Origin of the sequence: Mycobacteroides franklinii (assembly GCF_002013895.1) — a bacterium.
In the GTDB taxonomy this organism is placed as follows: Bacteria; Actinomycetota; Actinomycetes; order Mycobacteriales; family Mycobacteriaceae; genus Mycobacterium; species Mycobacterium franklinii.
In genome coordinates, this window is record NZ_MAFQ01000021.1 from 1 (window position 1) to 57671 (window position 57671).

Genomic DNA, 57671 nt, shown 5'->3' on the forward strand with positions numbered 1-57671 from the left:
CCTCCAAGTGAGCAAGGGCAACGATGCCCCCGTTCGGGAGGAACCCGCAGTGACCACGGCAAAGCGTCGAAGCGCCCAGGTTGTCCTACCGGCAGCCGATACCTCACTGGCCGGTGGCGGCCTGGCCGAACAATGGACGGCGGTGGCCGACGGTCCCAGCCGATACCCGCGCGTCGCGTTCACCCCCAATGTGTCGATACCGCTCGCCGACGGCACGGTGCTCAAGGCTCAGGTGTTTCGTCCGGCGCATGCCGACGGTACCCCGGTGACCGATCGGGTACCGGTGCTGTTCAACCTGACCCCGTATAACAAGTCGGTCACCCACCTGGCTGCCTGGCTACTGCGTGGACTGCGGCGGTTCGGTATCACCGTGCCGGCCACCCCGCCGAAGAATCCGCGGTTGTTCGAGCTCGCGGAACTCGCGCGAGCCCTTCCCGGCGGCGGCCTCGCTACGTTCGGGGTGAACGACGCACTCGTCCGCAGCGGATACGCACAGGTGGTCGTCGATGTCCGCGGCACTGGCGCCTCCACGGGGGATTGGGGGATGCTCAACGATGTCGAGCAGCGCGACACCAACGAGGTGGTCGCGTGGGCGCGGGCGCAGCCCTGGTGCGATGGCTCGGTCGGCATGTACGGGATCTCCTACTGCTCGATCAACGCCCTACAGGCCGCGGGCAATCAGGTTCCGGGGCTTGGCGCGGTATTCGCGGTGGAGCCAGTGAGTGATATCTCCCGGGACCTCATGAAAACCGGTGGGGCGCAGACATTCTTCATGCCCTTCTGGATGCTGGCGGTGGCCCTGGCCAAATGGCTGCCGTCGCCTTCTGATGTGGCACGTGGAGGCATCGGGCCGGCCTGGTTCGCCGCGCGGTTGCGAGCGCCGCTCAATCGTGTGATCCGGTACATCTTCGAGGGGTTGCGTGGCCGGGGCGCACTGATCGACAACGACGAATACTTCCAGCAAGTCAGCCCCCGATTCGAGGACATCGAGATACCGACCTTCGTGTACGGGGCATGGGACGACATCTTCGGTCCTGCGGCACTGCGTATCCATCGCCGAACCTGGTTGCCGGGCGGCAAGTTCCAGGTCGTCATCAACGAGGGGTATCACGGTTCTCCCGGCGCGCAGCTCGGACGCCCGGGCGGCCCGCCCCGGCTCGATGTGTTGCAGCGTGCGTGGTTTGACAAGTGGCTCAAGGGCATTGACAACGGAATCGAGGGCTACGGCCCGGTCACATTGCAACAGCAGAACGGTGGCTGGCACACCCTGGACACCTATCCGCGGCCCGAGGCCGTGCCGCAGCGGTTCTATCTGGACGCGGAACCTTCCGGGTTCGCGGCGCACACTGCCTTTGACGGGTCGCTGGGTGGGGCCGCGCCGCGGGGCCGGACCGAGCACCTGCTGCACCGGCGGCTGGGTCTGCTGAAGTCGCCCACGACCTCCCGGCTGACGGCCGGTATGACCGCGGCACTGGGCACCCCGGGGCTCAAGGACTCGCGGTACTTCGAGCGCGGCGCGCTGACCTTCACCAGTACCGCCGCTGCGGAACCATGGGTCATTTCCGGTCCGCTCAATCTTCATCTGTGCACCAAAGCGATGGGTACAGAGGCATTTTGGGTTGTTTCAGTGACGGATGTGGCTCCCGATGGGTTTTCCCGGATGCTTGCCGAAGGTGCCCTACTGGCATCGCGACGTGGCGTGGACGAGGGCAAGAGTCTGCGGAGCGCCGACGGCGACTATCTGTCGCCCTGGCACCCCACCGCCAAGGGGCACAAGCTTCCGGTTGAGCCCGGCGTGCCGATAATTCTCGATATCGATCTGACCGAGGTTGATGCGGTGATAGAGACGGGGCATCGGCTACGGGTCGTCATCTCGGCGGCCAGTCTGCCGCGGTACATTCCGTCGATTCCCGAGCTGTGGGCGAGTCGTCACGGCCAGTCGGTAATTCTCGACCCCGGCGCACCGAGCTACCTGGTGGCGCCGGTAGTCGAGGGGGCTCATTTCGGGGCCGCGTAGTCCTCACAAATTCACCTATCTCTAACCTACTTTTGCGTAACTTACGGTACCGTAGGTTAGGGGTCGCGGTTATGCCGCAGAGAGAGGTGGACGAGATGGTGACTGGACTGCAAACACGACTACTCACCGAGCTGGAGCCCGTCGTCGAGGCGAATCTCGAACGGCACCTCGGTGTTGCGAAGCCATGGGCCCCACACGATTACGTGCCCTGGAGCCGGGGCAGGGACTTTGCCTTCCTGGGGGGCGAGGATTGGAAACCGGAGGACAGCCCACTCGATCCGATTGCCCAGGCGGCTCTGGTGGTCAACCTGCTCACCGAAGACAACCTGCCGTCATATCACCGTGAAATCGCCACGCGGTTCGGTCGGGACGGGGCATGGGGAACATGGGTGGGGCAATGGACCGCCGAAGAAGGCCGGCACAGCATCGCGCTTCGCGACTACCTGGTCGTGACGCGCGGTGTCGACCCGGCCAATCTCGAAGCGATGCGCATGGCGCACACGGTGGCCGGCTACGACTCCGGGGACAAGACCCCTCTGGAGGCACTGGCCTACGTGTCGTTCCAGGAGCTCGCCACGCGGATATCCCATCGCAACACGGGAAAGGCCTCGGGTTGCCCGATCGCCGACCAGCTGCTGGCCCGGGTCGCGCTGGACGAGAACCTACATATGGTCTTCTACCGCAACCTCATGGCGGCCGCGTTCGATATCGAGCCCGATGCCGCGATGCAGGCTATCTGCAAAGAGATCGTCGGATTCGCGATGCCGGGCATGGGAATGGAAGGCTTCGCGCAGAACGCGGTAGCCATTGCCAAGGCCGGAATCTATGACCTGCGCATCCATCATGACGACGTCCTGCAACCCATCCTGCGTTTCTGGCGTGTGTTCGAACGCGGCGATATCGGACCCGAGGGTGAGCAGGCTCGCGAGACCCTCGCGAGATTCCTTGCCGCCGTGGATGAACGCGCAAAGTTCTACGAGGAGAAGGCGGCGATGCGCGCCGCGGCGCGGGTGTAGGTGATGGCCCGCGCCGACCGGTTTACCGGGAGGCGCTGTTGCCGGCCCTACGGGCGGATCGCTGGCCCTGGCCCTGACGTCCCTGACTCTGACCCTGGCGACCTTGGCCCTGCCCGCCGCGCCGTGGCGTACGTGCCGGGCGTCCCTCGGCGCCGCCGCGGGGCCGCTGGCCGTTCGCCGCGGAGGAGCCGTTGGGCTTTTGCGCCGGAGCGGGTTTCACATACGGAGCAATCTCACCCACCAAGTTGGTTACCTCGGCCGAGTCGGCGGTCACCTGGCGTGGAGTGGCCTTGATGGCGGCCTTGCGTAGCAGTGCGTCGACGTCGCGGCGCTGTTCGGGCAGGACCAGTGTCACGACATCGCCGGAGCCACCGGCGCGAGCGGTCCGGCCGGACCGATGCAGGTAGGCCTTGTGCTCGGCGGGCGGATCGACATGTACGACCAACGCCACATCATCGACGTGGACGCCGCGAGCGGCGACGTCGGTAGCCACCAAGACTCGTGCGTCGCCGTTGGAGAACGCCGCCAGATTGCGATCGCGGGCGCCCTGGGACAGGTTGCCGTGCAAGTCAACTGACGGAATGCCCGACTGGGTGAGCTGATGCGCCAGCCGCTTTGCGTGATGTTTGGTACGCATGAACAAGATCCGGCGCCCGGATCCCGAAGCCAGCGTGTTGATGAGCTCGCGCTTGGCGTCAGGTCCCGCGACGGTGAAGACGTGGTGCGTCATAGCCGCGACGGGGGAGTCGGCGGAGTCGACCGAATGCTCGGCGGGGGAGTGCAGGAATCGCTTGACCAACTTATCGACATCGTTGTCCAGCGTCGCCGAGAACAGCAGGCGCTGACCGGAACTCGGTGTCGCGGCCAATAGGCGGGTAACGACCGGCAGGAATCCGAGATCGGCCATGTGATCGGCTTCGTCCAGCACGGTGATCTCGATACCGTCCAGCGTCAGGTGACGCTGCTTGAGGAGGTCATCCAGGCGGCCCGGGCAGGCAACCACGATGTCCACACCGGCCTTGAGTGCCTGGACCTGTCGGTGCTGCGAGACTCCACCGAAGATGGTGGTGACCTTCATGCGGTAGGCGGCCGCCAGCGGTTCGATGACGGCGCTGATCTGCGTGGCCAATTCGCGAGTGGGCGCCAGCACAAGTGCCCGGGGCCGGCCCGGCACTCGCTTGCCTTGGGCGATACGTGCGACAACGGGAATGGAGAAACCAAGGGTCTTGCCACTGCCGGTCTTGCCGCGGGCCAGCACATCGCGGCCGTTGAGGGTGTCCGGCAGGGAGGCCGCCTGGATCGGGAAGGGTGCGTCGATACCGCCCTGGGCAAGGACGTCGACGAGGGCTGAGGGCACGCCGAGGGACGCGAATGTTGTTGAAGACATGAAGAATTGATGCCTTTCAAGGCTCTGAAATGGCGAGATTGCCAATGGGCAAAATCGATCGCCGTGAGAAAAGCCTGAGATCAGCGGAGCTGACGAAAGAATGATCTACGACGCGGCGCACAGTGGCGCTTACTTACGACAGTACGGGTCGCGCCGCCGAAGAGCTAATTCGTGTGTGCCGAAACACATTGGATATTCGTCCTCTTCGGCCCCGCTCACCTGCGAAACCCGACCCATTCGCGTCGGGCGGTGCGTACCTGGCAAGGTGAGCGCATGTCTCGAACCGGACCATTCGTCGTCGGCGACCGCGTGCAACTCACCGACCCCAAGGGGCGGCACTACACGATGGTGCTCGAGCCCGGTAGGGAGTTCCACACCCACCGTGGGGCCATCGTGCACGACGGCGTCATCGGCCTTCCTGAGGGCAGTGTGGTCAAGTCCACCAATGGCGACCAGTTCCTGGTGCTCCGTCCGTTGCTGATCGACTACGTGCTGTCGATGCCGCGCGGGGCGCAGGTGATCTACCCGAAGGACGCCGCCCAGATCGTGCACGACGGAGATATCTTCCCCGGAGCGCGGGTGCTCGAGGCGGGCGTCGGATCCGGTGCGCTCACCTGCTCGCTGCTGCGGGCGGTGGGGCCACAGGGATCGGTGATCTCTTACGAGATTCGTGAGGATCACGCCGAACACGCTGTGCGTAACGTCACAACGTTCTTCGGGGAGCAACCCGATAACTGGGAGCTGGTTATCGGTGACCTGGCGGAGCGGTCCGCGGACGCCGGTGAAGTCGATCGGGTGGTCCTCGACATGCTGGCGCCTTGGGAGACTTTGCCCGCGGTCGCCGAATCGCTGGTGCCCGGTGGTGTACTCATCGTCTACGTCGCGACCGTCACCCAGTTGTCCCGCGTGGTCGAGGCGATGCGCGAGCAGCAATGCTGGACGGAGCCACGGTCCTGGGAGTCGCTGCAGCGCGGCTGGAATGTGGTGGGGCTGGCGGTGCGCCCAGAGCACAGCATGCGTGGGCACACGGCATTCCTGGTGAGCGCGCGCCGTCTGGCGCCGGGCACGATCACCCCGACACCGTTGCGGCGCAAGCGCCTGCCGACCTAGGGCTTTTCAGCTACGGGGTGGGTGTCGGCGCCTGCGGAGCGGGGGCTCCGGCGGGAGGTGCCTCATGCGGTGTGCCGGTACCCGCGAGTGATGTCCCGGTCTTCAACAGCAGATCGGAAGTCCGCTTCGACAACTTCCAGCCCTCGCTCTCGGGTGAGAACGACATGGGGACCGCGAAACCGCCCATCTTGGGGCTGGGGCTGTTGATGGTGACGACGGCTTCGACGTCACCGGGGGTCTCGGTCGACCACTTCGGGTCCTTCACCGTGAACGACAACGGCGAGAACCCGGCGTCGCCGATCGCCTTGGTGAACTTGTCGAGTTGCTCGGGGGTCGCGCCCTGAACCGCGGTGACCTTCTCGGCTCCCGGCAGATTCGGATCCGCGAGCCGATTGAGGACGTCGTTCAGGACTGCCGGATCCGGCAGTGGATGGTCGGGGGTGGCCGCGGCACCCGCGGAAGAGGCGGCGGGCGGCGTCGCCGATGAGCTGGTGGGGCTGGCCTTATCGCTTGAGCTGCTGCAGGCACTCAGCGTGAGAACGGCTGCACCGGCGGCGAGCACGACAAGGCGGGCGGCGAGGCGGTGACGGACCATGATCTAGGAGACTCCCATTCGGCGTATCGGCTTAGTCATTCGGCCAAGTGTGGTGACGATATCGGCGAGTCAGGTGTTGGAGATCGTCCAACCCTCCTCGTTTACGTCTACCTTCCAGATTTACCGGATGCTGCCTGAATCAGCGAAACGGCAGACGCCTTGTTGATTTTCCAGCCGTCCTGGTTCACGAAGTTGATTTTCGTCGTGTACGCCTGGGTCTTAGGGCCGGTGATGGTGACAGCGGCTGTGGCCAGGCCAGGTCCGGTGGGTTTGACGTCGGATACCGTGAAGGCCAGGGGTAGGAAGCCGTCACGGTTGGCGTTCTTGAAGGCGCGGTCGGCGTAGATCGCTTCCCCGGCGCCGATGCCGCCCTCGACGAGACCGCCCTTGGCGAGGGCCGACACGCCCGGGTCGGCGAGCGAATACAGCAAACCGCTCAGTTCGTCGGATGTGGGCGTCGCGTCGGCAGGATCGGCCGGCACGTCCAGGGGAGCGTCCCAGGACGCGGGGACGATGCCGGAGGCCGTCACGATCGTTGCTGTCGGGCTAGGAGAGCTGGCTCTCGGCTCGCTCATTGGCACTGCCGAGCCAATCGCTGCTGCGGTGAGTAAACCCAGCATGGCGACCCCCGGCATACCGGTTCGTGAGCTCACCGTTGTCCTTTCAATCGACCTGAATGTGACGAACGCTAACAGCGTAGACATCCCAGCCAACGGGTAGACCCCGCACGGCTCGCCAATCGCCGGTAGCGTTGAAGTATCCACCGCACCAATTCTCGGTGTGGGAAAGGAGGACATCATGAGTGAGTCGGAGCGTTCAGAGGCGTTCGGCACACCGGATGCCGCCGAAGTGGAGCGGCTACGCCGAGAGGTTGCCGCGCTTCGCGAACAGCTGGAAGACAGTCCTACTCACGGGCCCGGGGATTCCGCTCGCCTGCGCGACCTGAACCAGCTCGAGGCCCGCATCGATTCCCTGAACGCGCGCAACGCCAAGCTGATGGACACCCTCAAAGAGGCCCGTCAGCAGCTCCTGGCGCTGCGTGAGGAGGTCGACCGGCTGGGGCAACCGCCGAGTGGTTACGGCGTGCTGCTGGCGGTGCAGACCGACGAGACGGTCGATGTGTTCACCTCGGGCCGCAAGATGCGGGTGACCTGCTCGCCCAACATCGAGACCAGTGAGCTGCGTCGTGGTCAGACCGTCCGCCTCAATGAGGCACTCACAGTGGTCGAGGCCGGGCACTTTGAGTCAGTGGGTGAGATCAGCACCCTGCGGGAGGTGCTCGACGACGGCCATCGCGCGCTGGTGGTGGGGCATGCAGACGAAGAGCGCATCGTGTGGCTGGCCGACCCGCTGATCGCGCCCGACCTCTCCGATGTGTCCGAGGACGCTGACGGAGCTGATCTCAAGCCCCGGAAACTGCGGCCGGGCGATTCGTTGCTGGTTGATACCAAGGCGGGGTACGCCTTCGAGCGCATCCCCAAGGCTGAGGTCGAGGACTTGGTGCTGGAGGAGGTGCCGGACGTCAGCTACAGCGACATCGGTGGCCTCACGCGCCAGATCGAGCAGATCCGCGACGCGGTGGAGCTTCCGTTCCTGCACAAGGATCTCTACCGCGAGTACGCACTGCGCCCACCCAAGGGTGTGTTGTTGTACGGCCCGCCCGGGTGCGGAAAGACGCTCATCGCCAAGGCCGTTGCCAACTCGCTGGCCAAGAAGATGGCAGAGCTGCGGGGCGACGACTCCCGCGAGGCCAAGTCCTACTTCCTGAACATCAAGGGCCCCGAGCTGCTCAACAAGTTCGTCGGTGAGACCGAGCGGCATATCCGCTTGATCTTCCAGCGTGCCCGCGAAAAGGCTTCCGACGGAACGCCAGTCATCGTCTTCTTCGACGAGATGGACTCCATCTTCCGCACCCGCGGTACCGGTGTCAGCTCCGATGTGGAGACGACCGTGGTGCCCCAGCTGCTCTCCGAGATCGACGGTGTCGAAGGCCTGGAGAACGTCATCGTCATCGGCGCTTCCAACCGTGAGGACATGATCGATCCGGCGATCCTGCGGCCGGGCCGCCTGGACGTCAAGATCAAGATCGAGCGGCCGGATGCCGAGTCGGCGCAGGACATCTTCTCCAAGTACCTCACCGAGAACCTGCCGGTCAACGAAGACGATCTCGCCGAGTTCGGTGGCGACCGCGGCCTGACCATCAAGGCCATGATCGAAAAGGTCGTGGACCGGATGTATGCCGAGATCGACGACAACCGGTTCCTGGAGGTCACCTATGCCAACGGTGACAAGGAAGTCATGTACTTCAAGGACTTCAACTCCGGTGCCATGATCCAGAACGTCGTGGACCGCGCGAAGAAGAACGCGATCAAGGCGGTGCTGGAGAGCGGCCAGAAGGGTCTGCGGATCCAGCATCTGCTCGACTCGATCGTCGACGAGTTCGCCGAGAACGAGGATCTGCCCAACACCACCAATCCGGATGACTGGGCCCGGATCTCGGGCAAGAAGGGCGAGCGCATCGTCTACATCCGCACGCTGGTTACCGGCAAGAGCTCGAGTGCCAGCCGGGCTATCGACACCGAATCGAGCCTGGGTCAGTACCTGTAAGACGCCTCACCGCACTCGGTGTGCCGTCACCACGGCATTCCAGTCGCCCCGTGCGAGTCGGCGGCTGTTCGCCGGGTCGTAGTGATCCAGGAGCGCGGGCACCCGCTGGTGGGTGATCGCCTCAAATCCGTGTCGGGCAAGGAGTTCGTCCACCTGCGCGGCCGTCATGCCCGTGCGGTACGGCTCACCCTTCCGGCTGACATAGCGCGATACCCGACGCACGTCCGGGCGTGGGCTGCCGTGACCCACGATGTCCGGATCGCCGTAGTCCATGATCAGTCGGCTGTCCGGGGTGCAGAGGTTTTCGAGCTGCGCCAGTGTCGATTCCAGTGCGGGGGTTGTCAGGTAGTACGTGACGCCCAGCCACACCACCAGTGCCGGTCTGGCCGAATCGAACCCGGCATTGCGCAGACCGGTGGCCACGTCGTCCCGCTCGAAATCGCAGGGCACCCAGTGTGGCTGGAATCCGTGACGTTCCAATAGATGCCTCTTGTCGTGCTGCGTCGAGGGTGCGTCGACCTCGAACACGGTGACGGGCAGTGACCCAAGGTGCTGACTGCTGGTGTCGAACCCTGCGCCAAGGACCACGACCTGGGAAATGCCGGATGCTGCCGCCGCGCGCAGCTGGTCGTCGGAGACCCGCCGACGCAACACAATATGCGCGTGCAGACCGGGGCACCACCGGTCCAGCAGCCGCAGGCCCCACCGCGCGACGGTCGGTGAGGCCAGGCCGAGGCGAAATGCCGGGTGCGTCACGAACCATCCGGATTGCGGGTCGTCCAGCAGTGCCCCGGCTTGCAGCGATTCGGCGGCGCGCTGCCAAGCATTGAATTGTGCGGTCAGGCTTGCGGTTTGGTCGAGCCGGCGTAAAGACATACGCCGAGAATAGAAACCTCGGCGGGCCGAAAAGGGCGCACTGGCAGCGAATGGCAGTGCCTGGCAGGCGACGGCGCTGCTGGTCAGCGCGGCGTTCCTAGCATGGCCAGTACAGCCCACAGGAGGTTCCATGAAACCCAAAGACATGCTTGCCGCCGAGCGCGCAAGCCTGGCCGAATTTCTGTACACGCTCTCCGATGAGGACTGGTTGGCCCCGTCGCTCTGCGACGGTTGGCGGGTGCGCGACGTCGCGGCACACATGGCCCTCGATGCCATACCGCTCGGCGTCTACCTCGGCGCCGCGGCACGAGCCCGATCAATCGACAAGCTGAACAACCACTTCGTCCACGAGGCCAGCGAAATGTCCATACCGGACCTATTGCACCATGTCGAATCGGGCATCCGGCCGGGGCCATGGGGCCATCTCATGCCGTCGGCCCTGCATACCGACGCCATGGTGCATCAGCAAGACATCCGGCGGCCACTGGGCCGGCCGCGCCTCATTCCCGAGGAGAGGTTGCACTACGCGCTAGCGCATCCGGATTTCGGCGCCAATCCACGCCGATACACCAAGGGCCTGCGTTTCGTCGCCACCGATGTGGACTGGGCCAGGGGGAGCGGGCCGGAAGTGCGGGGTGCCGGCGAAGCGCTGGTGCTGGCAATGGCGGGTCGTCCCGCTGTGCTGAGCGAGCTGGAAGGTGACGGCGTACCGACCCTGGCTGCTCGGATGGGCTAGTTGCGCGAGGCAGCGAGGTAGGCGTCGCGTCCGGCCAGGCTCACCGCGACATCGGCGATCAGTGGCTCGAAGAACCGGCTGCGGTACTGCGGGTCGACGCTGCTGTTCACCGTGAAGTACAGCCCGGACAGCACCGCGACCAGCAGCGCCATGTGAATGAGGGTCTGCGGCAAGCCGATCCGGATGCCGAACCACGTCCCGGCGCAGGGAGGTGCCGCCCCGGAGGGACATGCGGCCTCGTTGGACCACAGGACCATCACGTCGTGCGGCACCGCGACGATGCCGAGCAGCAGGAAGAAGGCGAACACACCCGTGGTGAAGAAGATGACCTGGATGGCCTGCGAAACCACCATGACCAGCAGCACATTGATCCGCTCCGGCCACCGCAACGCGGGCCGCGGCACCTCGTCATCAAGGAGATCGGCCAGCGGAGTATCGGCCAGCAGTACCGCCGTCCCCGCCGACTCGGCGCGGCTCTCGCGCAGGTTGGCGAGCTCGTCGCGCACGGTCACCACCATGAACGCGACCGCTGTGACTGCCAGGAAACCAATTGTCTGCCAAAGCCTCTCGCGGGTGATACGGGCCGAGAGCTGCCAGAGCTCTCCGGTGAAGAACACCACCACGGTCAGCATGAGCAGCGGCAGCGCACGGGACATGAGGGTGCCGAGGGCGCCGAATTGTGTTGAGGAATAACGCAGTGCCCACAGCCCGATGGACCCGGCGCCGAGGTAGGTGAGCCAGATCAGTGCCAGTGCGGCCAGGAGATGGGCGGGCATCCGTGCCGCTGCGGCCGCCCACGTGCCGGTATCGGCGACGGGCAGCGCGATCACGAAGATCGCGATCACCAGCCACGACAAGGTGCGGCGCACCACGTCGGCGCGGATGGTTCCCGCACGCTGCAGTGCGATCAGCACCAATGGTTGCGCCGCCATCAACAGGGCCACCACTCCCAGCAGGATCATCAGCACGACCGAGCGCGTCTCGTTATCAGTGGAGAGAAGCTCGTACAGTGCGACGCCCGCGCCTGTGATTCCGATCATGGGTGCGGCGCGGTCGAGGAGCTCGCGCGAACGCACTCGACGGTCCAGCACGACGGGCAGCCCCCGCGCCAGGAACCACTCGTGGACGTCCTCGAGATTTCGCACTACGTCATGATTGCCGGTCTTCAAACGAAACCCGAGGACCACCCCGGCGTGTTCGGTGCATCATGGGCAGGGCCTCAAGTTGCCCCTGGTACGGGTGGATATTCGGGCGTATTTTGAACCAATCGGGCGGTCGGATCGTGTAACCGTCGGAGGTGTTCCATGGCGGATGGGCAGGCTGGGCCTGACCGAACGAGCGTAAGTGGCTCGTCGGGGCGTGATGGTCTTCGCGCAAGCGGCTCATCGTCGCTGATGAGAGCCTTTTACGACGAGTACGCGGGCCCGTTGCACCGGTACGTCATGCATCTGACACACGACTCGGCGCTCGCGGAAGACATCGTGCAGGAGGTGCTGTTGCGTGCCTGGCGGCATCCGACGTTGGTGAACCAGACTGAAGGCTCCGCCCGCGCCTGGCTGTTCACCGTTGCCCACAATCTGGTGCGCGATAACGCGCGGAGCTCACGTTTTCGCAGTGAGATCGCCACCGCGGAGACGCCGGAGTTCGCGTCCCCGGATCAGGTGGACGCGACGCTGGACGCGTGGCTGGTCGCCGAGGCGCTGCGCACACTGTCTACCGATCACCGAGCCGTCATCCTGCGCGCGTACTACCGCGGGAGCTCGGTCGCCGACATATCCGCTGAGCTGGGGGTGCCCGAGGGTACCGTCAAATCACGCCTTCACTACGGTGTGCGCGCACTCCGGTTGTCGCTGCAGGAAATGGGGGTCACGCGATGACTATCGAACATGTCTACGCCGACTGGGACGCTGCCTACGTACTGGGTGCGTTGTCGTCGACCGAACGGCGTGAGTACGAACAGCACCTGGTCGATTGCGCCAGCTGCCAGCGTGCGCTGTCCGAGGTGACCGCGATGCCCGGTCTGCTGTCCAAGGTCGATCGCGGCTATGCCGAGAAGATGGAACTCGAAGACCCGCCTGCCCTCGCGAAGCCGGTCACCAGCTGCCCGGTGCAGGCGCTGTGGCCCAAGCTGCAGGCCCGGTGGCGGCGGCAGAGCGCGGTGCGTCGACTGGCTTATGTGGGCGCGGTCGCGGTAGCCGCGACCGTAGCGCTGACTGTTTCGCTGGTGCCGCCGCCGTGGTACCACCGGCCCGCACCGATGAACGTGGCGGCTGGCTCGCTACCGTCGGGTGAGCATTGGCAACCGATGCGCCAGGTGACACCTTCGCCGATGAGCGCGCAGGTGGCACTCGTGCGAGACGGCACCGGCACCCGCATCGAAATGTGGTGCAGTTATCCGGCGTATGGCGACGACCCCGATGATTCGGCAGCGCCGTACGCGCTGCGGATCGGCACCCGGGCCGGCGGGAACATCATCGCCAGCTCGTGGACTGCCAAGCCCGGCTCGACGATGATGACATCGACGACCGTCCCCATGGCGCAGGACCAGATCGAGAGCGTTCAGGTCATCGACAATCACGGCGACGCCTCACCGCTCGTGTTCCTCGAATTGCGCCGCTGAGGGTTTCGCGCACCCGGCTCGTGATGCTTTGACGTGCCTATCTTCGGCGAACCTGAAACCTGATTCATGTTGTGCCATCACATGATTGAGATAACTCAATCACTTTTTCTTTCGGATTGTTGAACCGGTCACGTGTGGCAGTCGTGTACTAATCATGACCACCCCGATATGTGCTCGGAGCTACGCGGCAGGCGACCTTCCGCTCCGCAACGGGAACATACGAGTGGTTGACTGGCTCGCCTCCGAGCTGCGTCGCCACGCCGTCGATTTCGTCTTCGGTGTCGACGGTGCCAATATCGAGGATCTCTACGATGCGGTGCACTACACGCCAGGTATCGGGGCGATCGTTGCCAAACATGAGTTCTCGGCGGGGACCATGGCCGACGGTTATGCGCGTGCCACCTCACGCATGAGTGTGGTGGCCACGACATCCGGTGGTGGTGCCGTCAATCTGGTTCCGGCGCTTGCTGAATCATATGCAAGTGGGGTGCCGGTGCTGGCGATCGTGGGACAGCCGCCGCGCCCGTTGGAGGGCAACGGCGCGTTTCAGGACGGCAGTGGGCGCGCCGGCAGCATGGATCTGCAGTCAGTCTTCCGGCCCATCTCCGGATACTGCGCCCGTGTGGAACGCCCCGAGGAAATCGCCGAGGCGCTCACCCATGCCCTTATGGCCGTCCGTGACGGCTTGCCTGCGGTTCTGTTGATTCCTAAGGATGTTCAGCAGGCGCAGCTGGCGTCCGTCCCGCAGATGCGGGAGCCCCATCAGCGGATGGGGGCGGTGCCCGCGCAGCTCGCCGATTTCGCACAGCATCTGGCCGAAACGCCCGGAAGAATTCTGGTGGTGGCGGGGCCGGAGGTCGCCCGACACAACGCTCGTGACGAGCTATCGCTTCTCATTGATCGTCTGGATGCATTCGTGGCGATCTCTCCCGATGCCAAAGATGCTGTGGACAGCGAGAACCCGCGACTGCTGGGCGTCATTGGCGTGATGGGACACCCGGCGGTCGAGCGGGTGTTGCGTCACGGCGTCACCTGCATATGTATCGGCACGACCATGCCCGTGATGACCCGGGGAGGTGTCGACTTCACCACAACCCCGGTGCTGTCCGTTGGCTCCGTGACGCCGCATATCGCGTCCCGGCACTTACAGACCGAGGATCTGTCCTCGACGCTGACCGGCCTCGCCGCGGCCCTGCCCGCGCGCTCGGACGCATCGGATAGTGAAACACTCTACGCCCCAGCTCATCTCGAACCGCCCGCGCATGAGGGTGATGGTGTGCGATACCACGACGCCATGCATGTACTGGACCAGGCGATTCCTGCCGGTGCCGATATCTTCGTGGACGCGGGCAATACCGGAGCCGCTGCGGTTCACTACCTAGGTGCTCGGCACAACGGCCGCTACGTCGTCGCCCTCGGAATGGGTGGCATGGGGTACGCCTTCGGCGCCGGTATCGGCTGCGCGTTCGCGCGTGCCGGCCGCACCGTGGTGATTGCAGGTGATGGCGCATTCTTCATGCACGGCTTGGAGATTCATACGGCCATCGAGCACAGGCTGCCGGTGACATTCGTCATCGTCAACAACAATGCGCACGCCATGTGCGTCACGCGCGAGCAGCTCTACTACGGCGGGGGCTACAGCTTCAACCGGTTCGCGCCCTCACACATCGCGTCCGGACTGGCCGCGATGTTCCCTGGCCTGGTGTGCCATTCGGCCGCCACGGTGGCCGATTTCGAGGCCGCCATGCACGAGGCGATGACGCACAGCGGGCCGTCCGTGGTGGAGGTCGTCTGCTCCACCGATGAGATACCCCCGTTCGCCCCGTTCTTGTCATCCGAAATCGCTAAGGAGAAAACGCATGACCGACACGATCACCGAAACATCCAAGCCCGGCCTGAAAGCTTTGCCCGCGCTTAGCGATATCGCCGCCGACGCTGGTACCGAGGACGCGCTTCCCGGCGTACACCGCATCGAGACCTCGCCCCGTGAGAAGGCGACGCCGGTCATCATGGACATGATGCGGTCGGTGTATCCGCACGATCAGGTGTTCGGCCCGTTCTGCACGGTCCAAGAGTATGTGGACTGTCCGCCCGATGAATTGCACCGCTACCTGTCCGACACCCGTTGCCTGGAGGAGTGGACCTATAGCCTGCGTGGCTTCGAAGAGACCGATGAGCCCGGGCTGTGGAGTGCCCATGATCGGTTGGGGTCCGACACACTGATCTACACCCGTACCGAGTCGAACGCGGACTCCGGGACCGTCGACTATCACTGCGCCTGGGATCAGGGCGATCACCTGTGGATGATCTACCTCATGCGGGTGGTCGACGCGCAGATCGTACTCAACAAGCCGGGCTCCGTCGTGCTGTGGACCAACTGCCACCACCCGTTCTATGACGAGAATCCCTATCCGGAAACCGCTCCACCACAACGGAAGCCGTGGGTAGGTGACTTCTGGGACATGTTCGGCGCGGGCCATCTCCTGGAGCTGCTGAATCTCAAGGCCATCGCCGAATACCGCCACAGCCATGGGCTGCCGATTGTTCCGGAGTGGATGAAATGACCGTCAGTATCTTCGATATCTCCAGCTATCTTCCCCAGAATCGCGTCAGCGCAGATTATTTCGCGCAGTACGCGAAGGACGACGACCTGGCCGAGAACGTCATGTTCCGCAGTCCGGCCTACCGGCATCATGTGGCGGCCGACGAGACGGCGGTGGACATGGCTGAGCGCGCCGTGGCCGGCCTCCGGGAAAGGCACGGGGAAGCGGTACTCGATGACGTCGACATTCTGCTGACACACACCCAGCTGCCGGATCTGCCGTTCGTGGGCTGCGGTGGCGAGGTGGCAAGCCGGTTGCAGATCCGCCCGGAGTGGATTCTGGACGTACACAACGGTGGTTGTGTGTCGTTTGTACTGATGCTCAAGCTCGTGCAACAGATGATGGCCTCATCGAGCGCACGCTCGGCACTGATCGTGAACATGCAGAACGCGGCGGGGCAGATCTTTGTACAGGAGCAGGTGCGCTCAACCGCTCAAGCCTCGATACCGGGAGACGGTGCCACCGCGGCGCTGATCACCCGTGACGGGGGGTCGCCGGTCCTAGGCATCGAGACCCGGAATTTCGGTGAGTACGCCGGAGACATGACCTACGCGGTGACGCCTCATCGCAAGTATTGGGAGGCCGGATCGGGGCAGGGCCGGGTGGCCTTCACCGAGCACAAGATCAGCAAAGTGCTGGCCCGGGGTAACCGGATGGTGCCGGAGGTGGCGCTGGCGGTCTGCGACCGAATCGGAGTTCCTTCAACAGATCTCGATGCGTTGGTGACCAATCAGCCCAACCGGATATTCCTGCGGAACTGGCGCGATGCCCTGCAGTTGCCCAAGGAGAAGCACCCGGACACCTTCGACGAGTGCGGGAACCTGTTCGGGGTGGGTATTCCCCACACGCTCGACCAAGCAATCTCCGAGGGGCAGGTGCAGGCCGGCGACACGGTGATGCTGGCTGGATTCGCCCATGCCGGCGACTATGCGGCCGCCGCAGCGGTGCGATGGGGAGGGAGGGGCCAGTGACGGTGAGCCCGCTTCGGTTGGCATTGAACGAAAATCCCTATCGTCCACTGCCATCGGTGCGCGATGCGCTCAGGCATGACATCGCGGAGGTTAATCGGTACCCCGAGTTCCTGCCGGTTGTGCTCCCGAGGCTGATTGCAGAACGCGTGGGTTTGACGCCGGAGGAAGTAGTGGTCGGCGTCGGAGCCACCGGAGTTGCGTTGCAGGTGCTGCAGGCGTTGTGTCAGCCGGGTGATTCGCTCGTCTTCGCGCACCCGACATTCGACGGCTACCCGATACTGGCCGATATCGCCGGGCTCATTCAGGTTCCGATTCCGCTGGCGGACAACGGCATGACCGATCTCGACGAACTGCTGGGAGCGGCGTATGACGCGGACGCTGCCGCGGTGGTGCTGTGCCGACCCCATAATCCGACGGGAACGCTGATACCTGCCGAACAGGTCTATGAGTTTGTCCGCCAGGCACCGCCAACCAGTGTTGTGATACTGGATGAGGCCTATATCGAATTCGTGGATCCCGATGAGCATCTCGACATCCCGCGTCTGATCGCGGCGCACCCCAATCTGGTTGTGCTGCGTACATTCTCGAAGGCGTACGGATTGGCCGGACTGCGTATCGGCTACGGATTAGCCGCACCCGCGGTCTGTGGTGTCATCCGCCGGTACCAGCTTCCGTTCGGCATGAATCGCGCGGCCGCGGTAGCGGTGGCGGCGTCGTACGCGGCCGAAGATGAGCTGCGGTTGCGTGTGGATTCGATTGTCTACGAACGTGACCGGCTGCGGGAGCGACTGGCTCAGATGGGCGCCCACATCCCGGAATCACACGCCAACTTCGTGTATCTCCCGGCGCGCGGCGATGGCGAGCCCTGGATGTCAATCCTAGGGACGGACGATGTCGTGGCCAAGGAGTATCCCGATGGCGGTGTTCGCCTCACCGTCGGCGATCCGCGCGAGATGGCGATCGTGGCACGGCGACTTCTGGAAGTCGACGAGATAGGTGAAAGCGCAGTGTCTCGAATGAGCAGACCTGCGTCATAGACTGGTTGGCCGCGGCGATCCGTCCCCCCGATTGCCGGCCCCGAAACGGCAAGGACCGTCGCGGCCAACCCCACTTCTCAGAACGCGTAGCGGTGATACTGCGCCATGTACCGCACCTTCGTAGATAGCGACATGGCCTTCGCCAGTAGCCGATACCACCCGGACACCTGCCGAAATACCGGGGTGTCGAACGGCGATTCCCACTCCACCAGCCGCAGCTGCGGCACTGCGCGGATGACATCGTCAGGTCCGTCGATTCCCCAATACAGTGTCGCGCCGGAGCGCCGAACCACGGCGTTGGACCACTGCGTCTTGATGCCGAAATGGCTGAATGCATCGAATTGCAGCTCCCCGGAAGGGAAGTGGTCGACGATCCGGCGAAGCAGCCCAACGCCGTCCTCTTCCTTGAGGTACATCGTCAGCCCCTCGCCGAGCATCAGCACCGGACGATCCCTCGGAATGTCGGCGAGCCACGCGGGGTCCGTCACCGACGCCGACACGACGTGGTTGTGCTCCGCCGCCGGATACAGCTGGTGACGCAGCACGGCTACATCGGGGTAGTCGACGTCATACCACTCGACTCCGGGGCCTGGTCGCAGCCTGAAGTACCTGCCGTCCAAGCCGCATCCAAGATGCAACACGACCGCCCGATCGTGTGTCGCTAGGAACTCACGGGCCCATTGATCGAAGTGGGCCGAGCGTGTCGTCACGCCGGGTGACTTGCCGGCGGTGATGGTCGTCTTGGACCAGTCGTAGTCGATGCGGTTGGCGATGTCGCGGGCCAGTCGATCGCCGAGGATCGGTTCGGGCAGATCCGCGTCGAGGGCCTTGGCGTAGAACGTCGCCAGCATGGTCTGCGGTGCCCCGCTGAGGTCGACGTGAATCTTCTCGGAGTGGCTCATGAACCCGACGCTAAGGCCGATTTTGAGGCACACGGAGCAGTCTGAACAGTCCCCGGCGTGGTGTTCAGCCCAGCCTCTCTAGGCTGAACACCATGCAACGGATCATCGGTACCGAGGTTGAGTACGGCATTTCGTCGCCCACGGACCCCGCCGCCAATCCGATTCTCACCTCCACGCAGGCGGTGCTGGCCTACGCCGCGGCCTCGGGGATTCAGCGCGCCAAGCGCACCCGCTGGGACTACGAGGTCGAATCGCCGCTGCGCGACGCCCGTGGCTTCGACCTGGGCCGCACCACGGGTCCGGCTCCGATCGTCGATGCCGACGAGGTGGGGGCGGCCAACATGATCCTGACCAACGGTGCCCGCCTGTACGTCGATCATGCGCACCCGGAGTACTCGGCGCCGGAATGCACCAACCCGTTGGACGCCGTCATCTGGGACAAGGCCGGCGAGCGGGTGATGGAGGCCGCCGCGCGGCACGTCGCCAGCGTGCCCGGCGCCGCCCGGCTGCAGCTCTACAAGAACAACATTGACGGTAAGGGTGCCTCTTACGGCACGCACGAGAACTACCTGATGGACCGCCAGACGCCGTTCTCGGCGATCATCGCGGGCCTCACCCCGTTCTTCGTATCGCGCCAGGTCGTGACGGGTTCCGGTCGGGTGGGCATCGGGCCCTCCGGCGACGACTCGGGTTTCCAGCTCTCGCAGCGCGCCGACTACATCGAGGTCGAGGTGGGTCTGGAAACCACCCTCAAGCGGGGCATCATCAACACCCGCGACGAACCGCATGCCGATGCCGACAAATATCGCCGGCTGCACGTCATCATCGGGGACGCCAATCTTGCCGAGACGTCGACATTCCTCAAGGTGGGTACCACCTCGCTGGTGCTCGATCTGATCGAGTCCGGGGCCGATCTGTCGGACCTGGCGCTGGCCCGACCGGTGCACGCGGTGCATGTGATCAGTCGTGATCCGTCGCTGCGGGCCACCGTGGCCCTGGCGGACGGCCGAGAGCTGACAGGGCTTGCGCTGCAGCGCATTTACTTGGAGCGGGTGGCCGAGCTGGTCGCGTCCCGCGATCCAGATCCTCAGGCCGACCATGTACTTCAGGTGTGGGCCAAGGTCCTGGATCTCTTGGAGCGTGACCCGATGGAATGCGCGGACCTGCTGGATTGGCCCGCCAAGCTGCGGTTGTTGGAGGGATTCCGCCAGCGCGAGAACCTGACCTGGTCGGCGCCGCGCCTGCACCTGGTCGATCTGCAGTATTCCGATGTACGTCTCGACAAGGGGCTCTACAACCGGTTGGTCGCCCGCGGTTCCATGCAGCGGATGGTCACCGAGCAGCAGGTGCTGGACGCGGTGACCAGGCCTCCCACGGACACCCGTGCCTACTTCCGTGGCGAGTGCCTGCGTCGTTTCGGGGCCGATATCGCCGCAGCCAGCTGGGACTCGGTGATCTTCGATCTGGGCGGGGATTCGCTTGTCCGGATTCCAACGCTGGAGCCGCTGCGTGGCAGCAAGAGCCACGTGGGCTCGCTGCTGGACTCGGTCGATTCGGCCGCTGAACTGGTCGATCAGCTCACCACATAACGGGTTCGGCGACGCACGCCCACGAAACGTCACGTCGTCGGCGCTGCCCGGTAGGCTGAACAGAACCGACCTAGCAGTCAGGAGGCAGCGATGGCGCAGGAGCAGACTAAGCGCGGTGGTGGCGGTGACGAGGAAGATGTCACCGACCTTGGGGGACCGGCCGGGCAGGAGCGCCGCGAAAAGCTGGCGGAGGACACTGACGATCTGCTCGACGAGATCGACGACGTGCTGGAAGAGAACGCCGAGGACTTCGTGCGGGCGTACGTCCAAAAGGGTGGCCAGTGATCTGGCGCGATGACTCGATCGCGCCCCAGCAGTTCACCCGACATTCGCACCTTTCGTCGTTCTCCGAGTACCTGAGGATTCAGGCCCCGGAGTTGCTTCCGGCGGTCGGAAAGGCGTCAAGCGAAGTGATCGCGAACTTGCCGCACGGCACCACGATCGTGGCGCTCACGTACCGCGGTGGAGTCCTGATCGCGGGTGATCGGCGCGCGACTCAGGGCAACTACATTGCTAATCGCGATATCGACAAGGTGCAGATCACCGACAACTACTCCGCGACCGGTATCGCCGGAACCGCAGCCATCGCCGTCGAATTCGCGCGGTTGTACGCCGTCGAGCTGGAGCATTACGAGAAGCTCGAAGGTGTGCCGCTGACCTTCAACGGCAAAGCCAATCGGCTCTCGGCTCTGGTACGCGGCAATCTCGCGGCGGCCATGCAGGGACTGGTGGCGGTGCCGCTGTTGGTGGGCTATGACATCGATGACCCCAACGGTGAAACCGCTGGGCGCATTGTGTCTTTCGATGTCGCGGGTGGCTGGCACGTGGAGAGCGACGGATACCAGGCTGTGGGTTCGGGCTCGATGTTCGCCAAGTCTTCGATCAAGAAACTGTACAAGCCCGGTGGCGATGCGCTGGGTGCGCTGGCGGTGGCCGTGGAGTCGCTCTACGACGCGGCCGACGACGATTCGGCAACGGGTGGACCGGATCTGGTGCGCCGGGTGTTCCCGACAGCAGTTCGGATCGATTCCGGGGGAGCGATCCGGGTACCCGAGGCCGATATCGAACGCATCGCGCGCGAGGTGATCGAGAAGCGGACCGAAGCGGCACGTGCCGAATCAGAATTGCGTGAATCGGGAGGTAGGTCATGACCTTTCCGTACTATGCGTCGGTCGAGCAGCTCATGCGCGACCGTTCGGAGTTGGCGCGCAAGGGAATTAGCCGCGGTCGTTCGGTGGTGGCGTTGACGTACGCCGACGGGGTGCTGTTCGTCGCCGAGAATCCGTCGAACTCGCTGCAGAAGGTCAGTGAGGTGTACGACCGGGTGGGCTTCGCGGCCGTCGGAAAGTTCAATGAATTCGACCGGCTGCGCCGTGGCGGCATTCAGTGGGCCGATATGCGCGGCTATGCCTACGACCGCCGTGACGTGAGCGGGCGGCAGTTGGCCAACATCTACGCCGAGGCACTCGGCACCATCTTCAATGAGCAGGCCAAGCCCTATGAGGTGGAGCTGTGCGTCGGCGAGGTGGCTCACTACGGTCGGGACACCGACCCGGTGCTCTACCGGATCACCTACGACGGGTCGATCGCCGACGAACCGCATTGGGTGGTCATGGGCGGGAACACCGAGCCGGTGATCAACTCGCTCAAGGAGAGTTACGCCGAGGGCGCCACGCTCAAGGACGCGGTCGGGTTCGCGGTGAAGGCGCTGCAGGCCGGGGCCAGTGCCGGTACCTCCAACGGCTCGGCCGAGGGCAGAGTGCTCGGCGGGCTTGAGGTTGCGGTACTGGAGCAGAGCCGTCCGCGGCGCGCGTTCCGGCGGATCAAGGGTGCCGCGCTGGAAGCGCTGTTGCCCGAGGACTTCTCGCCGGGGCAGACGGAGGGCGGCGGCGATCCCGCGCCAGAATCCGGCGATTCGAAGGATTCCGACGTCAAGGATGCCAAGGACTCCAAGAAGACCAAGGACAGCTAGGCTTCGTGCTTTCGTCTCGACAATGGCCGGCGGCCGTTGGCTTGGTCCTCGCTGCGCTCTTCGTGGCACTGGGATTCATCGCGCATGCCGCGCATGCCGGCACCGGCGTTGACCACGCGGTGCTGGACTCCATGCTGGCCCAGCGCCGACAGTGGCTGACACCCATCGCCGTGTTCATCACCGACGTGGTGGGGCCCAACGGCATGTGGCCGCTCGGGATCGTGGTCGGTGCGGTGCTCTGGTGGCGGTGGCGGACAGCGCTACCCGCGCTGGTAATCATCGGAACCCTGATCGCGACCAGAATCGCCACTCCGGTGACCAAACACATCGTGGCTACCCAGCGTCCGCCGCACGCCGTCCGGTTGGTGGTGGAGAACTCCCCGTCGTATCCGTCGGGGCATTCGTTGACGACGATCTCGGTGTTGGGCGTACTCGCGGTGATCCTCGGCTACGGGCACAGCCGCACCATCCGAATCTGGTTGTGGCTGACGGTGGCCGTCGGCACGGTCGCGGTTGCCCTGACGCGGCTGTATCTGGGTGTGCACTGGCTCTCCGATGTCACCGGGGGTGTGCTGCTGGGCAGCCTGATCAGCCTGGTAGCCGGATCGCTGTTTGGGCGATATGCGCCCAGGAACTTATCCACAGCCTGAAAATCGGCGGAACCATACGCCGGTGCCGGCGGTCCTACCTGCTATCGAACCCGTTTAGCATCAGGTAGGAGCTGCCATGTCCGGCGACGAAGAGGACACGTACATAAATCTGGCGACGCTGCGGCTCGCCGACGGCGCGTGCGAGGAGCTGGCCACGCGCTGTGAGTTGCTCCGGAGCGCATTCGCCGGGGTCATCGCGCGCCTGGACACCTTCGCACCCGCCAACCACGTCATCTTCGGCGACTGTGAGGAGGGGCGGGGGTGGGGCCGGGTCGTTCACGACGCCGCCCAGGCGCCGACGGGCTCGCTGGCCGCGGTGCTCGAACAGCATCGCTGCGTGCTGACCGAATTCGCCGAGACCTTTCGGCGCATCGGTGATGCCTATGCGGAAGCCGACACGGGTTCGGCCGACTGCACCCGCAGGGCGCTGCGATGACCGCGACCGTACGCCCCGACGAATGGCATGGGGACAAATGGAGCCACGAGTCGATCATGGACATGCAGGCACGGATGGCGCCGGAGGACATCAAGCGCTTCGCCGAAGAATGGAAAAGCACACTGCGGGGCCTGGATTCGCTGTTCACCACCTTCCTGGAGGACGTGACAGCGACGATTCAGGACGGCTGGAGCGGCTCCGGGGCACGCGCGGCGCTGGGCACCATGCGGGAGTACGTCGAAAATTCGCGCATCGCACTCGAACAGGCATTAACCCTGTCCTCGGGTCTGGACGTGTTGGCAAGGGCCACGGGCGAACTGCAGCAGCAGATCGCGCCCCCGCCCACACCGGTGCTGGTGGACAAGCTGGGGGAAATTCCTCGCTGGCGTGCGTCGTTCGCCGAGCAGTTGGGCCTGTGGGAGCAGGCCCTGAATCAGGTGCGGACCGTGTACAGCGGCCCGGCGATACAGGCCGGCAACGCCGTCGCCGCGCTGATCGGCCCACAGGATCGACTTCGCTTCGGCTTCGGGCCGGATGTCAGCGCCGCCGTACCCGGGCAGTCGCCGGACGAACAAGCCGAGCGGGCCGCGGAGTTCCTGGCCCGGTGGGGCCCGGGCGAGCACGAGCCCAATCTGCCGCAGACGATGCCCCCGCCTGCGCAGGTACCGCTCACGGTGATGGGAGTTCCGGGTAATCCGTTCCCGGGCAAGAGTTCCGCAATAGGTTCGACGCCCGGATCCGGGGTCGACGAACGTGGTGAAGACGATGTCTATGCGGGTCAGGATTGGATGCGCGATCCCCTCTGGCATGAGAGCCCAACGCGCAGTGCGGGGTTCGAATCGGCGACGCCCGGCACCGGTCGGTCGCTGTCTGCCGACCGGATGCCGGCATTCGGTTCGGGACCCACTGTGGCGGGCACCGGCGGTATCGGTGGTGGTGCGGCAACTCGGCCGTGGGGCTCGATGATGCCGATGATGGGCGCATACCCACCACACGCAAGCCAGCGGCGTGGCGACGAGAACGAGCACTACAGCCCGCCGTATCTGGTGAATGCCGACAACACCCGAGAGCTGCTCGGGGATCTGCCCAAGGGAGCGGCCCCGGTCATCGGGCTGTGGGACAGCGATAGTGACGACGAGTTGGGGCCATCGCCGCGGCGCGGGTTTCGTTCGCGCTGAGTCAGACCATTGAGGGCCGGGGTTTGCGCCGGTATGAATACCAAGTGCCTTCGACACTATCCGCTGATTGCTGCTGTTGCGTGACGCCGTTTCCTAGCGCCTAGCCACAGAAAGTACTTCGCATAGTGTCTGTTTTTGTCGACGTCGTCCCCGGCCAGTCACCGGCCCCGGAAGCCGCCTCGCGCCCATCGCAATGGCGCCTCCGCCTGACCCGCGCCGCCCTGCCGCTGCTGTCGGTGATCGTGTTCATCGGAATATGGCAGCTGGCCGCGGCCAGCGGAATCTGGAACCAAACCTTTGTGCCGTATCCGAGCAGCGTGTGGCACGCCTTCATCGAGGTATCCACCAACCACGACGGCGTGCATGGGTACGGCGGCTACCTGTTGGCCGAACATCTGTATATGACGTTGCGCCGCTTGCTGTTCGGCGTCCTCATCGGTGTGACGGCCGGGGTGCTGCTTGGCCTGTTGATGGGATCGGTCGGGTGGGTGCGCAGCGTCCTGGAACCCTGGCTGACTTTCGTGCGCACACTGCCGCCACTGGCGTATTTCTTCCTGCTGGTGATCTGGCTGGGTATCGACGAGGCCCCCAAGATCACCCTGCTCGCGCTGGCGGCACTGCCGCCGGCGGCCGTCGCCACCACGGCAGCGGTGGTCGCGGCCCCCGTGGGCCTGGTGGAGGCGGCCCGCGCACTGGGTGCCTCGCGATGGCAGGTGACCCGCGACGTGGTGATCCCCGCAGCACTGCCCGAGACGTTCACCGGGGTGCGGCTCGCGGTCGGTATGGCTTATTCGTCGGTGGTCGCCGCGGAACTGTTCAACGGCATTCCCGGTATCGGTGGCCTGGTGAAGGACGCCAGTAACTACAACAACACGCCCGTGGTGCTGGTCGGGATCTTCTCGATAGGGATCTCAGGCCTGGTGCTCGACGCCGCCCTGCGCGCTGTCGAGCGCCGGGCGGTGCCGTGGCGGGGGAAGATATGAGGCCGGGCCACCTCGCGGCCACGCTCGCGGTGGCGATGGCGGCGTTGTCGGGGTGCGCGATCGATCACTCCGGTCTGGACAGCAGCAAGCCGACCATTCGGGTCGGTTACCAGAACTTCCCCAGCGGGGACCTCGTGGTCAAGCAAAACCGTTGGCTGGAAACGGCGTTGCCCGACTACAACATCAAATGGACACGGTTCGACTCGGGCGCCGATATCAACACCGCCTTCATCGCCAGGGAACTCGATTTCGGGGCGCTGGGATCGAGCCCCTTCGCGAGGGGGCTCTCCGCGCCCTTGAACATTCCGTACCGGGTGGCCTTCGTCCTTGACGTCGCCGGTGACAACGAGGCGTTGGTGGCCAGCAATCGCAGCGGCGTAACCACGATTGCCGGTCTCAAGGGCAGGCGCGTCGGAACTCCGTTCGCCTCCACCGCGCACTACAGCCTGCTGTCCGCGCTCGCTCAGAACGGATTGTCGGCGAACGATGTTCGGCTCGTGGATCTGCAACCGCAGGCCGCGTTGGCCGCGTTCGACCGCGGAGACGTGGATGCCGTCTATACCTGGTTACCCACGGTTGACCAGGTCCGTAAGAACGGCAGAGATCTGATCACCAGCCGACAGCTGGCCGTCGACGGCAGGCCAACCCTGGACCTCGCGGTGGTGTCCAATGCGTTCGCGGACGCCCATCCCGAGGTGGTGGAGGTGTGGCGCAGGCAGCAAGCGCGCGCGCTGAACCTCATCCACGACGATCCGAGCGCGGCCGCCAAGTCGATAGGCGCCGAGAATGGTCTCACCCCGCCGGAGGTCGCCGATCAGCTCAAGCAGGGGATCTACCTGAGTCCGGCCGAGATCGCCTCGGCGAAATGGCTTGGTGAGCAGGGTAAGCCAGGACATATCGCGGTCGATCTGCAGAGCGCTTCGCAGTTCCTGGCCGATCAGAAACAGATCCCGGCCGCGGCGCCGCTTTCGACGTTCGAGAATGCTGTCTACACGAAGGGCTTGCCCGATGTCATTGGTCGATGATGTGAAAACTGCTGTCCAGGAACGAGATACCGGATCGATTCGGATCAGTGGCGTCACCCACAGTTACGGTAGCGGTGCGGCCAGGACGACGGCGCTGGGCCCGGTGGACCTGACCGTCGAGCCGGGGACCTTCCTGGTTCTGGTGGGGGCCTCCGGATGCGGCAAGAGCACCCTGTTGCGGCTGCTGGCGGGATTCGAATCACCGAGCGAAGGGGCCGTGCGGGTGGCCGGTGGAGCGCCGACGCCGGGCATTACGTCAGGGGTTGTGTTCCAGCAGCCACGGCTGTTTCCATGGCGCACGGTGGGAGGCAACGTCGAGCTCGCCCTGAAATATGCGAAGGTGCCGCGCGAACGGTGGGCGCAACGTCGAGACCAATTGCTTGCCCGTGTCGGATTGGAAGGCACTGCGGACCGCCGCATTTGGGAGATCAGTGGCGGTCAACAGCAGCGGGTGGCAATCGCTCGGGCACTCGCCGCCGAAACCCCGCTGTTTCTCCTGGATGAGCCGTTCGCGGCGCTCGACGCGCTCACCCGTGAGCGTCTGCAGGAAGATGTCCGTCAGGTCAGCGCCGAGTCGGGTCGCACCACCGTGTTCGTCACACACAGCGCGGACGAAGCCGCCTTTCTCGGGTCGCGCATCGTGGTGCTGACTCGTCGCCCCGGCCAGGTGGCATTGGATATCCCGGTGGAGCTCCCCAGGACCGGCATCGACCCCGATGATCTACGCCGTTCTCCCGAATATGCCGAACTGCGTACCGAGGTGGGCCGAGCGGTGAAAGCCGCGGCCGCCTAGCTCTTGTGCGGATGCGCCCGCAGCAGCGCGGCGGCCTCGGTTTGATAGGCATGCTCTGCCCACCCCAGTGGTGTCGACCCGAAGCGGGTGTCGGTGATCGAGGGATCGGCTCCGGCCTCCAGCAATCGGCGGATCAGCGCCAGATCGCCCGCCCAGGCCGCCTCGTGCAGCGGTGTCGCGCCGCCCCCGTCGCGGGCGTTGACGTCGGTGGGGAAGCAGTGGGGCACGAGAGTTGCTCCCGTGATGTCGATTCCGTGCCGGGCCAGTAGCTCCAGGCGATCGGAGAATCCATGGGCGGCCGCCCAATCGACCTGCCGGCGCCACATCTGCTCACGGGTCTCCATGGCCTCGCCGAGGCGGCGCTCCCAGGGACTCACGCCGGCATCGGCCAATCCGTGGGCGAACAGTAGTTTCAGATGTGAATCATCGGGGCGGAACATCCGGTTGTAGAGGGTCTGCTGATCCACCGGATGGGCACCGCGCTGCAGCAGCAGGGCGGCCAGCGCCCCGGCGAACGGGTGGCGGGGCTGGCGTCCCGGTCCCTGCTCTCCCTCGCCGAACACCCCCGTCAACGCGGTGAACGGGGTGGACATCCCGCACCACAGGTATCCCGAGTTGGGGTCGGCGCCGGCGTCCAGGAGCAGGCGGGCGGCGCTCAACGTGTCATCGACGGTGCGGCCCAACGGTGCGCGGCTGTAGCACAGGTACACCAGCGGAAACCATTGGTACGGACCGCCACTGGCCGTTGCCAGCGTCGGTTGCGCGGCCAGGTGCCGCGCGATCGCGGCGGGGTCGGTGGCGGTGGCTGCCGCCCACACGTGCCTGTCCACCAGCGTCGGATCCGCGGCGATGAGATCTGCCGCCGCCTGCCAGCGCGGCGGCTCATCGTCGTGGTCGTACCGCAGCGAGGAGAGGGCGCAAAACCGGTCGGCCGAATCGAGGTCGGTTTCGTTCACCGCGCTCGGATCGGTGCTCAGATCGGCCGCCAGCTTCAGATAGTGCACAAGTGCCGGCCAGCCGGTGAATCCGTACCGGCGGGCCATCGTCAGCTGCGCATCGTGCAGCGCGAACCGCCCACTCGTCACAGCGATATCGGGGCGTGGGTGGTGTTGGCGCACCATGTCGACCGCGTCGGGATCCGCGGCGTGTACCGCGCGCTGCAGTCCACGTGCGTCATCGCGAATGCGATCAAGGGACGGATTGGTGGGAAGGGTGCTGGCCATGACGGCCTCCTCTCGTGAACCCGATGTTCCGCGAGGCCGGGCGAGAAGAGGTTGGTAACCAGTTCAAGGAAGGCAGGGAGGCTGAGCCTCTTCGGGCGGACACCGGGCGCTCCTGCACGCCCGGCGTCCACACTACTGCGCTAGAGGGTCGGGCGCCGGTGTGCCCACGGTTCGGTTGCTTCGAGCTGGGCGGCCAGCCGTATGAGCAGGGATTCGCCGCCGAGCGGGGCGACGAACTGCACACCGAGCGGCAGGCCCTTCGGGGTTTGATACAGCGGCAAGGAAATCGCCGGACGCCCAGTCAGATTCGCCAACTGGGTATAGGGAACCCAGCCGAGGTTGTCGTTGATCATGCTGTCGACGATGTTCGCGTATTTGAGCACGCGGGCGGTCTTGGTGCGCAGCAGCAGATCTGACACGGCGGCCAGCGGTGCGGGGAGGTTGAACTCGCCGATACGCGGCGGAGACTTGGCGAGTGTCGGCGTGAGCAGCAGGTCGTAATCGCCGAAGAATGTCGCCATCTCGCGCACGTAATCGTGCCGGCGTTCCACGGCCGCAACATAATCGGGCCCGCTGGTGGTCCGCCCCAGTGCCGCGATGAGCAGCGTATCGCGCTCGAATCCCTCATCACCCGCGCCGGTCAGCTTCTTGGTGTGGTCCACCTCGTAGGCGGCATGCACAAACCACGTCAACAGGAAGTCGCGAGCCAGCTGACCATCGTCATAGGGGGCGCTCACCTCTATCACCTCATGGCCCAGATGCGTCAGGAGGCGCACGGCGGCCTCGACCGCGGCCACTGCGGCGGGATCGGGGTTGGGGGTGATGACGGTCGGGACGCGTACCCCGATCCGGAGCTTCCCGGGATCCCGGCCCACCTGTGACGCGTACGAGTCCTTCGGTATCGCCGGCAAATACGGCGAGGTGGGCTCGGGTCCGGAGATGATGTCGAGCATGGCGGCCGTATCGCGGACGGTTCGCGAGACGGTGCCGTTGACCGCCGCGCCGTGCATGGGTTCACCGGCGGTCGGGCCCATGGGCGTAACACCGCGACCGGGCTTGAGCCCGACCAGACCGCAGCATCCCGCGGGGATACGGATCGACCCACCGCCATCGCTGGCGCCCGCGACGGGCACGATTCCGGCCGCGACGGCCGCAGCGGAGCCGCCCGAGGAGCCGCCCGGCGTGCGGCTCAGGTCCCACGGATTACGGCTCGCCCCAAACAGTTCCGGCTCGGTAACGCCCTTGGCCCCGAACTCGGGGGTGTTGGTCTTGCCGAAGATCACCAGGCCGGCGTCGAGCCAGCGCCGCACGATGGTGGAATGCTCCGCGGCGGGGAGCGTGGACAACGCCCGGCATCCCGCCGCTGTCGGGTGGCCCTGGTAGTCCTGGCCGAGATCCTTGATGAGAAACGGCACACCGGCGAACGGCCCGGTCAGCTCGCCCTCGACCTGCTGGTCGGCCTCGGGGATGGTTCGGACGATTGCGTTGACCTTGTTGTTGACCTCTACCGCGCGTGCGCGTGCGGCGGCGAGTAGCTCGGCCGGGGTGACCTGCTTGGTGGCGACCAGCTCGGCCAGGCCGGTGGCGTCGTATCGGGAGTAGTCGGAGAAATCCACCGGATCAGCCTATGCGGCCTCAGAGCGTCAGGCGTTGGCCTTTTTCAACACATCGTTGTAGATGGCGACGATCTTCTCGGTCTGTAGCGACTGTCGCGGCTCGTCGTGATGGGCGGCGACAACCTCAGTCATCTGCCGCAGCTTGCCGCGGTCATCGGCCAGGGCGCGGATGGCCTTCGCGATGGCCTCGACGGATTCGTTCTCGGTGACCAGGCCGCCGCCCTCGGGTACGGATTCACCCAGGATCTCGTCGCAGAAGATCACCGGAGTCGACATCGAGATCGCCTCCAGCAGAACCAATCCCTGCGTATCGAAACCGTATGAGGTGAACAGCAGCGCACTGCTGGCTCCCATCGCTGCCAGGCAGCTGTCCTGGCTGACCCGGCCACGCAGCCGGATCCGGTTGGAGGCTCCGTGTGAATCCACGTACTTCTTGATGGCGCCTTCGAGGTGCCCGTCACCGTAGATGTCCATGACGCAGTTCTTGACCTGCGTGGCCGCCTTCACGGCCTCCAGCACCCGCTTTTCGGGGGACAGGCGCCCGCACCAGATGAGCCGCAGCGGCTCGTCATCGGTGGGCTTGTCGTCCGCGGCTTCCCGGGCGATGTCGACGAGTTCGTCGTCGACACCGTTCGACACCACGGAAATGGGCCGACGCAGACCGCGATCGGTGAGAGCCTGCGCGAAATGCGTCGTCGGGGTGATCTCGTGGTCCACCGCCTGCGCCTGCGCCATCATCAGCTGCCACGCCCGCCGCGACGCGGCGGATTCCTGCACCGTCGTCAGGTGGAAATCCTTGGGCAGGTGACGCTCCTGCATCTGGCTGAAGATCCAGGCCAGCAGCAGGGGGTTGGGGCTGGCCTTCTCGAAATACACGTCATAGCGGGTGTGCTTGGTCTGGACCACCGGGATGCCGTTGCGGCGCGCGGCCTCCACGCCGGCAATGCAGACGCCCAGGTCGCCCTGGCTGTGGATGATGTCGATGGGTCCGCGCGCACGCAGTTCCCGATCGATCAGCTCCCGGTTCGCGGCGCCCGGCCACACGAAGGTGAAGTCGTCGTGCTTGCCGAGCTTGCGCATGGCCTCGGCGACGAAGGGCACCGGCTTGACCTCCACGACATTCGGGTCGGGATCGACGGTATGCGCCAGGGGTGCGGTGAACACCGTCACCTTGTGTCCCAGCCGCTCCAGGCCGTGACGCTGCCGGGCCACCGAGATCTGCGCGCCACCCAGGCTCTCGGGGTGAAGATCGGTGAACAGCGCTATATGCATCGTCGAAACCTGTCGTTGTGTGCCAGTACGGCATGCGGAAACCCGGGCCCAACCCGTCCCGAACCGTATCGGATCGCCGCTGATGCTGCTGAGATACCCAGACAGAAGGTGTCGAGAATGCCCAGCCTCCCCGCTGCCGGTGGCCTCACCAAGTAGGCTCGATGCTGTGCAACGTCGAATTATGGGTATCGAGACGGAGTTCGGCGTTACGTGCACATTCCATGGCCACCGACGACTGAGCCCGGATGAGGTCGCGCGTTACCTGTTCCGCCGCGTGGTGTCCTGGGGCCGCAGTTCCAACGTCTTCCTGCGTAACGGCGCCCGGCTCTACCTCGACGTGGGCAGCCATCCGGAGTACGCCACCGCCGAATGCGACAGTCTGGTGCAGCTGGTCACCCACGACCGCGCCGGCGAGCGCGTCCTGGAGGATCTGCTCATCGATGCCGAGCAGCGCCTGTCCGACGAGGGCATTGGCGGCGACATCTATCTGTTCAAGAACAACACCGACTCCGCCGGCAACTCGTACGGCTGCCACGAGAACTACCTCATCGTGCGGGCGGGGGAGTTCTCCCGGATCTCCGATGTGCTGCTGCCCTTCCTGGTCACCCGCCAGCTGATCTGTGGCGCGGGCAAAGTGCTGCAAACCCCCAAAGCGGCGACCTTCTGCTTATCGCAACGCGCCGAACATATTTGGGAGGGCGTCTCCTCGGCAACCACCCGCAGCCGTCCCATCATCAACACCCGCGACGAACCGCATGCCGATGCCGAGAAGTACCGGCGTCTGCACGTCATCGTCGGCGACTCCAACATGTCCGAGGCGACCACCATGCTCAAGGTGGGCACCGCGGCGCTGGTGTTGGAGATGATCGAAAGTGGCGTCGCGTTCCGTGACTTCTCCTTGGACAACCCGATCCGGGCGATCCGCGAGGTCAGTCACGACCTCACCGGGCGTCGCCCCGTCCGGCTTGCCGGGGGGCGTCAGGCCAGCGCGCTGGACATTCAGCGCGAGTACCACGCGCGCGCCGTCGAGCACCTGAACACCCGCGAACCCAACGAACAGGTCGAGCAGGTCGTCGAGCTGTGGGGCCGCACGCTCGATGCCGTTGAGAGCCAAGATTTCTCGAAGGTGGACACCGAGATCGACTGGGTGATCAAGCGCAAGCTGTTCCAGCGCTACCAGGACCGCTACAACATGGAGCTGTCCGACCCGAAGATCGCCCAACTGGACTTGGCCTATCACGACATCAAGCGCGGCCGGGGGGTGTTCGATCTGCTGCAGCGCAAGGGTCTGGCTGCCCGGGTCACCACCGACGAGGAGATCAAGGCCGCCGTCGACCAGCCCCCGCAGACCACTCGCGCCAAGCTGCGTGGTGACTTCATCACCGCGGCCCAGGAGGCCGGCCGTGATTTCACGGTCGACTGGGTGCACCTCAAGCTCAACGACCAGGCGCAGCGCACGGTGCTGTGCAAGGACCCGTTCCGGTCCGTCGACGAGCGGGTGGAACGCCTCATCGCCAGCATGTAGCGGCCGCTTTCCCGCGGCGTTTTTCGGCTTTGTCGAGATCTGCTTTTTGTCGGCGTCTACTCGTACTTTCGCGGCAAAACGTCGATCTCGATGACTGTCGGTGAGGCCGTGCAGCATGCACGCATGGCAGAGGTGTTCATCGGTAGCGAGGCGGTGTCGACAGGTCGGTTCAGCCGCCACGAGCTCCGGCGCTTTTACCGGCCCATTTTTCGCGGTGTCTACGTTCCAAAATCTGCGGAGGTGACCCTGCGGGACCGGACTGTGGCGGCATGGCTGGCGACCGGACGAAAGGGCGCGATCGCAGGGCTGGCGGCCTCGGCCCTGCACGGCGCCGGGTGGGTCGATCACGATGTGCCCATCGAATTGGTCGGCGTGACATCGCGGCCGCAGGACGGATTGATCACCAGGAATGAGCGCATCGACGCCGACGAGATCACCCGGATATCGGGGCTGCCGGTGACGAACCGGGTGCGCACCGCCTTCGACCTGGGCCGCTACCAGCCCCGTGCCCGTGCCCTCGGGTGCCTGGATGCGCTGATGCGAAACCAGGTTTTCGCGTGTGACGCCGTGAATGTGCTCGCCGACCGCTATCCGAAGGTGCGCGGCGTGCGGCAACTGCGAGAACTGCTGCCATTGATCGATGCCGGCGCCCAATCTCCCCGAGAGAGCCTGATCCGTCTCGAGTTGCACGATGCCGGGCTGCCTCGTGCCCGGACCCAGGTTCCGGTGCTCGACGGATACACGCCCGTCGCGTTCCTGGACATTGGCTGGCCGCGATATCGCGTGGCCGTCGAATACGACGGCGACCACCACCGCAAGGATCGCCGCCAATACGTCAGGGACCTGGCGCGGCTACGAATGCTCGAGGAGCGCGGCTGGATTGTCATCCGCGTGATCGCCGAGGAATCGCCCGACGCGTGGATCGCGCGGGTGGCGGCGGCGCTGCGCAGCCGGGGCTGCCGAATCGAGATCGACAAAATGCGGCGACCCACGCGGCCTTTCGCTGCATAACGCGGATCTCGAAGCATCGAACAAACTTTCGCAACACCCCCTAAAGTGCTGGCAGGAAACACCCCACCGTCCTCTAAGCTTTCCGCCGTGGCGATCTCCAAAGTCGAGCGGTTGATGAACCTGGTGATCTGCCTGCTGTCCACCCGCACCTACGTCACCGCCGAACGAATCCGCACGTCGGTGGCCGGTTACTCGGACTCGCCGAGCGACGAGGCCTTCAGCCGGATGTTCGAGCGCGATAAGAACGAGCTGCGTGACCTGGGCATCCCGCTGGAGACGGGGAAGGTGTCCTCCTTCGATGCCACCGAGGGCTACCGCATCCGGCGCGACGCCTACGGGCTGCCCGACATCACCCTCACCGCGGACGAGTCCGCGGCCGTGGCAGTGGCCACCCAGCTGTGGCAGTCACCCGAGCTGGTCACCGCCGCGCAGGGCGCGCTGATGAAGCTGCGCGCCGCCGGTGTGGACGTCGACCCGGCCGCCGAGAACGTTTCGGTGGCAGCGCCGGCCGCCATGCCGGGCGGACGCGGATCGGAATCTGTGCTGCGAATTCTGCTGTCCGCCATCGATTCCGGTCAGGCGGTGCAGTTCGGGCACCGGCCTTCGCGTACCGAGCCGTATGTCATGCGCACCGTGGAGCCATGGGGCGTGGTCACCGATCGTGGCCGCTGGTATCTCGTCGGACACGATCGAGACCGCGACGCCACCCGCACCTTTCGGCTGTCTCGCATCGGGGACGACGTGACGAAGCTCGATAAACCCGGGACGGTGCGTCGTCCCGACGATGCCGACCTGCGTGCCATCGTGGCCAGGGCCGTCGGCGACGGGCCGGTGCGGATCACCGCACGGGTGTGGATCGCCGAGGGGCGTGCCCAGGAGCTGCGCCGGATGGGTGCCGTCGTCGAATCGCGGCGTTTAGGGGAACGCGACGGGGACATCGTCGAGATCGAGGTTGCCTCACCGGACCGGCTGGTCCGCTCGATCGCCTCCCATGGCGCCGACGCGGTGGCACTGGAACCGGTACAGGTACGTGATGAGGTCATCGCCCGTCTGCGGGAGCACGCGGCGGATGAGCCGCTTGCGCGAAGAGGATCCAATGGAGTGACGGCATGACCGAGTTGTCGAACCGGCTGACCCGGCTGCTGAACATGGTCCCGTATTTCCAGGCCAACGCCGGTATCAGTGCCGCAGAGGCCGCCGCTGACCTCGGGGTGACCACCAAACAGCTGATGGCCGATCTGAACCAGCTGTGGATGTGTGGTCTCCCCGGGTATGGGCCCGGCGATCTGATCGATCTCTCCTTCTCCGAGGAAAGCATCGAGGTCACTTTCTCCGCAGGCATCGACCGTCCGCTGCGCCTCACCTCACCCGAGGCGACGGCACTGCTGGTCGCACTGCGCGCACTGCTGGACATGCCCGGCACCGTCGACCCGGAGGCCGCGCGCAGTGCGATCGCCAAGATCGAGGACGCCGTGGGTGCGGCCCCCACCGACGGCGCACCCGCGCAGCTTCCCGCCACCGCCGAGTCCGAAGCGGTGACCGCGGTGCGCTCGGCGGTGCGTAAGAGGCAGGCGCTGCGCATCGAGTACTACTCGGCATCGCGAGATGCGTTGTCGGAGCGCATTGTCGACCCCATTCGTATCGCGGTGGTGGGGGATCACAGCTACCTGGAGGCCTGGTGCCGTGCGTCCGAGGGGGTGCGGTTGTTCCGGTTCGACCGGATCGAACAGGCAGAGGCTCTCGACCAGCGCGCGGCGCCGCCCGCGCCCGCGGTTCAGACCGCCACCGACACCGGTCTGTTCGAGGCAGATCCCTCGTTGCCGGCGGCGACGGTGATCGTCGGTCCGAGTGCGTCCTGGGTTTTCGACTACTTCCCGATGCGCCCGACCGGGACTCAGCATGCCGATGGATCGGTGGAGGCCGCCATGACCTACGCGTCCGAGGACTGGATGGCCCGATTGATCCTCGGTTTCGGATCGGCAATTCGTGTGCTGGCACCGGAGTCGTTGGCGCGGAGGGTGCGCACTGACGCGTCGACGGCGCTGGCGGCGTATCAGGCCAGCTGACCGTCACGGGTCCTGGGGTAGCATTCAGGGCATACACGACGTCTGGAGGTGACCACATTGGGCGGTCTACAACCCATGCACTGGGTAATCGTTATCGTCGTATTCGCGCTGCTCTTCGGAGCTAAGAAGCTGCCAGACCTTGCGCGTTCGCTGGGTAAGTCGCTGCGGATCTTCAAATCGGAAGTCAAGGAACTGCAGAACGAAGGAAACACGGCACGGGCGTCCGACGCCCCACAAGCCGTGGAGCAGCAGCAAGTGCCTCCCGCTGTCGCGGTGGAAGCGCCGCCCATCGAGTCGACTCCCGGTCACAAGCCCACTGCCTAGCCGCGTCTCGACGCGGATCAGGCCGGCCGGACAGGTCATACGTTGATGAATAAGGTTCTGGGTGCTCTTCGGCTGCCTGGACGTCCTCGACAACCCAAAAATGCCGACGGCACCATGTCGCTCGTCGAGCATCTGCAGGAACTGCGCACGCGTCTGCTGATCTCCGTAGCGGCGGTGCTGCTCACCACGATCATCGGGTTTGTCTGGTACGAGCACGCGATGTTCGGTGTCGAGAGTCTCGGCGGGTGGCTGCGCGAACCATATTGCTCACTGCCGGCCAGTGCCCGCGCCAATCTCAGTGCGGACGGCGCCTGTCGACTTTTGGCCACGGCACCTTTTGAGCAGTTCATGCTGCGCCTCAAGGTCGGACTGACCGCCGGCGTGGTGCTGGCCTGCCCGGTGTGGCTGTACCAGATCTGGCGGTTCATCACCCCGGGCCTGTATCGCAACGAACGCAAGTTCGCGGTCATCTTCGTGACCGCGGCGGCGGTGCTGTTCATCGCCGGGGCCCTGCTGGCTTACCTGGTGCTGGCCAAGGCCCTGCACTTCCTGCTGACGGTGGGCAGTGATGTTCAGGTCACGGGGCTCAAGGGTGACGAGTACTTCAGCTTCCTGATCAACCTGTTGCTGGTGTTCGGTGTCAGTTTCGAGTTTCCGCTGCTGCTCGTGATGCTGAACTTTGTCGGGATCGTGTCCTACGCCAAGCTCAAGAACTGGCGCCGCGGCATGATCTTCGGCCTGTTCGTCTTCGCGGCCTTCGCGACACCGGGGTCCGACCCGTTCTCGATGACGGCACTGGGGCTTGCGTTGACACTCTTGCTGGAATTCTCCATTCAGGTGTCCCGGGTGCACGACAGACGGAAGGCCAAGCGGGAGGCTGCGCAGCAGCTCAGCGATGACGAGGCGTCCGCATTGGACGCGCCCGAGGCCATCGGCGCGCCCGAACCGATCGGTCCCCCCGAGCGGTTTGACAACATGGGCAAGTGACCAGCATCGGAACCGAACTTAGTGCGTTTTCCCAGGGGCTGAGTTTTGCTCTCGATCCGTTCCAGGTGCGCGCCTGTACCGCGCTGGAGAACGGGCACGGCGTGCTGGTCTGCGCGCCCACCGGTGCGGGCAAGACCATCGTCGGAGAATTCGCGGTGCACCTGGCCCTGGCCGCCGGGCGCAAATGCTTCTACACGACACCCATCAAGGCGCTGAGCAACCAGAAGCACAACGACCTGGTGTCGGTATACGGACCGGACAAGGTCGGCCTGCTCACCGGAGACTCGTCGATCAACTCCGACGCTCCGGTGGTGGTGATGACCACCGAGGTCCTGCGCAACATGCTGTACGCGGATTCACCCGCGCTGCACGGTCTTTCCTATGTGGTGATGGACGAGGTGCACTTCCTGGCGGATCGGTTCCGCGGTGCGGTGTGGGAAGAAGTCATCCTGCATCTGCCCGAGGAGGTCGCGCTGGCCAGCTTGTCCGCCACGGTGAGCAACGCCGAGGAATTCGGCGGCTGGATCAAGACGGTCCGCGGGGACACCACCGTGGTGGTCGACGAAACCAGACCGGTTCCGTTGTGGCAGCACGTCATCGTCGGGCGGCGGCTGTTCGACCTGTTCGAGGGCGATGAGCCCCTCGGGCGAAGAGCATCGGGAGGGGCCGGTCACCAGTTTCAGGTGGATCCGGAGCTCACGCGCTACATCGCCCAGCGTCGCCAGGCCGATCGCTTCGCCGACTTGGACCGCCCACGCCGCCGGGGGCCACACGATCGCGGTGGGCGTCCGCCCACCCTCTACCGTCCGCCGTCGCGGCCCGAGGTCATCGCGCGGCTCGACGAGGACGGCCTGCTCCCGGCGATCACCTTCATCTTCTCGCGGGCCGGGTGTGATGGCGCTGTGGCGCAATGCCTTCGGTCCCGGTTGCGGCTTACCACCGAAGAGGAGCGGCGCGAGATCGTCGCCATCGTCGACCGCCGCACCGAAGGTCTGCCCGAGGGCGATCTGGATGTACTCGGGTACTGGCAGTGGCGGGAGGGGCTGCTGCGCGGTATCGCCGCACACCACGCGGGCATGCTGCCGGTTTTCCGGCAAACCGTTGAGGAGCTGTTCACCAAGGGACTGGTGAAGGCGGTATTCGCCACCGAGACACTGGCATTGGGAATCAACATGCCCGCGCGCACGGTGGTGCTGGAGCGGTTGGTCAAGTTCAATGGGGAGCAGCATGCCGCGTTGACTCCGGGGGAGTACACCCAGCTGACGGGACGTGCGGGCCGCCGCGGAATCGACGTCGAGGGACATGCCGTCGTGCTGTGGACGCCCGATGTGGAGCCCACTGAGATCGCCGGTCTGGCGTCCACGCGTACCTTCCCGCTGCGCAGTTCCTTCGCGCCGTCGTACAACATGACGATCAATCTGGTGCACCGCATGGGGCCGGACCCGGCGCGCGAACTGCTGGAGCGGTCTTTCGCGCAATACCAAGCCGATCGCTCCGTGGTGGGCCTGGTGCGCGGCATCGAGCGCGGTCAGAAGATGCTCGATGAGATCGCGGCCGAGCTTGACGGACATGATGGTTCGGTCCTGCAGTATGTCCGGCTGCGTGCCAGCCTCGCCGAACGTGAGCGTGCCGCCGCACGTGCCTCCCGACTCGAACGTCGCGGGGCCGCCAACGATGCCCTGGCCGCCCTCAAGCGTGGCGACGTCATCGCGATCCCGCATGGCCGGCGCAACGGTGTGGCCGTGGTGTTGGAGCCCGCCAACGACGACGACGATCCGCGTCCGTTGGTGCTGACCGAACATCGTTGGGCCGGAAGGATTTCCTCGGCGGACTATTCGGGAAGTGCGGAACCGCTCGGATCCATCACGCTGCCCAAGCGCGTCGAACATCGTCAGCCCAAGGTGCGCCGTGATGTGGCATCGGCTTTGCGATCGGCACTCGATGAGGGTCGGGTCCGCAGGCCGGCGTCGGGTAAGCGGCGCGCGGATGGTTCTCATGGAGACGCCGACGCCGATGTGGAACGGCTGCGGCGCGATATTCGGGAACACTCAGTGCATCACGCTCCCAAGCGCGAGGAATTGGCGCGTATCGGCGAGCGCTATCTGCGCATCGAACGCGATAACACCCAATTGCAGAAGAAGGTGGCGGCGGCGACCAATTCGCTCGCGCGGACCTTCGACCGCATTCTGGCGTTGCTCACCGAACGCGGCTATGTCGAGGACAGTTCCGAGCTCGGTATGAAGGTCACCGAGGACGGCATGTTGTTGGCCCGCATTTACAGCGAGAGTGACCTGCTGGTGGCCGAGTGTCTGCGGCGCGGAATGTGGGCGGGGCTGAAGCCGGCGGAGCTGGCGGCGGTGGCATCGGCGGTCTTGTACGAGTCGCGCGGTGACACGGTTTCGGTGACCGGAGAGGCGCCGACGGCCGCGTTGCGCGGGGCTCTCGCCGAGACCCATCGGGCGCTGGCGCGGTTGCGCCGCGACGAACAGCAGCACCATCTCGCACCCACACGCGAGATCGACGAAGGCTTCGTCGCGGCGGTCTACCGGTGGGCGACCACGGGAGATTTGGCAGCGTCGCTGGAGGCTGCCGGCGACGCAGGTACCGCGCTGCCGGCAGGCGATTTCGTACGCTGGTGTCGGCAAGTGGTGGATCTACTGGACCAGATTCACAAGGCAGCACCGGACCCCGATGTGCGTTCAGCAGCGAAGGCCGCGGTCGGCGACGTGCGGCGTGGCGTCGTTGCCGTTGATGGCACATAAGGTCGAGCAAACGCTAAGGTGGAGCGTCAGCACGCTTTCACATCGGTAACACACACCGGTAAGTAACAAGGTCGCGACACGGGAGGAACGATGAGCGGTCCACAGGGAACGGAACCCGGCGGACAGTGGGCGCCGCAACCTGGGCAAGGCCAAGAGCCCTGGCAGACACCGCAATCCTCAGATCCGGCGCAGCAGGGTGAGCAGGGCTGGCAGCAGCCGGCCTACGGTCAGGGACAGCAGTATCCGCAGTACCAGCAGCCGGGTTTCCCGGGCGGCGGTTTTGGGGATCCGAGCCAGTTCGGCCAGCAGCCCAGTCAGCAGGGATTCGGCGAGCCGAGTCAGTTCGGGCAGCCCGGTGCCTACAGCCAACAGGGACAGTACGGACAGCAGGGTGCATACCCGGGCCAGTACGGACAGCAGCAGGGACAGCCGTTCCCGCAGTTCGGTGCCGGTAAACCGCAGCGGTCCACCAAGACCATCGCGATCATCGGCGGCATTGTCGCGGCCGCGGTGATTCTGATCGTGGTGCTGGTCACCGCGTTCCTGTTTCCCGGATGGGCCATGACCACGACCCTGGATGTCGCCAAGGCGCAAGACGGCGTGACGAAGGTTCTGACCGACGAGACCAACGGGTACGGCGCCAAGAACGTCAAGGACGTCAAGTGCAATGACGGCAATAACCCGGAGGTGAAGAAGGGCGGCACCTTCACCTGCGATGTCAGCATCGACGGCACCAAGCGCCAGGTCACCGTGACGTTCCAGAACGACAAGGGCACCTATGAGGTAGGCCGCCCCAAGTAATCGGTTCTCGCAAGGACGCCGAGTGTGCAGATTCGCACACTCGGCGTTTTTTGTGTCCCTAGGTCAGCCCGTCGAGCGCCTTCTGCAGGCGGATGATTGCCGACCCGATACCCAGTTCGGCACCCAGCTCGGCGACCCGCTGCGGATCGCGCGCGATCAGCGGCAACGCGTCACTGTCGCGATCGAGGGTCACCGGCGAATCCACTGCTACCCGCACCACCGGCTCGGCGGCGGCGATGTAGTCGGTTGCCGCCTGCAGCTTGGCGCGAACCGCCTTGGCCAGCCCCGATTTCGGGTCATCGGCCGCGGCGAGAACACCGGTCAGCGACCCGTACTCGGCGAGGAGTTTGGCTGCCGTCTTCTCGCCCACACCCGCGACACCGGGCAGACCGTCGGACGGGTCGCCGCGCAGCAAGGCCAGTTCCGCGTACGCCGCGCCGGCACGGTCCACGGGCACACCGTACTGCTCGGATACTTCGCTGGGGCCGAACAATGTGGCCTTGGCGAATCCCCGTCCCATATAGAAGACGCGGACGCGTACCGGGTCGTCGGTGACGACCTGCAGCAGGTCACGATCGCCACTGACCACGATGACGGGGTCGCGGCGCTCGGTCGCGGCCAAAGTACCCAGCACGTCGTCGGCCTCGAAGCCGGGTGCGCCGGCCGATGCGATACCGAACGCATCCAGCATGGCGGCGATCATGTCGACCTGGGGTGTGAGCTCATCGGGCACTTCTTCGACGTCCACGACACCGTTGGGCTCCTCGGAGACCACCCGGTGCGCCTTGTACGACGGAATTGCCGCTACCCGCCACGCGGGACGCCAATCCAGGTCGAGGCACACCGCAAGCCGATGTGGCTGATGCAGGGTGATGAGCTGTGACATCGTGTCGAGGAATCCGCGGACTGCGTTGACGGGTCTGCCGTCGGGTGCCTTGATGGAATCGGGAACCCCGAAGTAGGAACGGAACCACAGACTGGCGCCGTCGAGTAGTAGGACGGGTCTCGAAAGGTCTTCTGACACGGCTCTCAACCTATGCCAGATAGCCTGGACCGTATGGCAGCCCAGCGTTTCGAATCCGATGTCTACGCCAACCGTCTGCAGCGCGCCGCTCAGGAGGCCACCAAGGCAGGGGTGACCGGCCTGGTAATCACGCCCGGATACGACCTGAGGTATCTCACCGGGTCACGCGCGCAGACGTTCGAGCGGCTCACCGCCTTGGTGGTACCCGCCTCGGGCCGGCCCACCGTGGTCGCTCCCCGGATGGAGCTTGCAGCACTGCAAGATTCAGCGATCGGGGACCTCGCCATCCCCATCAGCGACTGGGTCGACGGCGAAAATCCCTACGAGCTGGTGCGGGCGGCGCTAGGAGCCGCGGGAACGGTCGCGGTCACCGAATCGATGCCCGCACTGCATCTGCTGCCGCTGGCAGAACTGATCCAAACGGTGCCGGTGTTGGCCACCGGGGTGCTGCGCCGGCTTCGCATGGTCAAGGATGCATCCGAGATCGATGCGCTGCGCAAGGCCGGGGCCGCCATCGACCGGGTGCACGCCCTGGTCCCCGAACTGCTGACGCCGGGACGCACCGAGGCTCAGGTGGCCGCCGATATCGCTGAAGCGATTGTGGCCGAAGGCCATTCGGAGGTGGCCTTCATCATCGTCGGTTCGGGCCCGCACGGCGCCGACCCGCATCACGAATGCTCCGACCGTGAGTTACAGGCCGGGGACATCGTTGTGGTCGACATCGGCGGCAGCTACGAGCCGGGCTACAACTCCGACAGCACCCGCACCTACAGCATCGGTGAACCTGATCCTGAAGTTGCACAACGGATTTCGATTCTCGAACGGGCGCAGCAGGCGGCGGTTCAAGCGGCTCGTCCCGGCGTGACCGCGGAGTCCGTGGATGCCGCCGCGCGCCGGGTTCTCACCGAGGCCGGGATGGGCGAGGCGTTCGTGCATCGCACCGGACACGGCATCGGACTATCGGTGCACGAAGAGCCGTACATCGTCGAGGGCAATGACCTGGTGCTGGAGCCCGGGATGGCGTTCAGCATCGAGCCGGGCGTGTACTTCCCGGGACAGTGGGGCGCGCGAATCGAAGACATCGTCGTTGTCACCGAAAACGGTTGCGAATCGGTGAATTCGCGGCCGCACGGCCTGACGGTGGTACCGTCCCGCGGCTAATCGGCTGCGGTGTCGCCGCGGTTCAGCAGATCCGAGGAACCCAACACCCGCTCGATCTTCACCTCGATCACCACGCGCTTCGGATTCACCCGGGGGGTCCGGTAGCGCTGTGCGTAACGCAGCTCGGCGTCGCGCACAGCCTCTTTCTCGGTGACAACCACAGCCGAGCCCTCCAGGGAGAGCCAGCGGGCCCCGTCGACCTGACTCAGCACCGCGAGGCCACCGCGCTGAGCGTTGACGGCCTTCTGTGACCCGCCGGTGGTGATGACCCGCGCGATGTGGGTTGCGGGGTCAAAGGTGAAGCCGACAGCCACCACATGCGGGCTGTTGTCCTGCCGCAGCGTGGTGAGCATGGCGAGATGACGCTCGGAGAGGAACGCCAGCGCATCGTCGGTAAGTCGGGTCGTAGGGGTGTTCGACATCAACTCTCACGCTAGCGCAGGACATAATCGCTGACGTGACCGACACGGTGCGACACTCCGGCCAGCTTGGGGATGAGCCCCCCGCGCGAGGACCAGGCGTCGTGGTGATTTTCGGCGGCCGCAGCGAAATCGGGCTCGAGGTAGCCGTTCGGCTGGCACCGGGAAACACGGTGGTGCTAGCCGCGCGACGGGCGGGTGACCTCAGTGATGAGCAGCGGCGGGTCCTGGCGGCGGGCGCTATCGGTGTCGACTGCGTTGAATTCGATGCCGGTCGGCTCGACAGCCATGAATCGGTGCTGGCGGCCATCATCGCGCGTCACGGTGCGATCGATGTAGCGGTGCTCGCCTTCGGGCTGTTGGGAGACCAGGCGCGGGCGGAGACGGACGCGGAACATGCCGCGGCGATCGTGCACATCGACTACGTGGCGCAGATCGCGTTGTTGACCAGCCTGGCGGTACGCATGCGCGGCGCCGGCCGTGGCGCGCTGGTGGTGTTCTCGTCGATCGCCGGATGGCGGGTGCGTCGCGCCAACTACGTCTACGGGTCGGCCAAGGCGGGACTTGATGGCTTCGCGAGTGGACTGGCCGATGCGCTGCATGGTTCTGGGGTGCACTTGCTGCTCGCCCGGCCGGGTTTCGTGATCGGCCGGATGTCGGCCGGCATGTCACCGGCGCCCTTGTCGAGTACGCCGCCCCAGGTGGCGGAGGCGACCGTGCGGGCATTGCGTAGCGGAAAACGCACGGTGTGGATTCCGCGGGCGTTGGGTGTGCTCGCCTTCGTGATGCGATGGGTACCGTCATCTGTATGGCGCAAGATGCCGCGATGATTACCGTGATCGGGATAGGGGCCGACGGCGTCGACGGGCTGTCGGTGCGTTCCCGTCGCGAATTGCAGCGCGCATCAGTCATTTTCGGATCGTTGCGCCAGCTCGAGCTACTGGCCGAAGAATCTCTGACAGCCGAATGCCGGTTGTGGCCCTCGCCGTTGCTGCCCGCGCTGTCCACGATGTTCGACGATCTCGGTGATGTCCACGTCCTTGCCAGCGGGGACCCCATGTTGCACGGCATCGGCACCACGCTGACCCGGCTGTACGGCGCGCGGCGGGTGCATGTTTTCCCGCACGTGTCCAGCGTGTCGTTGGCCTGTGCCCGAATGGGTTGGGCGGTGAATGATGTTGAGATCATCAGCCTGGTGAACGCCCCTGTCGACTCGGCCCGTAGGTACGGCGGGCGCGCGGTGGTACTGAGTCGCAATGCCAATACTCCGGGAGAGCTGGCACGCAGCCTGACCGACTCCGCGCTGGGCGCCTCGCAATTGACGGTCTGGGAGCAGCTGGGTGGTGCCACCGAGCGTTCGTTCGGCGGTGTTGCCCGCCACTGGGATCACCCACCTGGCGATGCGCTGAATGTGATTGCCGTCGAATATGTTCCGGCGGAGGATGTCGCCACCTTGGCGTTGGTCGCCGGGCTCCCGGAGGATGTGTTCGAGCATGATGGACAGATCACCAAGCGTGAGATTCGGGCGGTCACGTTGGCATCGCTGGCCCCGCGGCCGGGCCAGCGGTTGTGGGATGTCGGCGCGGGGTCGGGGAGCGTTGCGATCGAATGGTGTCGCAGTGGCGCCGGCTGTCGCGCGTCGGCCTTCGAGATCGCGCCGCCGCGGCGGGCAGCCATCGCCGTCAACGCGACGAGATTCGGCGCCGATATCGAGGTCTTCGACTCGGCTCCACAGAATTTCGAACAGGCCACCGCGCCGGACGCGATCTTTCTCGGCGGCGGGGTGACTCAGCCCGGTCTGCTTGACGCCTGCTGGAGTCACCTCCCCGCGGGTGGCAGGTTGGTTGTCAACGCGGTCACTGCGGAGTCCGAAGCGCTTTTGTTGCATTGGTATTCACGTCATGGGGGAGAGTTGCGCCGATATCGTGTGGAGGACGCCGCCCCGCTCGGGGGATTCACCAGCTGGAGATCCCGGCTGCCTGTCACACAATGGAGCGCGGAAAAGCCGATGTCCGATGTCTTCCCGCAAGCGGGTCATCCATGACGGTCTACTTCATCGGCGCCGGGCCGGGCGCCGCCGACCTCATTACGGTGCGTGGGCAGCGGATCTTGCAACGGTGCCCGGTGTGTCTGTACGCGGGGTCGATCATGCCGCGTGACCTTCTGGAGGCATGCCCGCCCGGCGCCCGCATTATCGACACCGGAGCACTGACGTTGGATGCCATCATCGAGGAGATATCCGCGGCCGACGCACAGGGATTGGATGTCGCCAGGCTGCATTCCGGTGATCCGTCGCTGTACAGCGCGGTCGCCGAGCAGTGCCGTCGCCTCGATGCCCTCGGGATCGGCCATGAGACTGTGCCGGGTGTCCCGGCTTTCGCGGCGGCGGCCGCGGCCTTGGGCGCGGAGCTCACCGTTCCGGGGATCGCGCAGACCGTGACGATCACCCGCGTCTCGACATTATCCACCGCGATGCCGGCGGGCGAGGATCTGCGCACCCTCGCCGCCCCGGGGGCCACCCTGGCTCTGCACTTGGCGGCTGCTCAGATCGATACCGTCGTGGCCGATCTCGTCGCCGGGGGATACGCGCCGGACACCCCGGTAGCGGTGGTGGCCTACGCCAGCTGGCCATCCGAGATCATCCTGCGTGGCACCGTTGTCGATATCGCCGAAAAAATGACGGCGTCCGGTATTACCAAGACCGCGGTCATCTTCGTGGGCAAGGCGCTTGCGCCAGAGGGGTTTACCGACAGCTACCTGTATTCGGCAGGACGTCGCAGAGGGGTTACGCACTAGTGAAGATCTTGATTCTTGGGGGGTCGGCCGAGGCGCGTGAGCTGGCCGAGCGGCTCGCGCCCCGATTCGACGTGACCACCTCATTGGCTGGGCGCGTGCGCAACCCGGCGGTTCCGGCAGGCGGTGTGCGTATCGGTGGTTTTGGCGGCGAGGTAGGCCTGCGGAGATGGCTGTTGGACAACAATATTGATGCAGTCATCGATGCCACCCACCCGTTTGCGGCGACGATCACCGAGAACGCCGCGGCCGCATGCGACAGATTGGGAATTCCGCACCTGATCCTGCGGCGTCCACCCTGGCCGGCGGGAGATGCCATCGTCGTTTCCACGGCCGCGGAGGCCAAGGATGCGGTGGTGGCGCAGGGTTTCTCGCGGGTGTTCTTGACCTCGGGACGGTCCAGTATCGGGGCGTTCCTGTTCTCGGATGCCTGGTTTTTGATCCGCGTGGTGGAGCCGATGTCTGCCGATGAGCTACCCGAACGGCACCATCTGCTGTTATCGCGCGGGCCGTACACGCTGGGCGATGAGACCGAGCTCATGCGCCAGTATGAGATCGAGGTTCTGGTCACCAAGAACAGCGGTGGCTCGATGACCTCGGCAAAGCTGGAAGCCGCTGCAGCGCTGGGCATCCCCGTCGTCATGATCGACAGGCCTGCCCTCCCGGAGAACGTGTCCACGGTATCCACCGTGGACGAGGCGCAGCAGTGGGTTACTGAGCGGGATACCGCCGAGGCGTGAACACCTGGGGGCCGGAATCGGTGTTCTGCCATTGCGTCTGCGATGACCCGATGATCAACAGGGTGCGCATGTCCACCTGTGATGGGTCGAGCTCGCCCAGTGTTGTCACCCGGACGGATTCTCCCGAGCCACCCACGTCGCGTCCCAGTACCACCGGGGTCGCCGGGTCTCGGTGTTCCAGCAGTACTTCGCGCATGGACGCGACCTGCCAGGTCCGCGATTTCGATGCCGGGTTGTACACCGCCAGCACCAGATCGGCGGCAGCGGCGGCGCGCAGACGCGATTCGATGATCTCCCACGGCTTGAGGCGATCAGACAGGGAGATGACGGCGTAGTCGTGTCCAAGGGGGGCGCCCACCCGGCTGGCGACGGCCTGTGCCGCCGTCATGGCGGGAAGGACCCGCACCGTCACATCGGGCCACGCCCTGGCCTCCTCCAGCACGGCCGCGGCCATCGCGAACACACCAGGGTCTCCTGACGAAACGACGGCGACCCGCCGGCCACCCGCCGCGAGCTTGAACGCCAATTCGGCGCGAGCGGGCTCGTCGCGGTTGTCACTGGCGTGCCGAATCTGGCCATCCCGGGCGGGGATTCGATCCAGATACGGGCCGTAGCCGATGAGGTCGGTGGCGCGCGTCAGCTCCTGACGTACCTCGGTGGTGGTCCAATCGTGATGACCGGGGCCCAGACCGAGGACGGTCACCATCCCGTCGGGCTCGGTCTCGGAGACAGGTTGCGCCCCGGGGACCAGGACCAGTGAGAAGTACGGGACCGAGGACGGGTCCACATCGGCCGCGGGAAGCACCCGCTGCCCCGAGGTGCTGGCCCGTTCCACGTAGTACGCGCGGTCCAGCTGTCCCGAGGTGTCCAACGCTTGTCGCACGGCGCCGTAGGAGCGGCCCAGTTTCATGATGACCGCGGCGTTCGAATCGCTGAGCCTGCGCGCGATCTCGTCGGCGGGCAGGGTGCCGGGGATGATGGTGAGAATCTCATCGCCCTCAACCAAGGGTGTCCCTGTCGCGGCGGACGCGGCGCTGACCGATGTCACGCCGGGGATGATCACCGCATCGAATCTGTCGGTCAGGCGACGATGCATATGCATGTAGGAGCTGTAGAACAGCGGGTCGCCTTCGGCGAGCAACGCCACGTTCCGCCCGGAATCCAGATGTGCGGCAATCCGATTCGCGGACTCCTCGTAGAAGTCGTCGATCGCACCTCGGTATCCGCCCGGATGGTCGGTGGTTTCGGTGGTTACGGGGTAGACGAGGTGCTCCTCGATCTGACCGGTCCGCAGATACGGCTGCGCGATCGAGCGGGCGATGCTGCGGCCGTGCCGCGCGCTGTGGAACGCCACCACGTCGGCCTCGCCGATGACTCGCGCGGCCTTGACGGTTACCAGCTCGGGGTCACCGGGCCCCAGGCCCACACCCCACAGCGTTCCTCTGCTCATTCTTGTTCACTCGCAATCGCATTCACCGCAGCGGCGGCCATCGCACTGCCGCCGCGCCGGCCCCGTACCAGCAGATAGTCCATCCCGCGCGGATGGTCGATCAGCTCTTGCTTGGACTGCGCCGAGCCCACGAATCCGACTGGACCGCCGAGGACGGCAATCGGGGGAGCAACGCCCTCGTCGACGAGTTCGAGGATGCGAAACAGCGCAGTCGGGGCATTGCCGATGGCGGCCACCGCACCCGGCAGCCGGTCGGCCCAAAGATCGACGGCTGCAGCAGATCTGGTAGTTCCGGTGCGCTGGGCGAGGTCCGCGGCGCGCGGATCGGCGACCAAGGAAACCACCTCGTTGTCGGCGGGTAGGCGCAGGCGGGTGATCCCCGCCGCGACCATCGAGGAGTCACACAGGATGGGGGCACCTGAGTCCAGCGCCGCTCGCGTGCGTGCCACCACATCGGGGGTGAAGGCGATCTCGCCGGGCAGATCCACCTGTCCGCAGGTGTGAATGAGCCGAACCACCACACGCGCCACGTCGTCGGGGAACCCCGACAAATCAGCCTCGGCCCTGATGGTTGCGAACGACTGCCGATAGATCTCGGCTCCGTCCCGTACGTAGTCCAGCACGCGCTAACCCTACGGGTGCCGGTCCAGCGGTCGATAACCCAGTTCGGTCGCCACCAGCACCTGGCTCGTGCTGGGGGCGCCGCAGGCCCGCGGGCAGCCAACCCAATGCCGATGTACCGGCGAGTGGATACCGCTGGCGATCTCTTCGGCCACCTCGAGTCGCACATCGGCGTGTACATCGGTCCGCGAACGCCCACACCCGGGCAATCCGGTGCAGGAACTGGCATTGAGCCAAGGGGAGCGCTCATCGAAGATCAGGCCCAGGGGAGCCAACACCCGCAGCACCGCATCGGCGTCCTCATGGGGCAGATCGCACAGCAGCACAGAGCGCCACGGGGTGATGACGACGGGTTTCTCCGCCGCCGCCAGCAGGGCCGCCACTCTCGCCGGTAGCTGCCCCAGCGGAACGGCGGCACCCAACGTGACCAAGTCGCCCTCGGGGCCCTGTTCGATCCAGCCAACCGGTGCGCGCCCCGGGTGGGCGTTCGGTGACGCTGCCTGCCCCGGAACAGTCGTGAGACGCAGACTCGCCGCGAGCGTTTCGGCGCCGGCCGATAGCTCGGAAACGCGCCATGCGTTTCCGCGGATTCGTACGAAGGCTTGCGCGGCCGCGAGCATGCACTCGACAGCGCCTTCGGGGCCGTGCAGGCCCTCCGTGAGATGTCCATCGATGAGTAGCCGCCACCCCGCGGGCTCGTGACGCACACCGATATCGGCGCCCATGGTCGCCATGTCTCCGCGCCCGTCGTCGAGGCTGAACAAGAAGCGGCCCGGCAGATCGGCGAGCGCGGGAGATGAGATCAGCCCACGATCGAGCCGGACAACCAGGGGCCGCACATCAGCGAAGTCGCCGTCGCGCCCCGACAAGGGTGAGGCCACGATGTTGCGGACGCGTTCATGACTGGGCGAGGGCAGCAGATCGGCCTGCGACAGCAGCGCGCCCACCGCGTCCGCGTCGCGGATCGATCGAAGCTGCACGTTGCCGCGGGAAGTCAGCTCCAAGACCGGCGCGCCGTACTCGCCGGCCGCCTCCGCCAACGCGGCCAGCTGCGCCGACGTCAGCATTCCACCGGGTAGCCGGATCCGCGCCAGTGCCCCATCGGCCGCCTCGTGTAACCGCAACGCACCGGGGCACGCGTCGTCTGGGCTGGAGCGGGTCACCTACTCACCGTAGGACTACGGTACGAATATCTTGTGAGCGATGCGGCATCTCTTCCCAGGATCCTGATTTTATCCACGTCCGACACCGATCTACTGAGCGCGCGTGCCAGTGGTGCGAACTACCGATGGGCCAACCCTTCTCGCATCCACGTCGACGACCTGCCGGGCCTGCTGGACGGGATGGGCGCGGTGGTCGTCCGGCTGCTCGGCGGCCGCCGAGGTTGGGAAGAGGGCATCGACGCCGTGATCGCCTCCGGTGTGCCCACGGTCGTGGTCTCCGGTGAGCAGGCCCCCGATGCCGAACTCATGGAATGCTCCACCGTCCCGGGCGGTGCCGCGCTGCAGGTCCATCGCTACTTGGCCGAGGGTGGTACAGCGAATCTGCAGCAGTTGTATGCGTTCTTGTCCGACACCATCTTGATGACCGGAATTGGCTTTGAGCCGCCCGCGACCAACCCGGCTTGGGGAGTGTTGGACCGCAGTGGTCGTGAGGCCATGTCCGACGGTCCGACGGTGGCAGTGCTGTACTACCGCGCGCAACAGCTCGCCGGCAACACCGCCTACATCGATGCGTTGTGCACGGCCATCGAAGACCTTGGTGGGCGGGCCCTTCCGGTGTTCTGCGCCTCGTTGCGCACCGCGCCGCCGGAGCTCCTGAAGACGCTTTCGGGCGCGGATGCCATGGTGGTCACGGTGCTGGCGGCCGGCGGTGCAACTCCGGCGGCGGTGGGCGCCGGGGGATCGGATGACGAGTGGAGTGTCGCGCACCTTGCGGCCCTTGATATCCCGATATTGCAGGGACTGTGTCTAACTAGCTCCCGGGACGATTGGGACGCCAACGACGATGGTATGAGTCCCTTGGATGTCGCCACCCAGGTGGCCGTCCCCGAATTCGACGGCCGCATCATCACCGTGCCGTTCTCGTTCAAGGAGATCGACAGCGACGGGCTCATCACTTACGTCCCCGACGCCGAGCGCTGCGCGCGGGTGGCCGGTATCGCGTTGCGGCACGCGAAACTTCGCTCCATACCGGCCGCCGAACGCCGGATCGCGGTGGTGTTTTCCGCGTACCCCACCAAGCATGCGCGAATCGGCAACGCCGTCGGACTCGATACTCCGGCGAGCGCGGTGGCGCTGCTGACCGCGATGCGTGCCGCGGGCTACGACGTGGGTGCCGATGGCGACATCCCCGGTCTGCCCGCGACCGGTCGGCCCGCCCAGGACGGAGACGGGGACACGCTGATTCACGCCCTCATCGAGCGCGGCGGCCAGGATCCGGACTGGCTCACCGCGGACCAACTGGCGGGCAACCCGATTCGCGTGCCCGCACGGCAGTACCGGGAATGGTTCTCGCGGCTGGCGCCTGGGCTCGCCGAGCAGGTTGTCGAACACTGGGGCCCACCGCCCGGGACATTGTTTGTTGACACCAGCGCCAACCCCGAGGGCGATATTGTGATTGCTGCGCTACAAGCAGGAAACACGGTGCTCGTGGTGCAACCGCCCCGTGGATTCGGCGAAAATCCGGTCGCTATTTACCACGATCCTGATCTGCCGCCGAGTCATCATTACCTCGCCGCCTACCGCTGGTTGTCGGCTCCTCGCGAGGAGGGCGGCTTCGGCGCCGACGCGCTGGTGCACCTTGGCAAGCACGGCAACCTGGAGTGGTTACCCGGGAAAACCGTTGGGCTGTCGGCGGATTGTGCCACCGATGCCGCGATCGGCAACCTGCCGCTGATCTATCCGTTCCTGGTCAACGATCCGGGCGAGGGCACCCAGGCCAAGCGGCGGGCACACGCGACCCTTGTCGACCATTTGATTCCTCCCATGGCACGCGCCGAAACATACGGGGACATAGCCCGTTTGGAGCAGCTCCTCGATGAGCACGCGAACATCTCGGCGTTGGATCCGGCCAAACTGCCTGCCATCCGCCAACAGATCTGGACGCTGATGCGGGCAGCCAAGATGGACCACGACCTCGGGTTGGAGGAGCGCCCCGACGAAGACGTCTTCGACGACATGCTGTTGCATGTCGACGGATGGCTCTGTGAGATCAAGGATGTGCAGATCCGCGATGGCCTGCACATCCTGGGCAGTGCTCCCGAGGGCGGGGCCCAGGTCGATCTGGTGCTGGCCATCCTGCGTGCCCGTCAGATGTGGGCGGGCGAACAGTCGGTGCCCGGATTGCGCCAGGCACTCGGCCTGGTCGAGGACGGCACGGACGAGCGTGCGCTGGTGGATGAGATTGAACAGCAGGCACATTCCTTGCTGACCGCTCTGCAGGCCTCGGGCTGGAACCCCGACGCGGTGGACAAGCTCACCGCGGACCCGCAGGTCGCACAGATCCTGCGTTTCGCGGCCACCGAGGTAGTGCCCAGGCTCGACGGCACCAACGGTGAGATCGACGCGGTCCTGCGCGCGCTGGATGGCCGATTCATCGAGGCTGGGCCGTCCGGCTCGCCGCTGCGTGGGCTCGTCAACGTGCTGCCGACCGGGCGCAATTTCTATTCGGTGGACCCCAAGGCGGTTCCCTCGAAGTTGGCCTGGGAGACAGGCCAGGCTATGGCCGACTCGCTGCTTGAGCGGTACCGCACCGACTATGGCGATTGGCCACGTTCGGTGGGACTCTCCATCTGGGGAACGTCCGCGATGCGGACTTCCGGCGACGATATCGCCGAAGTGCTTGCACTCCTGGGTGTTCGGCCGGTGTGGGACGACGCTTCCCGCCGTGTGGTGAACCTGGAGGCCATCTCGCTGGCAGAACTCGGGCGGCCGCGGATCGACGTCACGGTGCGTATCTCGGGGTTCTTCCGCGATGCCTTCCCGCACGTAGTGACCATGCTTGATGACGCCGTCGCGCTCGCCGCCGGTCTCGAGGAACCTGCGGAGCAGAACTACCTGCGCGCGCACGCCGAAGCCGATCGCGCCGAGCACGGAGATTGGCGGCGCGCGACAATGCGCATATTCGGTTCCAAGCCGGGGACTTACGGCGCCGGGTTACTGCAACTGATTGATAGCCAAAACTGGCGCAACGACGCCGATTTGGAGCAGGTCTATACCGCATGGGGCGGGTTTGCCTATGGTCGGGGGCTCGATGGTGCCGCGGCGAGTGAGGACATGCGCCACCAGTACCGGCGGATCGCGGTGGCGGCCAAGAACACCGATACCCGCGAGCACGATATTGCCGACTCGGATGACTATTTCCAGTACCACGGCGGCATGGTCGCCGCGGTTCGGGCGCTCACCGGAAAGGCACCGGCGGCCTACATCGGCGACAACACCAGACCTGACTCCGTGCGCACTCGAACGTTATCTGAAGAAACCACAAGGGTTTTCCGTGCGCGTGTGGTCAACCCGCGGTGGCTGGAAGCGATGCGGAGGCACGGCTACAAGGGTGCTTTCGAAATGGCGGCCACCGTCGACTACCTGTTCGGGTACGACGCGACCGCGAACGTCATGGCCGACTGGATGTACGAACAGCTGACCAACAGCTACGTGCTCGACGAGCAGAATCGTAAGTTCATGCAGCAGTCCAACCCGTGGGCGCTGCACGGCATCGCTGAGAGGTTGCTGGAGGCTGCCAGTCGAGGCCTATGGGAAAAACCCGACCAGCGAGTTTTGGATGATTTGCGCTCGGTATTCCTGGAGACCGAGGGCGAACTGGAGTCGTAGCATCGGGACATGGCCCGGAACAAAGGCTTGGACATCGAGACGGTAGCGATCGGCCGCTACGTCTTGTTGACCACCTTCACGAAAGACGGTGTGCCGAAGTCGACTCCGATGTGGTTCGTGACCGAGGGCGATGAGCTGCTGATGACCACGGGCGGCGACTCCTGGAAGATCAAGCGGATCAGGCGCAGCCCGAGGGTGACGGTGGCCGTGTGTACCCAGCGTGGTCGGGCGATCAGTCCGACAGCAGACGGCACCGCCGCGGTGGTGGAGGATCCGGCGTCCGTCGAGCGTATCCGCGCCACGGTGCTCAAGCGCTATGGCTTGTTTGGCCGGATCGCGTGGGCGCTGAACAGCCGTCGCAGCGGTTCCAGAGTCGGAATTTCTGTGACGCTCGGCGCGCCGGAAGCGCAGTGACATACCTACGATGGGCGCATGGGTGCGAACCTCCCGGCGCCGACGTTCGATGACGTCTGTGCCGCCAAATATGTCCTGCTGACCACCTACACCAAGGACGGTCGGGCCAAGCCCGCCGCGGTCTGGGCGGCGCCGGAGAACGGCGAGCTTCTCGTGTGGACCGAGACGAACTCCTGGAAGGTGCGCCGCATCCGCAACACTCCACGGGTGACGCTGGCCGTCTGCGACGTGCGGGGCAAGGTTCGTAGCGGTGAGATCGAGGGAACCGCGCGGGTCCTGGATACCGACGGCACCGAGCGCGCCCGCGCGGCGATCACCCGCAAGTACGGCCTGGTGGGATGGGTGCTGGTGAAGGCGAGCATCCTGCGCCGCGGCAGCACCGGCACCATTGGGCTGGCCGTCACGGCCTGACCCGCACGTCGATACGGGAACCCAGCGGCATATCGGCTCGTTGAGTCGGTATGTGGCCAGGCCTATTTCTGCTGTACGTGATCGTCGAGGTGTCCGCGCTGGTGGCGTTGACGTCGGCCGTGGGCATCGGCTGGACCATCATCGCGGTCGCGGCGGCCTTCGTCGTCGGCCTCTTGCTGGCCGGATCCCAGGCCCGACGCGCCCTTGACCAGCTGCGACGAGGTGTGAGGTCGCCGGGTGGAGCAATCGCTGACGGTGCGCTGATCGCACTGGGCTCCGTCGCGGTGGTGATCCCCGGGCTGGTTTCCTCGGCCATCGGACTGCTGCTGCTCCTGCCGCCGACCCGTGCCGTGCTGCGGCCCGTCCTGACACTGGTCGCGGCCCGCCAACTGAGCCGGCGTGCACCCCTGGTCACCGTCATCCCTTCGGGGTTCGGCGCGTTTCAGACCGGCCGGCCCCGGGCGCGCACGGTCGACTACATCGACGGCGAGGTCATCGACGTCGCGGACGAATCCAGCGCACAGACCTTCAGATACCGTCCCGGCCACGACCTGCCTGCGTAGACGTCGCCTGAGCCCGGCAGAATTACCGAGTGCAGATTCGTTCGGGCGCTCTTCGCGCAAGCAGCTCATCGGAGCCGGGCGCTCTTCGCGCAAGCAGCTCATCGCAACTGCTCATCAACGCCCGGGTGCACAGCCCGTCCCATCCCGCGGCCACCGCGATGGCGGTGACCGGCGGTGTCATCAGCTGGATCGGCGAGGACGACCTCGGCCGCGCGGAGTTCCCGGACGCCCAGATCGTGGACCTGGAGGGTGCCTTTATGGCGCCCGCGTTTGTCGATGCCCACGTTCATGTCACTGCGCTCGGGCTGTCCATCATCGGGCTCGACCTGTCCGATGTGACCTCGCGCGAACAGTGCCTGGCCCGGTTGAACGCGTATGCCCGCGAGCACGCCGACGAGGTGATCTGGGGCCACGGCTGGGATGAATCACGATGGCCGGATCGGCATCCGCTGACCACTGCCGACCTCGACGCGGCGGCACCCGGCCGGGCCGTCTACCTCACCCGCATCGATGTGCATTCGGCCGCGGCATCGACCGCGCTGCGACAGCAGGTACCCGGACTTACCGAGGCCACCGGCTTCCACCCCGAGGAGCCGCTGGCCGCCGCGGCACACCATCTGTTGCGGGCCTACGCGCGCGATGCGCTCTCGGCGAAGGGGCGAGCCACCGCACGGCGGGCGGCCCTCGACACCGCCGCATCGCTCGGTTTGGTGTCGGTCCATGAATGCGGAGGGCCCGAGATCGGCGGGTTGGAGGACTTCCGCGAGCTGTTGGCCACCGAGCACGGCGTGCAGGTCACCGGCTACTGGGGGGAAGCGGCCCGCGATCCCGATCACGCGCGTGAACTTATGGCCTCGACAGGGGCTGCCGGTCTGGCCGGTGACCTCTTCGTCGACGGCGCCCTGGGATCGCGTACCGCCTGGCTGCAGGAGCCGTACCACGATGCGCCCCACACCTGCGGCACCAGACATCTGGATGCCGAAACGGTTGAAGCGCACCTGGACTCGTGCACGCAGGCCGGCATCACCGCGGGATTCCACGTGATCGGGGACGCCGCCGTCGCCCAAGTGGTCGAGGCCCTCGAGCGGGTTGCGGCGCGCCACGGTGTACCCGCCGTGGCGCGGTGCGGCCATCGGCTGGAACACCTCGAAATGATCTCCGCCGCACAGGCCGAGCAACTTGGCCGCCTCGGCGTGATCGCCAGCGTGCAACCGGCTTTCGACGCCCTATGGGGCGGCCCCGACGGCATGTACGCGGACCGACTCGGCGTGGACCGAGGTACTCAGCTAAACCCGCTGGCGCTGTTAGCATCCCAAGGCGTGCCCCTAGCGTTCGGTTCCGATGCCCCCGTCGCGCCCATGAATCCGTGGGTGACGGTACGGGCGGCGGCGCATCACCGCACCGCAAGTAGCTCCATATCGGTCCGTGCGGCATTCGGTGCCGCGACCCGAGGTGGCTGGCGCGCACAGGGAATTCACGATGGCGTCACCGGCACACTGGCCCCGGGAGCGATTGCCAGCTACGCGATCTGGGAGACAGGGGATCTGACCATCAACACCAGCCAACCGGGCGTTCAGCGGTGGTCCACCGACCCGCGCTCGCGCGTACCGGCACTGCCCGACTTATCGGACGCCACAGCTGTACTCCCCAAGTGTCTGCAGACCGTGCACCGCGGCAAGGTGATCCATGGCTGACGAGACTGTCGATGAGACGCGTGACGAGGATCTGGCTGATCTCGACGAGCAGTCCGACGTTCCGGCAGACGATGAGCCGGAGGCTCCCGTCGAGACCGGTCCTTCGCGCGGGAAGCTCTTCGCGGCGGCGGTAGGCGCGCGCGTCACGGCTTTCGGTCGAGCATGGATGCGGGCGGCGGCCCGCCAGGGCGCGGCCGTGGTCGGCGGTCTCGCATTGTGTGCGAGCTTCCCGCCCTGGGGTTTTTGGTGGGCGGCGTTCCCCGCATTGTCGGTCCTGGGACTGGTGCTGTGGTCGTCGAAGACCACGCTGCGCGGCGGACTGGGGTATGGGCTCCTATTCGGTCTGGCGTTCTTCATCCCGCTGTTGCCGTGGACGGGTCAGCTGGTCGGTGCCGTCCCGTGGTTGGCTTTGTCCTTGCTCTGCGCCACCTGGGTGGCACTGTTTGGCCTGCTGGCGGTCGCCGTGCGGAATCTGCCCGGTTGGCCGCTCTGGTTCGCCGCCGCATGGACGGCCACGGAATGGGGCAAGGCAAGCGTCCCGTTCGGCGGATTCCCTTGGGGCCGAATTGCTTTCGGCCAAGGCGATAGTCCGATGCTGAGTCTGGCCAGGTACGGGGGAGCGCCGTTGGTGTCCTTTGCGGTGGCCCTGGGTGCGTTTGCGGTCACCGCGCTGGGTATCGAGATGTATCGGTGGTGGCGCAGCCCGTCGGTGGGCCCGGATGGTGCCCGGCCGATGCCGTCGGTGCTGCTGCCGGGAACGTGCGTGTGCCTTGTCCTGATCGCGATGGCGGTCAGCTGGCAGCAGGTCCGGCACGCGAGCCACGGCGCCACGGACGGGCGGACCGTCACCGTCGCGGCC

At 65.7% G+C, this 57671-nt stretch carries 54 protein-coding genes (1 of these 54 running past the window's edge); 40 read left to right on the forward strand and 14 right to left on the reverse strand.

Annotated features, from left to right (window positions below):
• Nucleotides 1-49: 49 nt before the first annotated feature.
• Together B4393_RS25480 and B4393_RS25485 are read left to right on the forward strand one after the other, a co-directional pair.
• Nucleotides 50-2017: a CocE/NonD family hydrolase gene (locus B4393_RS25480; RefSeq protein WP_078336550.1), complete on the forward strand. Its 1968-nt coding sequence runs from the start codon at nucleotides 50-52 to the stop codon at nucleotides 2015-2017.
• A gap of 95 nt (nucleotides 2018-2112) precedes the next feature.
• Nucleotides 2113-3033, forward strand: a complete 921-nt coding sequence (locus B4393_RS25485; RefSeq protein WP_078336551.1) for an acyl-ACP desaturase — start codon at nucleotides 2113-2115, stop codon at nucleotides 3031-3033.
• Nucleotides 3034-3055: 22 nt separating this feature from the next.
• On the opposite strand, the gene B4393_RS25490 is transcribed toward B4393_RS25485, so the two are convergent.
• Complete coding sequence (locus B4393_RS25490) at nucleotides 3056-4390, reverse strand: DEAD/DEAH box helicase (protein WP_078336508.1); 1335 nt, start codon at nucleotides 4388-4390, stop codon at nucleotides 3056-3058.
• A gap of 303 nt (nucleotides 4391-4693) precedes the next feature.
• Between B4393_RS25490 and B4393_RS25495 the strand changes: the two genes are divergently transcribed.
• A complete protein-coding gene (locus B4393_RS25495) occupies nucleotides 4694-5530 on the forward strand; it encodes a tRNA (adenine-N1)-methyltransferase (RefSeq protein WP_078336509.1) in 837 nt (278 codons plus the stop codon).
• Between the two features lie 10 nt (nucleotides 5531-5540).
• Here B4393_RS25495 and B4393_RS25500 read toward each other — a convergent pair whose 3' ends face one another.
• Nucleotides 5541-6125 (reverse strand): lipoprotein LppK, encoded by a 585-nt coding sequence (locus B4393_RS25500; RefSeq protein WP_078336510.1) that lies wholly within the window; start codon nucleotides 6123-6125, stop codon nucleotides 5541-5543.
• Nucleotides 6126-6232: 107 nt separating this feature from the next.
• A complete protein-coding gene (locus tag B4393_RS25505) occupies nucleotides 6233-6760 on the reverse strand; it encodes an MTB12 family secreted protein (protein ID WP_109558608.1) in 528 nt (175 codons plus the stop codon).
• Nucleotides 6761-6923: 163 nt separating this feature from the next.
• Between B4393_RS25505 and arc the strand changes: the two genes are divergently transcribed.
• Entirely contained in the window at nucleotides 6924-8732 is a 1809-nt protein-coding gene (arc, locus tag B4393_RS25515) for a proteasome ATPase (RefSeq protein WP_078336553.1), read from the forward strand.
• A gap of 6 nt (nucleotides 8733-8738) precedes the next feature.
• Here arc and B4393_RS25520 read toward each other — a convergent pair whose 3' ends face one another.
• Nucleotides 8739-9608, reverse strand: a complete 870-nt coding sequence (locus B4393_RS25520; RefSeq protein ID WP_078336512.1) for a class I SAM-dependent methyltransferase — start codon at nucleotides 9606-9608, stop codon at nucleotides 8739-8741.
• 130 nt (nucleotides 9609-9738) lie between these two features.
• On the opposite strand from B4393_RS25520, the gene B4393_RS25525 reads away from it, so the two are divergent.
• On the forward strand, nucleotides 9739-10344 hold the full coding sequence (locus B4393_RS25525) for a maleylpyruvate isomerase family mycothiol-dependent enzyme (protein WP_236743251.1): 606 nt from the start codon (nucleotides 9739-9741) through the stop codon (nucleotides 10342-10344).
• Here B4393_RS25525 and B4393_RS25530 read toward each other — a convergent pair.
• Nucleotides 10341-11489, reverse strand: a complete 1149-nt coding sequence (locus B4393_RS25530; protein WP_078336555.1) for a hypothetical protein — start codon at nucleotides 11487-11489, stop codon at nucleotides 10341-10343. The genes B4393_RS25525 and B4393_RS25530 overlap by 4 nt on opposite strands.
• 249 nt (nucleotides 11490-11738) lie before the next feature.
• Here B4393_RS25530 and B4393_RS25535 point away from each other — a divergent pair, with 249 nt between their 5' ends.
• The 6 genes from B4393_RS25535 (at nucleotide 11739) to B4393_RS25560 (ending at nucleotide 17575) form a co-directional block, all read left to right on the forward strand.
• Nucleotides 11739-12221 carry a sigma-70 family RNA polymerase sigma factor gene (locus tag B4393_RS25535; RefSeq protein ID WP_005061267.1) on the forward strand — a complete coding sequence of 161 codons (483 nt, stop codon included), beginning with the start codon at nucleotides 11739-11741 and terminating at the stop codon, nucleotides 12219-12221.
• The gene (locus B4393_RS25540; RefSeq protein WP_070937080.1) at nucleotides 12218-12964 is read left to right on the forward strand and encodes an anti-sigma factor family protein; all 747 of its coding nucleotides are present in this window, start codon (nucleotides 12218-12220) and stop codon (nucleotides 12962-12964) included. The genes B4393_RS25535 and B4393_RS25540 overlap by 4 nt, the downstream gene beginning before the upstream one ends.
• A 217-nt stretch (nucleotides 12965-13181) precedes the next feature.
• A complete protein-coding gene (locus tag B4393_RS25545) occupies nucleotides 13182-14882 on the forward strand; it encodes a thiamine pyrophosphate-binding protein (RefSeq protein WP_078336556.1) in 1701 nt (566 codons plus the stop codon).
• Nucleotides 14869-15528, forward strand: a complete 660-nt coding sequence (locus B4393_RS25550; RefSeq protein ID WP_191988868.1) for an SRPBCC family protein — start codon at nucleotides 14869-14871, stop codon at nucleotides 15526-15528. Before B4393_RS25545 ends, B4393_RS25550 begins: the two co-directional genes overlap by 14 nt.
• Nucleotides 15525-16538: a 3-oxoacyl-ACP synthase III family protein gene (locus B4393_RS25555; RefSeq protein ID WP_070937082.1), complete on the forward strand. Its 1014-nt coding sequence runs from the start codon at nucleotides 15525-15527 to the stop codon at nucleotides 16536-16538. The genes B4393_RS25550 and B4393_RS25555 overlap by 4 nt, the downstream gene beginning before the upstream one ends.
• The gene (locus B4393_RS25560) at nucleotides 16517-17575 is read left to right on the forward strand and encodes an aminotransferase class I/II-fold pyridoxal phosphate-dependent enzyme (RefSeq protein ID WP_078336514.1); all 1059 of its coding nucleotides are present in this window, start codon (nucleotides 16517-16519) and stop codon (nucleotides 17573-17575) included. The genes B4393_RS25555 and B4393_RS25560 overlap by 22 nt, the downstream gene beginning before the upstream one ends.
• 77 nt (nucleotides 17576-17652) lie before the next feature.
• On the opposite strand, the gene B4393_RS25565 is transcribed toward B4393_RS25560, so the two are convergent.
• Nucleotides 17653-18477, reverse strand: coding sequence for a class I SAM-dependent methyltransferase (locus tag B4393_RS25565; RefSeq protein ID WP_078336515.1), 825 nt, complete (start codon nucleotides 18475-18477; stop codon nucleotides 17653-17655).
• A 92-nt stretch (nucleotides 18478-18569) separates the two neighbouring features.
• Between B4393_RS25565 and dop the strand changes: the two genes are divergently transcribed.
• The 10 genes from dop to B4393_RS25615 all read left to right on the forward strand — a co-directional run bounded on the left by dop (nucleotide 18570) and on the right by B4393_RS25615 (nucleotide 27103).
• Nucleotides 18570-20066, forward strand: coding sequence for a depupylase/deamidase Dop (dop, locus tag B4393_RS25570; protein WP_070937085.1), 1497 nt, complete (start codon nucleotides 18570-18572; stop codon nucleotides 20064-20066).
• 90 nt (nucleotides 20067-20156) lie between these two features.
• Nucleotides 20157-20351, forward strand: a complete 195-nt coding sequence (locus tag B4393_RS25575; protein WP_078336516.1) for a ubiquitin-like protein Pup — start codon at nucleotides 20157-20159, stop codon at nucleotides 20349-20351.
• A complete protein-coding gene (gene prcB, locus B4393_RS25580; RefSeq protein ID WP_078281413.1) occupies nucleotides 20348-21217 on the forward strand; it encodes a proteasome subunit beta in 870 nt (289 codons plus the stop codon). Before B4393_RS25575 ends, prcB begins: the two co-directional genes overlap by 4 nt.
• The gene (gene prcA / locus B4393_RS25585) at nucleotides 21214-22038 is read left to right on the forward strand and encodes a proteasome subunit alpha (RefSeq protein WP_078336517.1); all 825 of its coding nucleotides are present in this window, start codon (nucleotides 21214-21216) and stop codon (nucleotides 22036-22038) included. The genes prcB and prcA overlap by 4 nt, the downstream gene beginning before the upstream one ends.
• A gap of 5 nt (nucleotides 22039-22043) precedes the next feature.
• On the forward strand, nucleotides 22044-22688 hold the full coding sequence (locus tag B4393_RS25590) for a phosphatase PAP2 family protein (RefSeq protein ID WP_133052608.1): 645 nt from the start codon (nucleotides 22044-22046) through the stop codon (nucleotides 22686-22688).
• 76 nt (nucleotides 22689-22764) lie between these two features.
• On the forward strand, nucleotides 22765-23124 hold the full coding sequence (locus B4393_RS25595) for a hypothetical protein (RefSeq protein ID WP_078336519.1): 360 nt from the start codon (nucleotides 22765-22767) through the stop codon (nucleotides 23122-23124).
• Nucleotides 23121-24302 (forward strand): hypothetical protein, encoded by a 1182-nt coding sequence (locus B4393_RS25600; RefSeq protein WP_078336520.1) that lies wholly within the window; start codon nucleotides 23121-23123, stop codon nucleotides 24300-24302. The genes B4393_RS25595 and B4393_RS25600 overlap by 4 nt, the downstream gene beginning before the upstream one ends.
• Before the next feature lie 125 nt (nucleotides 24303-24427).
• The gene (locus B4393_RS25605) at nucleotides 24428-25285 is read left to right on the forward strand and encodes an ABC transporter permease (RefSeq protein WP_078336521.1); all 858 of its coding nucleotides are present in this window, start codon (nucleotides 24428-24430) and stop codon (nucleotides 25283-25285) included.
• Complete coding sequence (locus B4393_RS25610) at nucleotides 25282-26310, forward strand: taurine ABC transporter substrate-binding protein (protein WP_078336522.1); 1029 nt, start codon at nucleotides 25282-25284, stop codon at nucleotides 26308-26310. The genes B4393_RS25605 and B4393_RS25610 overlap by 4 nt, the downstream gene beginning before the upstream one ends.
• Nucleotides 26294-27103 carry an ABC transporter ATP-binding protein gene (locus B4393_RS25615; RefSeq protein WP_078336523.1) on the forward strand — a complete coding sequence of 270 codons (810 nt, stop codon included), beginning with the start codon at nucleotides 26294-26296 and terminating at the stop codon, nucleotides 27101-27103. Before B4393_RS25610 ends, B4393_RS25615 begins: the two co-directional genes overlap by 17 nt.
• Here B4393_RS25615 and B4393_RS25620 read toward each other — a convergent pair.
• From B4393_RS25620 to B4393_RS25630, 3 genes are all read right to left on the reverse strand, one after another.
• Complete coding sequence (locus tag B4393_RS25620; protein WP_078336524.1) at nucleotides 27100-28326, reverse strand: ankyrin repeat domain-containing protein; 1227 nt, start codon at nucleotides 28324-28326, stop codon at nucleotides 27100-27102. The two genes, B4393_RS25615 and B4393_RS25620, sit on opposite strands and share 4 nt — an antisense overlap.
• A 140-nt stretch (nucleotides 28327-28466) precedes the next feature.
• Nucleotides 28467-29942 carry an amidase gene (locus B4393_RS25625; protein WP_078336525.1) on the reverse strand — a complete coding sequence of 492 codons (1476 nt, stop codon included), beginning with the start codon at nucleotides 29940-29942 and terminating at the stop codon, nucleotides 28467-28469.
• 27 nt (nucleotides 29943-29969) lie between these two features.
• Complete coding sequence (locus tag B4393_RS25630; protein ID WP_070937096.1) at nucleotides 29970-31214, reverse strand: glycosyltransferase; 1245 nt, start codon at nucleotides 31212-31214, stop codon at nucleotides 29970-29972.
• 166 nt (nucleotides 31215-31380) lie between these two features.
• Between B4393_RS25630 and pafA the strand changes: the two genes are divergently transcribed.
• From pafA to B4393_RS25670, 8 genes are all read left to right on the forward strand, one after another.
• Nucleotides 31381-32739: a Pup--protein ligase gene (pafA, locus tag B4393_RS25635; protein WP_109420644.1), complete on the forward strand. Its 1359-nt coding sequence runs from the start codon at nucleotides 31381-31383 to the stop codon at nucleotides 32737-32739.
• Nucleotides 32740-32862: 123 nt separating this feature from the next.
• On the forward strand, nucleotides 32863-33750 hold the full coding sequence (locus tag B4393_RS25640) for a DUF559 domain-containing protein (RefSeq protein WP_078336557.1): 888 nt from the start codon (nucleotides 32863-32865) through the stop codon (nucleotides 33748-33750).
• An 87-nt stretch (nucleotides 33751-33837) separates the two neighbouring features.
• Nucleotides 33838-34863: a helix-turn-helix transcriptional regulator gene (locus tag B4393_RS25645; protein WP_078336526.1), complete on the forward strand. Its 1026-nt coding sequence runs from the start codon at nucleotides 33838-33840 to the stop codon at nucleotides 34861-34863.
• On the forward strand, nucleotides 34860-35816 hold the full coding sequence (locus tag B4393_RS25650) for a helix-turn-helix transcriptional regulator (protein WP_078336527.1): 957 nt from the start codon (nucleotides 34860-34862) through the stop codon (nucleotides 35814-35816). Before B4393_RS25645 ends, B4393_RS25650 begins: the two co-directional genes overlap by 4 nt.
• Nucleotides 35817-35873: 57 nt before the next feature.
• Entirely contained in the window at nucleotides 35874-36140 is a 267-nt protein-coding gene (gene tatA / locus B4393_RS25655; RefSeq protein ID WP_191987160.1) for a Sec-independent protein translocase subunit TatA, read from the forward strand.
• 114 nt (nucleotides 36141-36254) lie between these two features.
• The gene (tatC, locus tag B4393_RS25660) at nucleotides 36255-37127 is read left to right on the forward strand and encodes a twin-arginine translocase subunit TatC (protein ID WP_078336529.1); all 873 of its coding nucleotides are present in this window, start codon (nucleotides 36255-36257) and stop codon (nucleotides 37125-37127) included.
• Entirely contained in the window at nucleotides 37124-39889 is a 2766-nt protein-coding gene (locus B4393_RS25665) for a DEAD/DEAH box helicase (RefSeq protein ID WP_078336530.1), read from the forward strand. Before tatC ends, B4393_RS25665 begins: the two co-directional genes overlap by 4 nt.
• Nucleotides 39890-39979: 90 nt before the next feature.
• A complete protein-coding gene (locus B4393_RS25670) occupies nucleotides 39980-40690 on the forward strand; it encodes a DUF4333 domain-containing protein (RefSeq protein WP_078336531.1) in 711 nt (236 codons plus the stop codon).
• Between the two features lie 58 nt (nucleotides 40691-40748).
• Here the strand turns inward: B4393_RS25670 and B4393_RS25675 are convergent, their stop codons facing one another.
• Nucleotides 40749-41714, reverse strand: a complete 966-nt coding sequence (locus B4393_RS25675; RefSeq protein ID WP_078336532.1) for a 5'-3' exonuclease — start codon at nucleotides 41712-41714, stop codon at nucleotides 40749-40751.
• A gap of 33 nt (nucleotides 41715-41747) precedes the next feature.
• Between B4393_RS25675 and B4393_RS25680 the strand changes: the two genes are divergently transcribed.
• On the forward strand, nucleotides 41748-42875 hold the full coding sequence (locus B4393_RS25680; protein ID WP_078336559.1) for a M24 family metallopeptidase: 1128 nt from the start codon (nucleotides 41748-41750) through the stop codon (nucleotides 42873-42875).
• On the opposite strand, the gene B4393_RS25685 is transcribed toward B4393_RS25680, so the two are convergent.
• Nucleotides 42872-43297 carry a F420-dependent biliverdin reductase gene (locus B4393_RS25685; RefSeq protein WP_078281399.1) on the reverse strand — a complete coding sequence of 142 codons (426 nt, stop codon included), beginning with the start codon at nucleotides 43295-43297 and terminating at the stop codon, nucleotides 42872-42874. The two genes, B4393_RS25680 and B4393_RS25685, sit on opposite strands and share 4 nt — an antisense overlap.
• A gap of 101 nt (nucleotides 43298-43398) precedes the next feature.
• Here B4393_RS25685 and B4393_RS25690 point away from each other — a divergent pair, with 101 nt between their 5' ends.
• From B4393_RS25690 to B4393_RS25705, 4 genes are read left to right on the forward strand one after another with little or no spacing between them, the layout of a single operon-like run.
• Complete coding sequence (locus B4393_RS25690; RefSeq protein WP_078336558.1) at nucleotides 43399-44124, forward strand: SDR family NAD(P)-dependent oxidoreductase; 726 nt, start codon at nucleotides 43399-43401, stop codon at nucleotides 44122-44124.
• Nucleotides 44085-45338 (forward strand): precorrin-6y C5,15-methyltransferase (decarboxylating) subunit CbiE, encoded by a 1254-nt coding sequence (cbiE, locus tag B4393_RS25695; protein WP_078336533.1) that lies wholly within the window; start codon nucleotides 44085-44087, stop codon nucleotides 45336-45338. Before B4393_RS25690 ends, cbiE begins: the two co-directional genes overlap by 40 nt.
• Nucleotides 45335-46090 carry a precorrin-4 C(11)-methyltransferase gene (gene cobM / locus B4393_RS25700; RefSeq protein WP_078336534.1) on the forward strand — a complete coding sequence of 252 codons (756 nt, stop codon included), beginning with the start codon at nucleotides 45335-45337 and terminating at the stop codon, nucleotides 46088-46090. Before cbiE ends, cobM begins: the two co-directional genes overlap by 4 nt.
• 8 nt (nucleotides 46091-46098) lie before the next feature.
• Nucleotides 46099-46827, forward strand: coding sequence for a cobalt-precorrin-6A reductase (locus B4393_RS25705; protein WP_078336560.1), 729 nt, complete (start codon nucleotides 46099-46101; stop codon nucleotides 46825-46827).
• Here the strand turns inward: B4393_RS25705 and B4393_RS25710 are convergent.
• The 3 genes from B4393_RS25710 to cobG are packed head-to-tail and all read right to left on the reverse strand — an operon-like array spanning nucleotide 46799 to nucleotide 50061.
• Nucleotides 46799-48277 carry a precorrin-2 C(20)-methyltransferase gene (locus B4393_RS25710; RefSeq protein ID WP_078336535.1) on the reverse strand — a complete coding sequence of 493 codons (1479 nt, stop codon included), beginning with the start codon at nucleotides 48275-48277 and terminating at the stop codon, nucleotides 46799-46801. The two genes, B4393_RS25705 and B4393_RS25710, sit on opposite strands and share 29 nt — an antisense overlap.
• Entirely contained in the window at nucleotides 48274-48900 is a 627-nt protein-coding gene (locus tag B4393_RS25715) for a precorrin-8X methylmutase (protein ID WP_078336536.1), read from the reverse strand. The genes B4393_RS25710 and B4393_RS25715 overlap by 4 nt, the downstream gene beginning before the upstream one ends.
• Before the next feature lie 9 nt (nucleotides 48901-48909).
• Entirely contained in the window at nucleotides 48910-50061 is a 1152-nt protein-coding gene (gene cobG, locus B4393_RS25720) for a precorrin-3B synthase (RefSeq protein ID WP_078336537.1), read from the reverse strand.
• A gap of 33 nt (nucleotides 50062-50094) precedes the next feature.
• Here cobG and cobN point away from each other — a divergent pair, with 33 nt between their 5' ends.
• The 6 genes from cobN to lnt all read left to right on the forward strand — a co-directional run.
• Complete coding sequence (gene cobN / locus B4393_RS25725; protein WP_078336538.1) at nucleotides 50095-53730, forward strand: cobaltochelatase subunit CobN; 3636 nt, start codon at nucleotides 50095-50097, stop codon at nucleotides 53728-53730.
• 9 nt (nucleotides 53731-53739) lie between these two features.
• Complete coding sequence (locus B4393_RS25730; RefSeq protein ID WP_078336539.1) at nucleotides 53740-54144, forward strand: PPOX class F420-dependent oxidoreductase; 405 nt, start codon at nucleotides 53740-53742, stop codon at nucleotides 54142-54144.
• 18 nt (nucleotides 54145-54162) lie between these two features.
• Nucleotides 54163-54555 (forward strand): PPOX class F420-dependent oxidoreductase, encoded by a 393-nt coding sequence (locus B4393_RS25735; protein WP_078281392.1) that lies wholly within the window; start codon nucleotides 54163-54165, stop codon nucleotides 54553-54555.
• 50 nt (nucleotides 54556-54605) lie between these two features.
• Nucleotides 54606-55118, forward strand: coding sequence for an FxsA family protein (locus tag B4393_RS25740; RefSeq protein ID WP_078336540.1), 513 nt, complete (start codon nucleotides 54606-54608; stop codon nucleotides 55116-55118).
• Nucleotides 55119-55276: 158 nt separating this feature from the next.
• Nucleotides 55277-56812 carry an amidohydrolase gene (locus B4393_RS25745; protein WP_078336561.1) on the forward strand — a complete coding sequence of 512 codons (1536 nt, stop codon included), beginning with the start codon at nucleotides 55277-55279 and terminating at the stop codon, nucleotides 56810-56812.
• Nucleotides 56805-57671, forward strand: partial view of an apolipoprotein N-acyltransferase gene (gene lnt / locus B4393_RS25750; RefSeq protein WP_078336541.1) — the 5' end (the start) only. 927 nt of this gene lie beyond the right edge of the window; 867 of the gene's 1794 nt are visible here — the first part of the coding sequence; its start codon is at nucleotides 56805-56807; the stop codon falls past the right edge of the window. The genes B4393_RS25745 and lnt overlap by 8 nt, the downstream gene beginning before the upstream one ends.

What these genes read in the sequence shown, in the direction of transcription:
- B4393_RS25485 (WP_078336551.1), top strand. Translation starts at nt 2,113, where the DNA reads ATGGTGACTGGACTGCAAACACGACTACTCACCGAGCTGGAGCCCGTC.
- B4393_RS25495 (WP_078336509.1), top strand. Translation starts at nt 4,694, where the DNA reads ATGTCTCGAACCGGACCATTCGTCGTCGGCGACCGCGTGCAACTCACC.
- B4393_RS25500 (WP_078336510.1), bottom strand. Translation starts at nt 6,125, where the DNA reads ATGGTCCGTCACCGCCTCGCCGCCCGCCTTGTCGTGCTCGCCGCCGGT.
- B4393_RS25505 (WP_109558608.1), bottom strand. Translation starts at nt 6,760, where the DNA reads ATGCCGGGGGTCGCCATGCTGGGTTTACTCACCGCAGCAGCGATTGGC.
- arc (WP_078336553.1), top strand. Translation starts at nt 6,924, where the DNA reads ATGAGTGAGTCGGAGCGTTCAGAGGCGTTCGGCACACCGGATGCCGCC.
- B4393_RS25520 (WP_078336512.1), bottom strand. Translation starts at nt 9,608, where the DNA reads ATGTCTTTACGCCGGCTCGACCAAACCGCAAGCCTGACCGCACAATTC.
- B4393_RS25525 (WP_236743251.1), top strand. Translation starts at nt 9,739, where the DNA reads ATGAAACCCAAAGACATGCTTGCCGCCGAGCGCGCAAGCCTGGCCGAA.
- B4393_RS25535 (WP_005061267.1), top strand. Translation starts at nt 11,739, where the DNA reads ATGAGAGCCTTTTACGACGAGTACGCGGGCCCGTTGCACCGGTACGTC.
- B4393_RS25540 (WP_070937080.1), top strand. Translation starts at nt 12,218, where the DNA reads ATGACTATCGAACATGTCTACGCCGACTGGGACGCTGCCTACGTACTG.
- B4393_RS25555 (WP_070937082.1), top strand. Translation starts at nt 15,525, where the DNA reads ATGACCGTCAGTATCTTCGATATCTCCAGCTATCTTCCCCAGAATCGC.
- B4393_RS25560 (WP_078336514.1), top strand. Translation starts at nt 16,517, where the DNA reads ATGGGGAGGGAGGGGCCAGTGACGGTGAGCCCGCTTCGGTTGGCATTG.
- B4393_RS25565 (WP_078336515.1), bottom strand. Translation starts at nt 18,477, where the DNA reads ATGAGCCACTCCGAGAAGATTCACGTCGACCTCAGCGGGGCACCGCAG.
- dop (WP_070937085.1), top strand. Translation starts at nt 18,570, where the DNA reads ATGCAACGGATCATCGGTACCGAGGTTGAGTACGGCATTTCGTCGCCC.
- B4393_RS25575 (WP_078336516.1), top strand. Translation starts at nt 20,157, where the DNA reads ATGGCGCAGGAGCAGACTAAGCGCGGTGGTGGCGGTGACGAGGAAGAT.
- prcA (WP_078336517.1), top strand. Translation starts at nt 21,214, where the DNA reads ATGACCTTTCCGTACTATGCGTCGGTCGAGCAGCTCATGCGCGACCGT.
- B4393_RS25595 (WP_078336519.1), top strand. Translation starts at nt 22,765, where the DNA reads ATGTCCGGCGACGAAGAGGACACGTACATAAATCTGGCGACGCTGCGG.
- B4393_RS25600 (WP_078336520.1), top strand. Translation starts at nt 23,121, where the DNA reads ATGACCGCGACCGTACGCCCCGACGAATGGCATGGGGACAAATGGAGC.
- B4393_RS25610 (WP_078336522.1), top strand. Translation starts at nt 25,282, where the DNA reads ATGAGGCCGGGCCACCTCGCGGCCACGCTCGCGGTGGCGATGGCGGCG.
- B4393_RS25615 (WP_078336523.1), top strand. Translation starts at nt 26,294, where the DNA reads ATGTCATTGGTCGATGATGTGAAAACTGCTGTCCAGGAACGAGATACC.
- B4393_RS25620 (WP_078336524.1), bottom strand. Translation starts at nt 28,326, where the DNA reads ATGGCCAGCACCCTTCCCACCAATCCGTCCCTTGATCGCATTCGCGAT.
- B4393_RS25630 (WP_070937096.1), bottom strand. Translation starts at nt 31,214, where the DNA reads ATGCATATAGCGCTGTTCACCGATCTTCACCCCGAGAGCCTGGGTGGC.
- B4393_RS25640 (WP_078336557.1), top strand. Translation starts at nt 32,863, where the DNA reads ATGGCAGAGGTGTTCATCGGTAGCGAGGCGGTGTCGACAGGTCGGTTC.
- B4393_RS25650 (WP_078336527.1), top strand. Translation starts at nt 34,860, where the DNA reads ATGACCGAGTTGTCGAACCGGCTGACCCGGCTGCTGAACATGGTCCCG.
- tatC (WP_078336529.1), top strand. Translation starts at nt 36,255, where the DNA reads ATGTCGCTCGTCGAGCATCTGCAGGAACTGCGCACGCGTCTGCTGATC.
- B4393_RS25670 (WP_078336531.1), top strand. Translation starts at nt 39,980, where the DNA reads ATGAGCGGTCCACAGGGAACGGAACCCGGCGGACAGTGGGCGCCGCAA.
- B4393_RS25680 (WP_078336559.1), top strand. Translation starts at nt 41,748, where the DNA reads ATGGCAGCCCAGCGTTTCGAATCCGATGTCTACGCCAACCGTCTGCAG.
- B4393_RS25685 (WP_078281399.1), bottom strand. Translation starts at nt 43,297, where the DNA reads ATGTCGAACACCCCTACGACCCGACTTACCGACGATGCGCTGGCGTTC.
- cbiE (WP_078336533.1), top strand. Translation starts at nt 44,085, where the DNA reads ATGGGTACCGTCATCTGTATGGCGCAAGATGCCGCGATGATTACCGTG.
- cobM (WP_078336534.1), top strand. Translation starts at nt 45,335, where the DNA reads ATGACGGTCTACTTCATCGGCGCCGGGCCGGGCGCCGCCGACCTCATT.
- B4393_RS25710 (WP_078336535.1), bottom strand. Translation starts at nt 48,277, where the DNA reads ATGAGCAGAGGAACGCTGTGGGGTGTGGGCCTGGGGCCCGGTGACCCC.
- B4393_RS25730 (WP_078336539.1), top strand. Translation starts at nt 53,740, where the DNA reads ATGGCCCGGAACAAAGGCTTGGACATCGAGACGGTAGCGATCGGCCGC.
- B4393_RS25735 (WP_078281392.1), top strand. Translation starts at nt 54,163, where the DNA reads ATGGGTGCGAACCTCCCGGCGCCGACGTTCGATGACGTCTGTGCCGCC.
- B4393_RS25740 (WP_078336540.1), top strand. Translation starts at nt 54,606, where the DNA reads ATGTGGCCAGGCCTATTTCTGCTGTACGTGATCGTCGAGGTGTCCGCG.
- B4393_RS25745 (WP_078336561.1), top strand. Translation starts at nt 55,277, where the DNA reads ATGGCGGTGACCGGCGGTGTCATCAGCTGGATCGGCGAGGACGACCTC.